At 60.3% G+C, this 57,671-nt stretch carries 47 protein-coding genes and 1 riboswitch (1 of these 48 only partly in view); of the genes, 21 read left to right on the plus strand and 26 right to left on the minus strand.

Going from position 1 to position 57,671, the window contains the following annotated elements:
* The 5 genes from HWX34_RS13425 to narI all read left to right on the plus strand — a co-directional run.
* Positions 1-1,889, plus strand: the 3' portion of a protein-coding gene (locus HWX34_RS13425; protein ID WP_178972713.1) for a methyl-accepting chemotaxis protein. It extends 88 nt beyond the left edge of the window; 1,889 of the gene's 1,977 nt are visible here — the last part of the coding sequence; the start codon falls outside the window, past its left edge; it ends in the stop codon at positions 1,887-1,889.
* A 254-nt stretch (positions 1,890-2,143) separates the two neighbouring features.
* Positions 2,144-5,842 carry a nitrate reductase subunit alpha gene (locus HWX34_RS13430; RefSeq protein ID WP_178972714.1) on the plus strand — a complete coding sequence of 1,233 codons (3,699 nt, stop codon included), beginning with the start codon at positions 2,144-2,146 and terminating at the stop codon, positions 5,840-5,842.
* Positions 5,839-7,389 carry a nitrate reductase subunit beta gene (gene narH, locus HWX34_RS13435; protein ID WP_178972715.1) on the plus strand — a complete coding sequence of 517 codons (1,551 nt, stop codon included), beginning with the start codon at positions 5,839-5,841 and terminating at the stop codon, positions 7,387-7,389. The genes HWX34_RS13430 and narH overlap by 4 nt, the downstream gene beginning before the upstream one ends.
* Before the next feature lie 3 nt (positions 7,390-7,392).
* A complete protein-coding gene (gene narJ / locus HWX34_RS13440) occupies positions 7,393-8,040 on the plus strand; it encodes a nitrate reductase molybdenum cofactor assembly chaperone (RefSeq protein ID WP_178972716.1) in 648 nt (215 codons plus the stop codon).
* 58 nt (positions 8,041-8,098) lie between these two features.
* Positions 8,099-8,785, plus strand: coding sequence for a respiratory nitrate reductase subunit gamma (gene narI, locus HWX34_RS13445; RefSeq protein WP_178972717.1), 687 nt, complete (start codon positions 8,099-8,101; stop codon positions 8,783-8,785).
* Positions 8,786-9,052: 267 nt separating this feature from the next.
* Here the strand turns inward: narI and HWX34_RS21345 are convergent, their stop codons facing one another.
* Positions 9,053-9,187: a hypothetical protein gene (locus HWX34_RS21345; RefSeq protein WP_255496729.1), complete on the minus strand. Its 135-nt coding sequence runs from the start codon at positions 9,185-9,187 to the stop codon at positions 9,053-9,055.
* Between the two features lie 120 nt (positions 9,188-9,307).
* Here HWX34_RS21345 and HWX34_RS13450 point away from each other — a divergent pair, with 120 nt between their 5' ends.
* Entirely contained in the window at positions 9,308-10,369 is a 1,062-nt protein-coding gene (locus HWX34_RS13450) for a GGDEF domain-containing protein (protein WP_178972718.1), read from the plus strand.
* 16 nt (positions 10,370-10,385) lie between these two features.
* Here the strand turns inward: HWX34_RS13450 and HWX34_RS13455 are convergent, their stop codons facing one another.
* Positions 10,386-11,264 carry a LysR family transcriptional regulator gene (locus HWX34_RS13455; protein ID WP_218645176.1) on the minus strand — a complete coding sequence of 293 codons (879 nt, stop codon included), beginning with the start codon at positions 11,262-11,264 and terminating at the stop codon, positions 10,386-10,388.
* Positions 11,265-11,360: 96 nt separating this feature from the next.
* Here HWX34_RS13455 and HWX34_RS13460 point away from each other — a divergent pair, with 96 nt between their 5' ends.
* The 3 genes from HWX34_RS13460 to HWX34_RS13470 all read left to right on the plus strand — a co-directional run bounded on the left by HWX34_RS13460 (position 11,361) and on the right by HWX34_RS13470 (position 14,511).
* On the plus strand, positions 11,361-12,800 hold the full coding sequence (locus HWX34_RS13460) for a glycoside hydrolase family 1 protein (RefSeq protein ID WP_178972719.1): 1,440 nt from the start codon (positions 11,361-11,363) through the stop codon (positions 12,798-12,800).
* A gap of 104 nt (positions 12,801-12,904) precedes the next feature.
* Positions 12,905-13,813, plus strand: a complete 909-nt coding sequence (locus HWX34_RS13465; RefSeq protein ID WP_178972720.1) for a DNA-3-methyladenine glycosylase — start codon at positions 12,905-12,907, stop codon at positions 13,811-13,813.
* Positions 13,810-14,511, plus strand: coding sequence for a methylated-DNA--[protein]-cysteine S-methyltransferase (locus HWX34_RS13470; protein WP_255496730.1), 702 nt, complete (start codon positions 13,810-13,812; stop codon positions 14,509-14,511). The genes HWX34_RS13465 and HWX34_RS13470 overlap by 4 nt, the downstream gene beginning before the upstream one ends.
* A 10-nt stretch (positions 14,512-14,521) precedes the next feature.
* On the opposite strand, the gene cls is transcribed toward HWX34_RS13470, so the two are convergent.
* Entirely contained in the window at positions 14,522-15,970 is a 1,449-nt protein-coding gene (gene cls, locus HWX34_RS13475) for a cardiolipin synthase (protein ID WP_218645177.1), read from the minus strand.
* Between the two features lie 113 nt (positions 15,971-16,083).
* On the opposite strand from cls, the gene HWX34_RS13480 reads away from it, so the two are divergent.
* Both HWX34_RS13480 and HWX34_RS13485 read left to right on the plus strand, forming a co-directional pair.
* Positions 16,084-16,992, plus strand: a complete 909-nt coding sequence (locus tag HWX34_RS13480) for an ion channel (RefSeq protein ID WP_178972721.1) — start codon at positions 16,084-16,086, stop codon at positions 16,990-16,992.
* Positions 16,993-17,119: 127 nt separating this feature from the next.
* Positions 17,120-18,043 carry a DUF808 domain-containing protein gene (locus HWX34_RS13485; protein ID WP_178972722.1) on the plus strand — a complete coding sequence of 308 codons (924 nt, stop codon included), beginning with the start codon at positions 17,120-17,122 and terminating at the stop codon, positions 18,041-18,043.
* Between the two features lie 3 nt (positions 18,044-18,046).
* Here HWX34_RS13485 and HWX34_RS13490 read toward each other — a convergent pair whose 3' ends face one another.
* Positions 18,047-18,520 carry an Lrp/AsnC family transcriptional regulator gene (locus HWX34_RS13490; protein ID WP_045846266.1) on the minus strand — a complete coding sequence of 158 codons (474 nt, stop codon included), beginning with the start codon at positions 18,518-18,520 and terminating at the stop codon, positions 18,047-18,049.
* 138 nt (positions 18,521-18,658) lie between these two features.
* Between HWX34_RS13490 and phhA the strand changes: the two genes are divergently transcribed.
* On the plus strand, positions 18,659-19,552 hold the full coding sequence (phhA, locus tag HWX34_RS13495) for a phenylalanine 4-monooxygenase (protein WP_178972723.1): 894 nt from the start codon (positions 18,659-18,661) through the stop codon (positions 19,550-19,552).
* Positions 19,553-19,634: 82 nt separating this feature from the next.
* On the opposite strand, the gene HWX34_RS13500 is transcribed toward phhA, so the two are convergent.
* From HWX34_RS13500 to HWX34_RS13545, 10 genes are all read right to left on the minus strand, one after another.
* Entirely contained in the window at positions 19,635-21,536 is a 1,902-nt protein-coding gene (locus tag HWX34_RS13500; protein WP_178972724.1) for a diguanylate cyclase, read from the minus strand.
* Entirely contained in the window at positions 21,529-22,614 is a 1,086-nt protein-coding gene (locus tag HWX34_RS13505) for an HD domain-containing phosphohydrolase (RefSeq protein WP_178972725.1), read from the minus strand. Before HWX34_RS13505 ends, HWX34_RS13500 begins: the two co-directional genes overlap by 8 nt.
* Positions 22,614-25,379 (minus strand): ATP-binding protein, encoded by a 2,766-nt coding sequence (locus HWX34_RS13510; protein WP_178972726.1) that lies wholly within the window; start codon positions 25,377-25,379, stop codon positions 22,614-22,616. Before HWX34_RS13510 ends, HWX34_RS13505 begins: the two co-directional genes overlap by 1 nt.
* Before the next feature lie 58 nt (positions 25,380-25,437).
* Complete coding sequence (locus tag HWX34_RS13515) at positions 25,438-25,806, minus strand: response regulator (protein WP_178972727.1); 369 nt, start codon at positions 25,804-25,806, stop codon at positions 25,438-25,440.
* Positions 25,803-27,491, minus strand: coding sequence for an ATP-binding protein (locus tag HWX34_RS13520; RefSeq protein ID WP_178972728.1), 1,689 nt, complete (start codon positions 27,489-27,491; stop codon positions 25,803-25,805). The genes HWX34_RS13515 and HWX34_RS13520 overlap by 4 nt, the downstream gene beginning before the upstream one ends.
* Positions 27,492-27,755: 264 nt before the next feature.
* Entirely contained in the window at positions 27,756-28,577 is an 822-nt protein-coding gene (locus HWX34_RS13525) for a hypothetical protein (RefSeq protein WP_178972729.1), read from the minus strand.
* 415 nt (positions 28,578-28,992) lie between these two features.
* Positions 28,993-30,582, minus strand: a complete 1,590-nt coding sequence (locus HWX34_RS13530) for an EAL domain-containing protein (RefSeq protein ID WP_218645178.1) — start codon at positions 30,580-30,582, stop codon at positions 28,993-28,995.
* A gap of 214 nt (positions 30,583-30,796) precedes the next feature.
* Entirely contained in the window at positions 30,797-31,198 is a 402-nt protein-coding gene (locus tag HWX34_RS13535; protein ID WP_178972730.1) for a hypothetical protein, read from the minus strand.
* 268 nt (positions 31,199-31,466) lie between these two features.
* The gene (locus HWX34_RS13540; RefSeq protein ID WP_178972731.1) at positions 31,467-32,036 is read right to left on the minus strand and encodes a PIN domain-containing protein; all 570 of its coding nucleotides are present in this window, start codon (positions 32,034-32,036) and stop codon (positions 31,467-31,469) included.
* 1 nt (position 32,037) lies between these two features.
* On the minus strand, positions 32,038-32,496 hold the full coding sequence (locus tag HWX34_RS13545) for a helix-turn-helix domain-containing protein (protein WP_178972732.1): 459 nt from the start codon (positions 32,494-32,496) through the stop codon (positions 32,038-32,040).
* 1,761 nt (positions 32,497-34,257) lie between these two features.
* Between HWX34_RS13545 and HWX34_RS13550 the strand changes: the two genes are divergently transcribed.
* Positions 34,258-34,926, plus strand: a complete 669-nt coding sequence (locus HWX34_RS13550) for a hypothetical protein (protein WP_178972733.1) — start codon at positions 34,258-34,260, stop codon at positions 34,924-34,926.
* Between the two features lie 29 nt (positions 34,927-34,955).
* Here HWX34_RS13550 and HWX34_RS13555 read toward each other — a convergent pair whose 3' ends face one another.
* From HWX34_RS13555 to HWX34_RS13565, 3 genes are all read right to left on the minus strand, one after another.
* Complete coding sequence (locus HWX34_RS13555; RefSeq protein WP_178972734.1) at positions 34,956-36,143, minus strand: DUF1501 domain-containing protein; 1,188 nt, start codon at positions 36,141-36,143, stop codon at positions 34,956-34,958.
* Positions 36,144-36,165: 22 nt separating this feature from the next.
* Complete coding sequence (locus tag HWX34_RS13560; protein WP_370459746.1) at positions 36,166-37,608, minus strand: DUF1800 family protein; 1,443 nt, start codon at positions 37,606-37,608, stop codon at positions 36,166-36,168.
* A 106-nt stretch (positions 37,609-37,714) separates the two neighbouring features.
* Positions 37,715-38,050: a hypothetical protein gene (locus HWX34_RS13565; protein ID WP_178972735.1), complete on the minus strand. Its 336-nt coding sequence runs from the start codon at positions 38,048-38,050 to the stop codon at positions 37,715-37,717.
* 179 nt (positions 38,051-38,229) lie between these two features.
* Positions 38,230-38,321: riboswitch (TPP riboswitch) on the plus strand.
* Between the two features lie 56 nt (positions 38,322-38,377).
* On the opposite strand from HWX34_RS13565, the gene HWX34_RS13570 reads away from it, so the two are divergent.
* Genes HWX34_RS13570 through HWX34_RS13585 form a run of 4 tightly spaced genes read left to right on the plus strand, consistent with a single transcriptional unit; the run spans position 38,378 to position 42,453 of the window.
* Positions 38,378-39,385, plus strand: a complete 1,008-nt coding sequence (locus tag HWX34_RS13570; protein ID WP_178972736.1) for a thiamine ABC transporter substrate binding subunit — start codon at positions 38,378-38,380, stop codon at positions 39,383-39,385.
* Positions 39,385-39,954, plus strand: a complete 570-nt coding sequence (locus HWX34_RS13575) for a GNAT family N-acetyltransferase (protein ID WP_178972737.1) — start codon at positions 39,385-39,387, stop codon at positions 39,952-39,954. The genes HWX34_RS13570 and HWX34_RS13575 overlap by 1 nt, the downstream gene beginning before the upstream one ends.
* Positions 39,951-41,498: an iron ABC transporter permease gene (locus tag HWX34_RS13580; RefSeq protein WP_178972738.1), complete on the plus strand. Its 1,548-nt coding sequence runs from the start codon at positions 39,951-39,953 to the stop codon at positions 41,496-41,498. Before HWX34_RS13575 ends, HWX34_RS13580 begins: the two co-directional genes overlap by 4 nt.
* Before the next feature lies 1 nt (position 41,499).
* Positions 41,500-42,453 (plus strand): ABC transporter ATP-binding protein, encoded by a 954-nt coding sequence (locus HWX34_RS13585; RefSeq protein ID WP_178972739.1) that lies wholly within the window; start codon positions 41,500-41,502, stop codon positions 42,451-42,453.
* Between the two features lie 8 nt (positions 42,454-42,461).
* Here the strand turns inward: HWX34_RS13585 and HWX34_RS13590 are convergent, their stop codons facing one another.
* The 3 genes from HWX34_RS13590 to HWX34_RS13600 all read right to left on the minus strand — a co-directional run bounded on the left by HWX34_RS13590 (position 42,462) and on the right by HWX34_RS13600 (position 44,923).
* Positions 42,462-42,971 (minus strand): YbaK/EbsC family protein, encoded by a 510-nt coding sequence (locus HWX34_RS13590; protein ID WP_178972740.1) that lies wholly within the window; start codon positions 42,969-42,971, stop codon positions 42,462-42,464.
* 101 nt (positions 42,972-43,072) lie between these two features.
* On the minus strand, positions 43,073-44,197 hold the full coding sequence (locus tag HWX34_RS13595) for a methyl-accepting chemotaxis protein (RefSeq protein WP_178972741.1): 1,125 nt from the start codon (positions 44,195-44,197) through the stop codon (positions 43,073-43,075).
* A gap of 237 nt (positions 44,198-44,434) precedes the next feature.
* Entirely contained in the window at positions 44,435-44,923 is a 489-nt protein-coding gene (locus HWX34_RS13600; protein ID WP_045846107.1) for an Lrp/AsnC ligand binding domain-containing protein, read from the minus strand.
* Positions 44,924-45,058: 135 nt separating this feature from the next.
* Here HWX34_RS13600 and HWX34_RS13605 point away from each other — a divergent pair, with 135 nt between their 5' ends.
* Positions 45,059-46,369: a D-amino acid dehydrogenase gene (locus HWX34_RS13605; protein WP_178972742.1), complete on the plus strand. Its 1,311-nt coding sequence runs from the start codon at positions 45,059-45,061 to the stop codon at positions 46,367-46,369.
* A 4-nt stretch (positions 46,370-46,373) separates the two neighbouring features.
* Positions 46,374-47,441, plus strand: a complete 1,068-nt coding sequence (alr, locus tag HWX34_RS13610) for an alanine racemase (protein ID WP_178972743.1) — start codon at positions 46,374-46,376, stop codon at positions 47,439-47,441.
* Positions 47,442-47,552: 111 nt separating this feature from the next.
* Here the strand turns inward: alr and HWX34_RS13615 are convergent, their stop codons facing one another.
* The 3 genes from HWX34_RS13615 to HWX34_RS13625 form a co-directional block, all read right to left on the minus strand.
* The gene (locus HWX34_RS13615; protein WP_178972744.1) at positions 47,553-47,960 is read right to left on the minus strand and encodes a hypothetical protein; all 408 of its coding nucleotides are present in this window, start codon (positions 47,958-47,960) and stop codon (positions 47,553-47,555) included.
* A 459-nt stretch (positions 47,961-48,419) separates the two neighbouring features.
* Positions 48,420-49,028 (minus strand): response regulator transcription factor, encoded by a 609-nt coding sequence (locus tag HWX34_RS13620; RefSeq protein WP_178972745.1) that lies wholly within the window; start codon positions 49,026-49,028, stop codon positions 48,420-48,422.
* Entirely contained in the window at positions 49,025-51,670 is a 2,646-nt protein-coding gene (locus HWX34_RS13625) for a PAS domain S-box protein (protein ID WP_178972746.1), read from the minus strand. The genes HWX34_RS13620 and HWX34_RS13625 overlap by 4 nt, the downstream gene beginning before the upstream one ends.
* A gap of 210 nt (positions 51,671-51,880) precedes the next feature.
* Between HWX34_RS13625 and HWX34_RS13630 the strand changes: the two genes are divergently transcribed.
* Positions 51,881-53,062, plus strand: coding sequence for an ABC transporter substrate-binding protein (locus HWX34_RS13630; protein WP_178972747.1), 1,182 nt, complete (start codon positions 51,881-51,883; stop codon positions 53,060-53,062).
* 164 nt (positions 53,063-53,226) lie between these two features.
* Here the strand turns inward: HWX34_RS13630 and HWX34_RS13635 are convergent, their stop codons facing one another.
* The 3 genes from HWX34_RS13635 to HWX34_RS13645 all read right to left on the minus strand — a co-directional run bounded on the left by HWX34_RS13635 (position 53,227) and on the right by HWX34_RS13645 (position 56,572).
* Entirely contained in the window at positions 53,227-54,552 is a 1,326-nt protein-coding gene (locus HWX34_RS13635) for a PAS domain-containing methyl-accepting chemotaxis protein (RefSeq protein ID WP_218645179.1), read from the minus strand.
* A 228-nt stretch (positions 54,553-54,780) separates the two neighbouring features.
* Entirely contained in the window at positions 54,781-55,656 is an 876-nt protein-coding gene (locus tag HWX34_RS13640; RefSeq protein ID WP_178972749.1) for a pirin family protein, read from the minus strand.
* Between the two features lie 61 nt (positions 55,657-55,717).
* Positions 55,718-56,572, minus strand: a complete 855-nt coding sequence (locus HWX34_RS13645; RefSeq protein WP_178972750.1) for a pirin family protein — start codon at positions 56,570-56,572, stop codon at positions 55,718-55,720.
* A gap of 125 nt (positions 56,573-56,697) precedes the next feature.
* Between HWX34_RS13645 and HWX34_RS13650 the strand changes: the two genes are divergently transcribed.
* Positions 56,698-57,618, plus strand: a complete 921-nt coding sequence (locus HWX34_RS13650) for a LysR family transcriptional regulator (RefSeq protein WP_178972751.1) — start codon at positions 56,698-56,700, stop codon at positions 57,616-57,618.
* Positions 57,619-57,671: the final 53 nt, after the last annotated feature.

Below are 57,671 nucleotides of genomic sequence, written 5' to 3' on the forward strand. Positions count from 1 at the left end.
CGATGGAAAAATGGCACAGCCTTGCACAGCTGCAAACATCAAGCCAGTTATTGCAGCTTGCAGGAAAAGCCAGCGGCCTGATTCACCAGTTACAGGCCGAACGCGGCTTGAGCAATGGCTATTTGAGCAAGGCAGGTAGCAGCCTGCCGCCAGAGCTGCAAACGGCACGACAGCAAACCGATAGCGCGCTGGCCGAATTTCACGACAGCCTGGCTCAGTTGCCGGATGCCACTCAGGCTGCCGCAGCCGATACCCATGTGCGCACCTTGTTGCAGGGACGTTCTGCTATCGACAACCGTACTCAGCCGGCCGCCGAGATGTTTACTGCCTATTCGGACAATATCGATCAGTTGATCCGCCTGATTGCGGGCCTGGCAGGCAGCACCAGTGATGCAGGATTGGCACGGGATGCGGTGGCCCTGGTCAATTTGCAATGCCAGAAAGAGTTTGCCGGGCGCGAGCGTGGTTTCATCAATGGCGTGCTGGCGCGTGGCAGCTTTGACCAGGCCACCTTGCTGCAGGCGGGGGGGATGCAGGCGCGGCAACAAGCCTGTGCCAGCCAGTTGCAGTTGGTGGCATCGCCAGGCATTCGCGATGCCTCCTTGCAGACAGACCAGTCTGCCGAGGCCGCAGCCGTCAAAAGCATGCGCCAGCAAATCATGACAACGCCCTTAGGTCAGCCGCAGGGCATGGCACCGGCACAGTGGTTCAAGATGGCCAGTGCATACATTGGCAATCTGAAAAAGCAACAGGACGGCTTGCTGCTGCAACTGAACGAGGATGTGCAACGCCTGTTATCTCAGGCAAGGTTTCAGCTGTGGTTTACCGTGCTAGGCTCAGTGGTCACCATCCTGCTGTTATCTGCATTGGGTTTGGCCATCTACCATAGTGTGGCGCGACCAGTTGCAAAGCTGGAGTCGTTGATGAGCGGCATGAGCCGCGATTTCGATTTGTCCCGCCGGGCAGGGTTTTCCGGCAGTGATGAAGTCGCCCGGATGAGCCATGCGTTTGACCATCTGGTGGATGCCTTTGTCGACACTCTGCGTCAGGTCAAGAGCGAAGCGCACCAGATGATGGCGGCAGCCAGTTCCTTGAGTGGTGTATCGGCTCGGGCGGCCTCTACCGCAGAGGTGCAAAGTCGTTCTTCGGTGGATATTGCCGCAGCCATTGAGCAAATGTCGGCAGGCATTGCTGCCGTGACTGACAATGCCCAGCAGGCCATGCAGGTGGCTCAGGATATGCAGGGCTGTGTCGATGATGGCCGGCAGCGTATGGTGGCCACCGCGCATACCCTGGGTGCAACCGCTGAGGGCCTGACGCATACCGGTGAAAGCGTGAACATGCTGCGCGACAAGTCGGAAGGTATTCACAGTATTGTCACGGCGATCCGCGAAATTGCCGACCAGACCAATCTGCTGGCACTGAACGCTGCGATCGAGGCGGCGCGAGCCGGTGAGATGGGGCGTGGTTTTGCCGTGGTGGCGGATGAGGTGCGCAAGCTGGCCGAGCGCACCAGCAAGGAAACGCTGGACATCGCCGCCTTGATTGAAGAAATCCGCCGTGAAACCCGCAGCGTGGCCGAACAAATGGCCCTTGCGCGCCAGCGCATGCAAGGCGGCATGGCCGAGGTGGACCTGACCGTGGCCGATCTGGCCATGATTCATGCCAAGGCCAGCGATACCGCCGACAAGAGCCGCAACACCACGCTGGCCATGCAGGAGCAGACAGCGGCCAGTAATGATGTAGCCACCAATGTCAGCAAGATTGCTGCACTGGCAGAAAACAATGCCCATATCGTGAGTGAAGCGGCCACGTTGTCCGGCCAGCTTAATCGTACTGCCAGCAAAATGGTGGAGCTGGTCGACCGTTTCCAGCACACCAGTCACTAAGCACGCTGTTTATCTCATGCCAGAGGGCGCAGTGGTCGCCCTCTGTTCGCCTCTGCGCTTGCTCAACAAGCTGATCTGCCTGCCTAGTTCTGCCTACTCCCAATGGCTTAGCCAGCCTCCTCACTCTGCTTTGCTCTGCTGCCACCAGCGGTGAATGGGCGTCGTTGTTGCCCGGACTTAATCTGTCCACCGTAAGCAAAGGCTGCGCGGCGAGGCCGCGGCACCGCATCTGGCGGTAAAAACTCGGAGGCAAGATGAGCCACTTTCTGGACAGACTGAATTTCCTTGGCAAGGTGAAATCCACCTTTGCCGACGGCCATGGGGCGGTGGTCAGTGAAGACCGCCAGTGGGAAAACGCCTATCGCCAACGCTGGCAGCACGACAAGATCGTGCGTTCCACCCACGGGGTGAACTGCACCGGCTCCTGTAGCTGGAAGGTGTACGTCAAAAACGGGCTGATTACCTGGGAAACCCAGCAGACCGACTATCCGCGCACCCGGCCGGACCTGCCCAACCACGAACCGCGCGGCTGCCCGCGTGGTGCGTCGTACAGCTGGTATGTGTATTCGGCCCAACGCGTGAAATATCCGATGATCCGTGGTCGCCTGGCCAAGCTGTGGCGCGAGGCGCGCAAGAGCATGGACCCGGTACAAGCCTGGGAACACATCAGCCAGAACCCGGAACTGGCCAAGCAGTACAAGAGCAAGCGTGGCCAGGGCGGTTTTGTGCGCGCCAACTGGGATGAGGCCAACGAAATCATCGCGGCTTCCAATGCCTATACCATCAAGAATTACGGCCCGGACCGCGTGGTGGGCTTCTCGCCGATTCCGGCCATGTCCATGGTGTCCTACGCCGCGGGCAGCCGTTACCTCAGCCTGATCGGCGGCGTGCCGCTGTCCTTCTACGACTGGTATTGCGACTTGCCGCCGGCCAGCCCGCAAATCTGGGGCGAGCAGACCGACGTGGCCGAATCGGCCGACTGGTACAACTCCACCTACCTGATGGTGTGGGGTTCCAACATCCCGATGACCCGTACCCCGGACGCCCACTTCTATACCGAAGTGCGCTACAAGGGCACCAAGACCGTGGCCGTTTCCAGCGACTTTGGCGAAATGGCCAAGTTCGGTGATATCTGGCTGGCCCCGAAGCAGGGCACCGATGCCGCGCTGGCCATGGCCATGGGCCATGTCATCTTCAAGGAATTCCACCTGGACAAGCCGTCGGCCTACTTCACCGACTACATCCGCCGCTACACCGACATGCCGATGCTGGTGACGTTGCGTCAGGATGGCGAACGCTATGTGCCGGATTACTTCCTGCGCGCCAGCCATCTGGCCAATAACCTGAACGAAGACAACAACCCGGAATGGAAGACCCTGGTCTTTGACGAAACCAGTGGCGACATTGTGGCACCCACCGGCTCCATCGGCTTCCGCTGGGGCCAGAGCGGCAAGTGGAACCTGCAACAGCATGACGGCAGCACGGGGCGCGAGGTATCGGCCCGCCTGTCGCTGATTGAAAACCGTGACGAAGTGGTTGGCGTCGGCTTCCCTTACTTTGGGGCCGAACACGAAGAGCTGCTCACCCGCAATGTACCGGCGCGCAAAGTGGTGCTGGCTGATGGCAGCACCGCGCTGGTGGCCACGGTATTTGACCTGATGGCAGCCAACTACGGTATTGACCGTGGCCTGGGCGGCGGCAACGTCACCAATGACTACATGGCCGACGTACCGTACACCCCGGCCTGGCAGCAAAAGCATACCGGCGTGAAGCCGGAAATGGTGATCCAGGTGGCGCGCGAATTCGCCCAGAATGCCGACCAGACCCATGGCAAATCCATGGTGATTGTCGGTGCTGCGCTCAACCACTGGTATCACATGGACATGAGCTACCGCGGCATCATCAACATGCTGATGCTGTGCGGCTGTATCGGCCAGAGCGGCGGCGGCTGGTGCCACTATGTGGGCCAGGAAAAGCTGCGTCCGCAAACCGGCTGGGCACCGCTGGCCTTTGCCGGTGACTGGGTACGCCCGTTGCGCCAGATGAACGGCACCAGCTTCTTCTACGCCCATACCAGCCAGTGGCGGCATGAAAAGCTGGGCATTAACGAAATCCTGTGCCCGACTGCCGACGGCAAGATGGCCAATATGAGCCTGATCGACTACAACGCCAAGGCCGAGCGCATGGGCTGGCTGCCGTCCACCCCGCAGCTGACCACCAACCCGCTGGACATCACCCGCGCGGCCAAGGCGGCTGGCAAGGACGCCATTCCGTTTGCCGTGGACAGCCTGAAAAACGGCACGCTGGACATGTCCTGCAACGACCCGGACAACCCGAAGAACTTCCCGCGCAATATGTTTGTGTGGCGTTCCAATATCCTGGGCAGCTCCGGCAAGGGCCATGAGTACTTCCTGAAATACCTGCTAGGCACCCAGAACGCAGTGATGGGTAACGAGGAAGATTGCATCAAGCCGACGGAAATCACCGTGCGTCCGGCAGTGGAAGGCAAGCTGGACCTGCTGGTGGTGCTGGACTTCCGCATGTCCACCACCTGCCTGTACGGCGACATCGTGCTGCCGACCGCCACCTGGTACGAGAAGGACGACCTGAACACGTCCGACATGCACCCCTTCATCCACCCGCTGTCCGAAGCCGTGCAGCCGCTGTGGCAAGCCAAGTCCGACTGGGAAATCTACAAGGGCTTTGCCAAGAAGATTTCCGAAATCGGCAAGGACTACCTGGGCGTGCAGCAGGACCTGGTGCTCACCCCGCTGATGCACGACACCCCGCAGGAACTGGGCCAGCCGTTTGACCCGCGTGACTGGAAGAAGGGCGAGTGCGAACCGGTGCCGGGCAAGACCATGCCGGCGATGACCGTGGTGGAGCGCGACTACGGCGCCATCTACGACAAGTTCACCTCCATCGGCCCCTTGCTGGAAAAAGTGGGCAATGGCGGCAAGGGCATCAGCTGGAAAACCGGCCACGAAGTGGACATCCTGCGCGGCCTGAACCATACCGTGGCCGAGGGCGCAGGCAAGGGCCAGCCCAAGCTCAATACCGCCATCGACGCGGCCGAGATGATTCTGACCCTGGCACCGGAAACCAACGGCCACGTGGCAGTGAAAGCCTGGGAGGCCTTGTCCAAGGTAACCGGTATCGACCACACCCATCTGGCACTGCCGCGCGAGCATGACAGCATCCGCTTCCGCGATGTGCAGGCGCAGCCGCGCAAGATCATTTCCTCGCCGACCTGGTCTGGCCTGGAAAGCGAAGAAGTCAGCTACAACGCCGGTTACACCAATGTGCACGAGCTGATTCCATGGCGCACCATCACCGGCCGCCAGCAGTTCTATCAGGATCACCAGTGGATGCGCGCCTTTGGCGAAGGCCTGTGCGTGTTCAAGCCGCACGTGGACCTGAAAACCACCCAGGCCATCCTGGGCAAGAAGTCCAACGGCAATCACGAGCTGGTGCTCAACTTCATCACCCCGCACCAGAAATGGGGCATTCACAGTACCTATTCGGACAACCTGCGCATGCTGACGCTGTCGCGTGGCGGTCCGCACGTATGGGTGTCGGAAGTGGACGCCAAGAAGGCTGGCATCGTCGACAACGACTGGATCGAAGTGTTCAACGTCAACGGCACGCTGACCGCCCGTGCGGTGGTATCGCAGCGCGTACCGGAAGGCATGACGCTGATGTACCACGCCCAGGAGAAGATCGTGAACGTGCCGGGGGCGGAAACCAGCGGCAAGCGCGGCGGCATCCACAACTCGGTCACCCGTGCCGTGACCAAGCCCACGCACATGATTGGCGGTTACGCCCAGTTGTCCTGGGGCTTCAACTACTACGGGACGGTGGGTGCCAACCGTGACGAATTCGTCATCGTGCGCAAGATGAAAAAAGTTGACTGGCTGGACCAAGTGGCACAGCCCGCAGGAGACACCAAATGAAAATCCGTGCACAAATCGGCATGGTGCTGAACCTGGACAAGTGCATTGGCTGCCATACCTGTTCAGTCACCTGCAAAAACGTCTGGACCAGCCGCGACGGTGTGGAATACGCCTGGTTCAACAACGTGGAAAGCAAACCCGGCGTCGGCTACCCCAAGGACTGGGAAAACCAGGAAAAATGGCAGGGCGGCTGGGAGCGCAAGCCCAATGGCAAGCTGGTGCCCAAGCAGGGCGGCAAGATGCGCATTCTGGCCAATATCTTTGCCAACCCCAATCTGCCGTCGATTGACGACTACTACGAGCCCTTCACCTTCGACTACGAGCACCTGCAGAACGCGCCGGAAATGCAGACGCCGCCGACGGCCCGCCCGGTGTCGGTGCTGACCGGCAAGAAGATGGACAAGATCGAATGGGGCCCCAACTGGGAAGACGACCTGGGCGGCGAGTTCTCCAAGCGCAGCAAGGATGCCTTGTTTGAAGGCATCCAGAAGGAAATGTACTCGGCTTTCGAGAACACCTTCCTGATGTATCTGCCGCGCCTGTGCGAACACTGCCTGAACCCGGCCTGTGTCGCCTCTTGCCCGTCCGGCTCCATCTACAAGCGCGAAGACGACGGCATCGTGCTGATCGACCAGGACAAGTGCCGTGGCTGGCGCATGTGCGTGTCCGGCTGCCCGTACAAGAAGATTTACTACAACTGGACCAGCGGCAAGGCCGAGAAGTGCATCTTCTGCTACCCGCGTATCGAGGCCGGTCAGCCGACCGTGTGCTCGGAAACCTGTGTCGGCCGCATCCGCTACCTGGGCGTGCTGCTGTACGATGCCGACCGCATCGAAGCCGCCGCCAGCGTGGAAGACCCGAAGAGCCTGTACGAAGCCCAGCTGGGCGTGTTCCTGGACCCGAATTCGCCGGAAATCCAGGCCGAAGCGCGCAAGCAGGGCATTCCGGAAGCCTGGATTACTGCCGCGCAGAATTCGCCGGTGTACAAGATGGCCATGGAGTGGAAAGTCGCCTTCCCGCTGCATCCGGAATACCGCACCCTGCCCATGGTGTGGTACATCCCGCCGCTGTCGCCCATCCAGAGTGCGCTGGAAAACGGCCTGATCGGTGAAAACGGCATCATCCCGGACGTGAAGGACCTGCGCATCCCCATCCGCTATCTGGCCAACCTGCTGACTGCAGGCAAGGAAGAGCCGGTGGTGAGCGCGCTGGAAACCATGGTGGCCATGCGTCGTTACATGCGCAAAAAGAGCGTGGAAAAGGTCAGCGACCCGGCCACCCTGCGCGGCACGCATCTGAAACCGGCCCAGGTGGAAGAAATGTACCAGGTGATGGCGATTGCCAATTACGAAGACCGCTTCGTAATTCCGTCCAGCCACAAGGAAATGGTGGAAAACACCTTCGACGACAAGGCCAGCTGCGGCTTCACCTTCGGCAATGGCTGCTCTGGCGGCACATCCGAAGGCAGTCTGTTCGGCAAGAAGAAGGCCACGCCCATCGTGTTCCACGACATGCGGCGCGACCGCAAGGCCAACGCCGGGAGCTAAGCCATGAACCAGTCACTGTTCAAGATTGCCTCGGCCCTGCTGTGCTATCCGGAGCCCGAGTTGCTGGCGGCGCTGGATGACATCCGTAGCGCACTGCAGGCTACGCCGACGGCAGCCAGCATGCTGGAACCGCTGCTGGCCCAGTTGGAGGGTAGCGATCTGATTGCGCTGCAGGAAGGCTATGTGCAAACCTTCGACCGCAGCCCGGCGCACTCGCTGCATCTGTTCGAGCATGTGCATGGCGAAGACCGCGCCCGCGGTCAGGCCATGGTGGACCTGATGGAAGAGTACAAGGCCCACGGTTTCGAGCCGGTTTGTGCCGAGTTGCCGGACTACGTACCGCTGTTCCTCGAGTTCCTGTCGCAGTGCGAGGCAGAAGAGGGCAGCCGCCTGCTGGGCGACGCGGTGCATGTGCTGGGCCATATCGCCGGCAAGCTGCGCGATTCGTCCTCGCCCTATGCCGGGGTGCTGGACCTGCTGGTGTGGCTGTCCCCAGTGCCGCCCGAGCCCTTGAGCGTGCCACCGATCCGCGACATGGACGAACTGCTGGAAACCTTTGGCCCCGGTGTGGATGGCAGCGAGCCCCTGCTCAAGCCCGCCATGCCGGCCATTGCTCCGGTCAACTTCTACCCGTCGCGACCCGGCGCCTGAATCTGCCCGTTCCCGGCCCGCTCGGTCACGGGCTGGCCGGAACAGCAAGGAGAGAGATATGGACTATCTGCATCAATTTGTTTTCGGGATTTATCCCTATATCGCGCTCAGCATCTTTTTGCTGGGCAGCCTGATTCGCTTTGAGCGCGAACAGTACAGCTGGAAGAGCGAATCCTCCCAACTGGTGTATCGCGGTAATCTGCGCCTGGGCAACATCCTGTTCCACATTGGCGTGCTGGGCCTGTTCTTTGGCCATCTGGTGGGCTTGCTCACCCCGCTGAGCGTGTGGGAAGCGCTGGGTGTCACCCATAGCTTCAAACAGGTATTTGCCATGACGGCCGGTGGCATCATGGGTTCGCTGGGCCTGGTCGGTTTGTTGATCCTGCTGCATCGCCGCCTGAGCAGCGAACGTCTGGCAGCCAACACCACCTGGCGCGACAAACTGGTACTGCTGTGGCTGCTGGCCACCCTGCTGCTGGGCCTGTCCACCATTGCCGTGTCCGCCCAGCATCTGGATGGCCACGAAATGGTGCTGCTGATGACCTGGGCGCAGCATGTGGTGACTTTCCGTGGCGATGCCGCGCAGTTCATCGTGACCGCCTCGCCCATCTTCAAGCTGCACCTGTTCATGGGGATGAGCGTGTTTGTCATCTTCCCCTTTACCCGTCTGGTGCATGTGTGGAGCGGCTTTGGCGCCGTTGCTTATCTGGGCCGCGCCTGGCAGCTGGTACGCCCACGCGCCTGAGTGGCAAATCATTGAACAGCAAAGGCCCTGCGGGGCCTTTTTTCATGGCTGTCCTGTTCTGGAGTGGGCAGTGCTGCTATACCGGAAAAATCATCCGTCGCCGCGCAAGCTTGTCATGGTCTGCTTGCCGGTGTTCACTGTGCTGTCTGGCTGGCATGTCTGGTGGGGTACACGGCATCCGCCGGAGGAAATGATCAAGAGTCAGCGCCTTCGGGGGCTGGCGGCTAAGTGATTTGCGTCAATGCTGCTAGTATTTGATCGAATAAATTAATACAGCTGTTCTTTCAAATTCAAGATGTCGGGGATGGTCTGTCGCTTGCCGTACCAGCCGGGCTGCGGTATCTCCACATGGTCACCGCGACCATTCACCATGGCCTGCCTGTTGTTTGCCTGCTGTTCCATTCCGTACTGATGCACTGGCCGCAGGATGCCTGCTGTTTGCTGGCGGCCACTGTGCCGTCCCCGACCTGTTTTGCAGCCTGCCTTGCGGTGGTCTGCCCCTTGTCTTGCAAAGCCATTACCATGAACAGCAATTACAAAGCCACCCAGGCAGATTTTTACCATTACATGCGCGGCAGGTTGTTCAAGCCGGTCATGTTTCTGGAAGGCGCCTGCATTGTGTTCATCATTGCCAGCTTCCTGATGAACCCTTATCTGGCATCGGGTATCTCGCATGTCGAAGCCATCTTGCTAGCCTGCATCATGTTGATCAGTCTGGCCAAGGCCCTTTCGCCCAGCATCCTGTTATGGCGGGTGGGAACCTGCCTGTATTCGGTGGTGCTGATCCTGATTTTTGCGCTGGAAGTGCAGGACATGGCCGGGCGGGGCGACCCTTTCATCCTCCCCATCCTCATTTCCCTCTGGTTTTACAACGCCTTTGTCACACCATCGAAGTATGACTGTCTGGGCATTGTTTGCCTTACCGGTACTGCTGCCAGCTATATCAGCGGCCAACACCTGCTGCAGGGGGTGGCTCCGGCGCTGTTCGCCTTGCTGGTGTTCGGCGTATTCGTGGTGGCCATCACCCTGAACCGCACCATGTTGGCCATGATGTACTCGATGTTTTTCATGCAGGATGAATTCCGGCGGCTGGCCGAAATCGACCCGCTCACTCGCATTGCCAACCGGCGCTCGCTGTTTGCCCACCTGGATGCGCGCTTGCCGGACAGCAAGGGGCTGCACTGGTACTGGGTGCTGATTGATCTGGATGATTTCAAGCAGATCAACGACAGCCACGGCCACGCGGCGGGGGACCAGGTGCTGGTGTGTTTTGCCGACTTGCTGGAGCGGCTGAGCAAGCCAGCCTGTCCGGGGCGTATCGGTGGCGAGGAGTTCGGTTTGCTGCTGTGCCGGGCGTCGCTTACGGAAGTCGGGCAACTGCTGGAGCAATTGCAAACCGCCGCCGCCGAGGCCAGGCCCGGTGGGGTCAGCTTCAGTTTTAGTGCCGGGGTGGCGGCGTTTTCGTCCGGCCTGGCCGTCAGTGAAGTACTGCGCGCGGCGGACCAGGCCATGTATGAAGCCAAGCGCCTGGGTAAGCGTCAGGTAGTGTTTGCCCAGAATAACGCGGTCACGGTTCCGGCCTGAGCAGGGCTGGCACAGCTTACGCTTGACGGTGTGTGGCCAGGTGCTGCGCAGCCAGTTCCCAGAAGCCTGCCACCAGGGCGGATGGCTTGCCCGGTGGGCGAATCAGCCCGATTTCCCAGCAGGCCGCCTCGCCCTCTAGCTGCACGGTGCGGACACGCTGTTGCCCCAGGCTGGTGGACGCCGGGATGATGCTCCAGGCAATGCCTGCCGCGGCAAGGGCAATGGCGGCCGGGAAGTCGCTGACGTTTTGCTGGCCTGCGCTGTGCAGTTGCGCGCTGGCCAGATAGTGCTGCACGTGGTCGTGATAGGCCGGTGCCTTGTCCCGTCCCACCAAGGCCAGCGGCAGGGCTGCCAAGTCTTGCAGGGTGCCGTCGGGTGGCAGTTCCGCTGGCAGCACGGCCATGAAGCGGTCTTGCAACACGGTAAGACAAGGCCAGCCGACCGGCGCGGGCAGGCGGCAAAAGCCCAGGTCCAGCCGTCCCTCACGCATGGCCTGCCACTGATGGTGGCTGGACAGGTCGTTCAGCACGATCTGCACCTGTGGCCGCTGTTGCCGGAAGTGCGACAGCAGGGCGGGCAGCAAGGCATGAGTGGACGAGCCAAAGCCGATGCGCAAGCTCCCCGCCGTGCCAGCCTGTACCGCCTTGGCCTTGCGCAGCCAGATTTGTCCATCCTCCAGCCACTGACAGGCATCGGCATGTAGGGCCTGACCCAGGCTGCTCAGCACGGTGCCACCGGCACTGCGTTCAAACAGCGCCGCACCAACCTCATCTTCCAGCCGTCGTATCTGTTTGCTCAGCGCGGACTGGGTGATATGCAGGCGGCTGGCCGCCTGGCCAAAATGCAGCAGTTCGCCCAGCACCACAAATGCCTTCACGTCGCGTACTTCCATCATTCCTCGCAGGACTGGAAAAGTTGAAAAATCATCACTGGATGGAATCATAGCCCGGGTGCATGCTGCTGCATGAATTTTTTGCCGGAGGCCCATGTCATGCACCATCAACAGTTATTGCCGTTTCCCGAGGACTTTCTGTGGGGGGCGGCTTCGGCTGCCTATCAGGTAGAAGGTGGCTGGAATGCCGACGGCAAGGGCCCTTCGGTATGGGACAGTTTCAGCCACCAGCCGGGGCATACGTTCAAGGGCAGCAATGGTGATGTGGCGGTGGATCATTATCATCGTTACCCGGAAGACATCGCCCTGATGGCGGAAATGGGCCTCACCGCCTATCGCTTTTCCGTCAGTTGGCCGCGCATTTTTCCGGATGGACGCGGGCAGCCGAACGAAGCCGGGCTGGCGTTTTACGACAGGCTGATCGACAGCCTGCGTGCGCATGGCATCGAGCCGGTGCTCACCCTGTATCACTGGGACTTGCCGCAGGCCTTGCAGGACGAATACGGCGGCTGGGAAGACCGGCGCATCATTGCCGACTTCACCCAGTATTGCATCACCCTGTATCAGCGTTTTGGCAGCAAGGTGAAATACTGGGTGTCGCTGAACGAGCAAAACTACAACCTGAGCAATGCCTACCTGCTGGGCACCCACCCGCCCGCCGTGCAGGACCGCAAGCGTTTTTACACCGCCAACCATCACGCCTTTCTGGCCAATGCCAGTGCGATTGCCGCCTTCCGCCAATGGGTGCCGCAGGGGCTGATCGGCCCCAGCTTTGCCTATTCTCCGGCCTATGCCGCCAGCAGCAGCCCCGCGGACATGCTGGCCTTTGACAATGCCGAGGAATTTACCAACCTCTGGTGGCTGGATACCTATTGCCTGGGCCGTTACCCGGCAGCCGCATTGCACTGGCTGCAAGCACGCGGCGAAGCGCCGGACATCCTGCCGGGCGATACCGCACTGCTGCGGCGCGGCCAGCCGGATTTTATCGGCGTCAATTACTACCAGACCCATTGCTATACCGATAATCCGGCCGATGGCGTGGGCATGCAGCGCATCAATACCACCGGCCAGAAAGGCAGCACCCCTGCCAGCGGCGTGCCCGGCCTGTACAAGACCCGGCCCAATCCGCATGTGCCCACCAGCAACTGGGACTGGGCCATCGACCCCACCGGCCTGCGTATCGGCCTGCGCCGCCTGACTTCACGTTATGCCTTGCCCTTGCTGATTACCGAAAACGGGCTGGGGGAGTTCGACCAGCTGACAGCAGAAGGCCGCGTGCATGACGACTACCGCATCGACTATCTGCGCAGCCATCTTGCCGCCTGCCAGCAGGCCATCAGTGACGGCGTGAACTTGCTGGGCTATTGCGCCTGGTCCTTCACCGACATCCTCAGCTGGCTCAACGGCTATCAGAAGCGCTACGGGTTTGTGTACGTGGACCGGGATGAACAGGACTGCCGCAGCCTGCAGCGCATCCGCAAGGACAGCTTTTTCTGGTATCAACGGGTGATTGCCAGCGGCGGAGCCTGCCTGGACTGATGCCGGGCCGCGCAATTCGCGCACAAGATGCAAGATGCCAGCGCACGGCATCTGCGCGATAATCCCGCCAGCGCGGCACCTTTGGCCGCATGGTCGGAGCAAGCATGCAGCAGGTGATGGAACACGGTTTTGAAATGGCCTTGCCGGAGGATTACCAGCCGCAAAGCGTGCTGGCCTATCATGGCCGCGACCAGGCAGGCCCGGCCGAACGCTGGCAAGACCGGCACTTGCGCAAAGGCGTGCTGCTGCAGGGGGCTGCGGTGGAATTAGCGCTGTGTTTTGAACCGGGCCGCTTGCAGGCCCGGGTGTGCGGTGCGGCCAGCCACCCCTGGCCTGTCTTGTTGCCGCAGGTGCAGCAGGCGGTGCGACGTATGGCCGGGCTGAACGGCCAGCGTGAGGCCTGGATGCAACTGGCCCGCCAGCAGCCGGATGCCGCCCGCTTGCTGGCGGGCAAACCCGCGCTGTGGCTGCCGCTGACCGCCGAGCCATTCGAGGCGCTGTGCTGGGCCATCATCGGCCAGCAAATCAATCTGTCCTTTGCTACCGCGCTTAGACGCAGCCTGATTCAACTGGCGGGCGTACCGATTACCGGCAGTGACTTGCTGGCCCATCCCGGTCCGGGGGAGGTCGCTGCACTGTCTGCCGAGCAGCTGACGGCGCAGCGTTTTTCCCGTTCCAAGGCAGCGTACCTGCTGGGTGCCGCCCGCGCCGTGCTGGATGGCAGCCTGCCGCTGGCTGTGCTGTCCGGCCTGGACGCTGCCGAGGCAGAACGCCGACTGCTGGCCCTGCATGGCGTGGGGCCGTGGACTGCACGCTATGTGATGCTGCGTGGCCTCGGCCTGGCCGATTGTGCGCCGATTGGCGACAGCGGCCTTGCCACCGCCTTGCAGCGCTTTCATGCACTGCCAGCCCGGCCCGATGCCCGCCAGACCGAGCAGCTGATGCAAGTCTTTTCCCCTTGTCGCAGCCTGGCCACCCTGCATTTGTGGGCCAGCCTGACGGAGCAAGCATGAAACCCGTGATATCCGATTTGTTCAGTCAGGACGCACCTGACTTGTCCAGCCTTCCCGCGCCAGCTTCCCGCAGCACCGCTCCATTGTTTGCCCAGGGTGGCTTGTGGGACGGTGGCGACGCCAGCACAAACCGCACCGCAGCCAGTCCGGTGTCTGAGCATGACAGCATGACAGCCAGCAGCGTGCCACCCAATGCCGCTTGCCACGGCGTGGTGGACACCCGCTTCGGTCCCGCCATGGTGTGGCTGGATTTGCAAGGCCGTTTGCTGCGGCTGGATTTTCATCTGGAACAGGAAATGCAGCGGGCGGTGTTGTCCGGCAGCCGTCGCGACGACGCCGCCGTGGCCGAGGTGGCGCGTCAGCTGCACGAATACCAGCGCGGCGAGCGGCGCAGTTTTACTATCCCGCTGGCGGCGCACGGTACGGATTTCCAGCAGGAAGTCTGGGCGGCGCTGTGCCAGATACCCTACGGCCAGACCATGAGCTATGGCGAACTGGCACTGGCCTTGGGCAAGCCCGGCGCGGCACGCGCAGTGGGGCGGGCCAATGCGACAAATCCGATTGCACTGATCGTGCCCTGCCATCGGGTGCTGGGGGCGGATGGCAGCCTGACTGGTTACGCCGGTGGACTGGCGCTGAAGGCGGACTTGTTGCGCTTTGAACAGGAAAACACCGTACCCGGCCTGTTTGCCGACTGAGCGCCCTGTTTTATAGCAATGGCCCCAGCATGGCGATGGCATTGTTCCACAGCCGTCGCCACAGCGGCCAGGCAGCCACGCTGTCAGGCTCCACCAGGCTGCAATGCTGCAAGTATTGCTGCTGCCGCTGGTGCAGGGCGGTGGTGAGTTGCCGGTCGTGGCACAGCAGATTGTTTTCGTAATTCAGCTCGAAACTGCGCCGGTCCAGATTGGCCGAGCCGATCAGGCAGATGTCTTCGTCCACCGTCAGCAGTTTGCTGTGCAGCAAGCCGCCGTGATATTCGGCAATCACCACCCCGGCAGCCAGCAGCTCGGCGTAATAGCTGCGGCTGGCGGCGCTCACCACCAGCGAATCGTTGCGTGCCGGTAGCTGCAAGGTGGTGGCCACCCCGCGCTGGGCCGCCGCGCACAGGGCGGATTGCAAGGCTTCGTCCGGTACGTAGTAGGGGGTGGTGATGGTCAGGCGGTGCTGTGCGCTGTACATCAGCGCCACGAACAGTTCCGGCATGGCCGAATGGCGTGCGGTGGGGCCGGTGCCTATCACCTGGGCCAGCAGTCCGCTGGCCGGGTGCTCTGGCGGCGGCGCTGGGGTAGTCGTGAGTAGCGGCAGCAGGTCTTCGCCTATGGCCAGCATCCAGTCGGTGACAAACAGCCGCTGCATTTGCTGTACCACCGTGCCCTCCACCCGGATGACCGCATCCACCCACGGGGCAAAGCGCGGCTTGATGCGGAATTCAGGGTCGGCACAGTTCTGGCTGCCGCAGTAGCCGGTGTAGTGGTCTATCACCACGATCTTGCGGTGATTGCGCAGGTCTATCCGCCCGCTGAAGGGGCGCAGCAAAGGGTTGCCCACCGGCAAGGTAGCCGCCACTTTCACCCCGGCGTCTTGCATCTGCTGCCACAAGGGAGAGCGCAACAGCAAGCGCGACCCCACATCATCCACCAATACCCGACAGCTGAGGCCACGCTGCGCGGCGCGCATGAGGGCCTGGGCCACCCGGCTGCCGTTGTTATCCGGCAGCCAGATATAAAACAACAGGTGGGCATGATGGCGGGCAGCATCAATGTCGGCCACCAGGTGGTCTATGGTGCTGTCGCTGTCCGGCATCAGTTCCGCCCGGTTGCCCGCACTGGGGGCAAAGCCGCTGATGGACTGCCCAATGCGAAACAGCTGGCCGGCCGTGGCTGACAGTGCCGTCGGCGGCGCGGTGTGGGGCAGGGCGGGCAAGGGGGGCAACTGCTGCTGGATGCGTGCCAGCCTGGCCATGCGGCGGCGACCTATGCTCACTTCGCCCAGCAGCAGATAGGCCAGCATGCCCATGACCGGCATGGTGGCCACCACCACGGTCCAGGCCACCCGGGCGGCGGGGTCGCGGTAGGGGCGCAACAGCACGCGCATGATCAGCAGCAGTTGCAGGCTGACATGCAGCAGGATGATCAGACTAGTCGTGGCAGGCATGCCTGCCATCATGCCAGAGCCTGCCTGGCAGCGTCCAAAGCGCGCGGACACCTGCATTGACGCCACCAGAGACGGCTGCACACAATGGCGGCTGCACAGCGGGAGAGCGGAATATGGACAGAGCAGGGGGCAAGGGCCGGCAACTGGAAGTAGGTGGGCGCATCATTCATGTGCATCGCTTGCCGCTGAAACTGGGACACGACATCTACCACGTGGCCATGACCATGAGCTGGCCGCAGTTTTACGTGGCCATTGCCGCGCTGTTTTTTGTGCTCAACATGCTGTTTGCCAGCTTGTACCAGTTGGGCGAGGCCAGCATTGCCAACCAGTTTCCGCGCGATTTCTGGGGCGCGTTTTTCTTCAGCGTGGAAACCCTGGCCACCGTGGGTTACGGCGACATGCACCCGCAAACGGTGTACGCCCACATCATCAGCATGCTGGAAATCTTCATCGGCATGATGAGCCTGGCGCTGGTAACCGGCGTTACCTTTGCCCGTTTTTCCCTGCCACGCTCGCGCATCGTGTTTGCCCGGAATCCGGTGATCCGCCAGATGGATGGCGTGCCGGTACTGATGCTGCGTGCTGCCAATGCCCGGCAGAATGTCATTGTGGATGCCAGTGCCCAGCTGCATGTGCTGTTTGATACCGTCAGCCGCGAGGGCACCCGCCTGCGCCGCCTGCACGACCTCAAATTACAGCGCCAGCACCATCCCATGTTCGTGCTCAGCTGGACACTGATGCATGTGATCGACGCGCACAGCCCGCTGTTCGGGCTGGATGCCGATGCGCTGGCCGGGCTGCGTGCCGGTTTCATCCTGTCCATCAGCGGCAGCGATGAAATCACCCGTCAGAGCATGGCCTCGCGCCATGTGTTCCGCCACGATGACATCCGCTGGAACTACCAGTACCAGGACTTGCTGTACACCGATGATCAGGGCGAGGACCATGTCGACTTCGGCCTGTTGCACGCCATCTCCCCCATGCCCGCCACCCCGGTGCAGCAGGATGCTCCCGGCATGTGATTCCCCGCACTCTCGCTTCCGCTACAATGACACGGCCTGTCGCTCAGGACCGGTCGGCCTCGATGCCGACTGCCAATAACAGCGGCGGTCCACCGGGCCAGCCGCATCAGGAAGTGAAGGAAAATTCATGGCGGGAGCCAGTCTGTTAACCTTGATTGATGATATTGCCACCGTGCTGGACGATGTGGCGGCCATGACCAAAGTGGCCGCGCGCAAGACCGCCGGGGTGCTGGGGGATGACCTGGCACTGAATGCCGAACAAGTGGCCGGGGTGCGCGCCGAGCGCGAATTGCCGGTGGTGTGGGCGGTGGCGCGCGGGTCCTTGCGCAACAAGGCCATTCTGGTGCCGCTGGCACTGGCGCTCAGCGCTTTTGCACCATGGGCGGTGATGCCCTTGCTGATGCTGGGTGGGGTGTATCTCTGCCTGGAGGGCATGGAAAAGTTGGCGCATCCGCTGCTACATGACAAGACCGGGGACGCTGTGCATCAGACAGAACTGGAAGCCATGCAGGACGACCCGGCCATCGACCTGTTGCAGCTCGAAGCGGAAAAAGTAAAGGGAGCTATCCGTACCGACTTTGTGCTGTCGGCGGAAATCATCGCCATCACGCTGGGTACGGTGGCATCCGCCGCCTTTACCTCGCAACTGGTGGTGCTGGTGGGGGTGGCGCTGATCATGACCGTGGGGGTGTATGGCTTTGTCGGCCTGCTGGTGAAGCTGGACGATATCGGCCTGTTCCTGCTGTGCCGGGGCGGTACCATCAACAGCCTGATCGGACGCGGGCTGATTCAGGGCATGCCCTGGCTGATGAAGGCACTGGCGGTCATTGGCACCGTGGCCATGTTCATGGTGGGTGGCGGCATCATCAGCCATGGCTGGCCCTGGTTGCACCATGCCATTGAGAGCCTGGTGCACCCGCTGTCGCATCTGCCAGGTGTCGGTGCCCTGTCCCGCCTGCTGTTGCCCGCCATTCTGGATGTGCTGGTGGGCATGATGGCCGGTACGTTGGCGTTGGGCTTGTTACTGGCCTGGCAGCGTCTGCGACGCTAAGCGTCAGCTGCGTGTGTGTGGCAATGGCAGTTTGCTGGTGTGCTTGATGGCGTCCAGGATGATGGTGGACTTCACGCTGCGCACCAGCGACAGCTGCATCAGCCGGTTCATCACAAAGCGCGATAGCGAGGGCAGGTCCTCCACCACAATGCGCAGCAGGTAATCGGCCTCGCCCGCGGTGGCATAGCATTCCAGCACTTCCGGCAGCGCGTGGATGGCTTGGGCAAATTCCCGCAAGGCACTTTCGTTGTGCCGCTCCAGGCTGACATGGGCAAACGCCATCACCGACAGGCCGATCCGGTCCGGCAGGATATTCACCTGATAGCCCTGTACCACCCCGTTTTCTTCCATGCGTTGCAGGCGGCGGCCTATCTGCGATGCCGACAGCGGAATCTCTTGCGCCAGCTTCTGGTGGGTGCTGCGGGCATCCTGCTGCAAGGCTTGCAGAATTTGCCAATCAAAGCGGTCTAGTTCCATTTTTGCGAACTTCCTGCATGAAGTGATTATTTCATGCGGGAAGTATGCAAAAAAATTGCCTTGTTGGCAAAACTTGCGGACCTGCCGCAGGCGCTGGCTTCTACACTGAAGGCATCCCCACCTACCGGATGTGCCGCCATGAACGAGCGCAGCGATTTTGTCGTTCCCGACATCACCACCCGCAAAAACCTGGGCCTGACCCACGATGCGAGCGATTACACCCTGCCACAGCCGCTGGAGCGCTACAGCGCGGCCGACCACGCCACCTGGGCCACGCTATACCAGCGGCAATGCGCAATGCTGCCGGGCCGGGCCTGTGATGAATTCATGCAGGGTTTGCAGCAACTGGAAGTGGATGCCGACCGCGTGCCGGACTTTGCCGTGCTCAATCAAAAGCTGCTGGCAGCCACCGGCTGGCGCATCGTGGCAGTACCGGGACTGATTCCGGATGATGTGTTTTTCGAGCATCTGGCCAACCGCCGTTTCCCGGTAACCTGGTGGCTGCGCGAACCACAGCAGCTGGACTACCTGCAAGAACCGGACGTCTTTCATGACCTGTTCGGCCATGTCCCGCTGCTGATGAACCCGGTATTTGCCGATTACCTGCAAGCCTACGGCCAGGGTGGAATGAAGGCCAAGCACCTGGGTTTCCTGCCGGTGCTGGCGCGCTTGTACTGGTACACGGTGGAATTCGGCCTGATCAACACCCCACAGGGCATGCGCATTTACGGTGCCGGCATCGTATCCAGCAAGACAGAATCGATGTACTGTCTGGACAGCGCCAGCCCCAACCGTATCGGCTTTGACCTGCAACGGCTGATGCGCACTCGCTACCGTATCGACACCTTCCAGAAAACCTATTTTGTCATCGACAGCTTCCAGCAGCTGTTTGATGCCACGGCGGTGGACTTCACTCCCATCTACCAACAACTGCTGCAACAGCCGGTACTGGGCGCCGGAGAAATCGACCCGGCCGACAAGGTGTTCCAGCGGGGCAATCGTGAAGGCTGGGCGGATACCGACGACCTGTAATCAGCTGCCACTTTTGCCCGCCATAAATGGACAAGGGCCAGCGCCGTGACGGCAGCTGACCCTTGTCTTGTGCCGCATGGGTTCAGGGAGCCGCTTCCACCCGGTTGCGACCGGTGCGCTTGGCGCGGTACAGCGCCTGGTCCGCACTCTTGATCAGCGCTTCCACCGACTTGTGCTGTGTCTGGTTTTCTGCCACGCCGATGCTCACGGTCAGTGACAGCGACAGCCCGGCTGTCACCAGATTGCGGCTGGCCAGCGTGGCGCGGATGCGCTCGGCCACCTGGATGGCGGTAGGCAGCCGGGTATCAGGCAAGATGATGAGGAACTCCTCCCCACCAAAGCGGCAGATGATGTCAGTACGTCGGCAGAACAGCCGCAGGATGCCGGCAAACTGCTGCAGGATGTTATCGCCCACATCATGGCCGTGTTCATCGTTCACCACCTTGAAGTGGTCGATATCCAGCATCAGCGCCGACAAAGGCTGTTGCGCCAGGCGCGCTTCTTCCCAGATTTGCGGCAGGTAGCGCATGGCATAGTGGCGGTTGTACAGGCCGGTCAGGCCGTCGGTCTGAGCGGCTTCCTGTGCCAGCCGGTTGTCGATGGACAGCTCTTCCAGATGACGGCGCAGGCGGGCCTGTTCCTGGCGCAGGTTTTGCTGCTCCAGAATCACGCGCTGTCCGGCCTTGAGCCGGGCTTGCAGGATGCGCGGCGGAATCGGCTTGCTGATGAAGTCGTCAGCGCCGCTGCTGAATACGGCAGCCAGATTGTCTTCGTCATCCAGAATGGTGAGCACGATGATGTACAGCTGCCGTCCATCCGGCAGGGCGCGCAGGCGACGGATCAGCTCCATGCCGTCCATTTCCGGCATGGCCAGGTCGGTTAGCACCAGCTGCGGCTGCTTTTGCAGGACCAGCTCAAACGCTTCCTTCCCATTGGCGGCAACATCCACCTGATGACCCAGGATCTGCAACAGCCGCTGCAGCATCAGGCGCTGGCTGGCTTCATCTTCCACCACCAGGATATGCAGCGGGGGCAGTTCTTCTTCGGCACCCGCCGGTTCGGCTGGCGCAGGCTGGCGGCGTTCTAGTAGCGAAAAGGACTCTTGTTTAGGTGTGCTGATGGACAGCTGGGCACTCCAGTCACGCCATTCCTGCACCACCTCGTCGCACAGCCGTGGGAAATGCGTCGGGTCGACTTCCAGCCTGCAAGCCTGCTTTTTCAGTTCTTCATAGCCATGCGCCCGTGCCTGGCCTTCCAGCAAGCACACATCGGCCAGACGGCTGGCCAGATGCAGGCATAGCGCCAGGCGGCCGGCGCGCGAGTGTTCCGCCACGTCCACCGGCGGCAGGTCTTCATGCTGGCGCACGGCATCGCAGAACATGGCCGGCAGGCCCCAGTCGCGCAGCAAGGCAGCGGCAATGTCCAGGTGGTGGTAGCCGAAACGGCTTTCTTCCTGGCGTGCCATGCCCCGTGCGTAAGGGTTGCCCTGCGCCTGAATCAGCGCGCCATAGTCGACCGGATGCAAGGTGGCCATGGCCAGTTGGCCAATGGACGACAGGATGCCGATGGTAAACAGCTCGCCCGGTGGCGCAATGCGTAATTGCTGACCCAACAGCTGCATGGCAGCACCGCAGGCCAGCGCACGCGACCAGTGCAGGTTGTAGTCAAATTGCTGGCACTCGCCACGGTGGTGTTCGGCCACCAGGGCAAAGGTGAGGGCGATCTGCCGTACCGCATTCAGGCCAATCGACATCAGCACATCCGGCGTCAGTGCCACGGCGGGGCGGCTGCGCACGAAAGAGGCGGAATTGGCCAGTTTGAGTAACCGGCCTATCATGACCGGGTCGGTATTCAGCACGGCAATCAGTTCGGGCAGCGGCACATTGTTGTGCTCGCTCAGCTCCATGATTTTCAATACCGTGCCCTTGGGGGAGGGCAGATTACCGCTGATTTTCAGTTCGTTGAACTTGCTGGCTTCAAGCATGCGGTGCTCCGGGAGGGGTGGGCTGCATGCTGAACTGCTCTTGTTCGTCGGCGTATTGCTGGCGGATGTTCATGACTTCGGGCCACAGGGCAAACAGTGCATCGACACAAGCCGGGTCGAAGTGACTGCCCTTGTTGCTTTCCAGGTAGTGCCTGGCTTTTTCCAGCGGCCAGGCAGGTTTGTAGGGGCGTGAGGAGGTGAGGGCGTCAAATACATCGGCCACCGCCACGATACGGCCCCATAAGGGAATGTCCTCCCCGCGCAGGCCGTGTGGATAGCCGCTGCCATCGTATTTTTCATGATGGTTCAAGGCCACCACGGCGGCGCATTGTAACAAGGGGGAAACGGAACCATTGAGAATTTCATGCCCGAACAGCGGATGCTGGCGCATGATGGCCATTTCAGGTCCGGTCAGTCTGCCGGGCTTGAGCAGGATGGCATCCGGAATGCCTACCTTGCCAATATCGTGCATGGGGGCGGCTTCCTGCAGCATTTCCTGTTCCGACTGTGGCAGGCCAAGCTGGCGGGCAACCAGCCGGGTATAGGCCGACATGCGCAGCAGGTGGGCGCCGGTTTCCGGGTCGCGGTATTCCGCCGCGCGCGACAGGCGCAAAATGGCTTCTTTCTCGCGGGCACGGATTTCCGCCGTGGCCAGTTTGACTTCTTCCAGCAGCCAGGCGGCGCGGTTGGCCAGTTGCTGACTGCTTTTGCGCAGCGCCAGCAGGTTGCGCACCCGCACGGTCAGTTCCACTTTGTCTACCGGCTTGGTGAGGAAGTCGCGTGCGCCCTGTTGCAAGGCCAGGTGGCGTACATCGCGTTCGGTGTCGGCGGTAACCATCACCACCGGCACATCCTGTCGTTGCGGCAGGGCAAAGAAGCGGCGCATGAATTCCAGGCCGTCCATCTCCGGCATCATGTAATCCAGCAAGACCAGGTCCGGTTCCTGTTCGGCACACCAGGCCAGTGCCAGTTGCGGGTCGGCAAAGGTATCGACCGTGACGCCTTCCAGTCGTTGCAGGATATGGCGTAGCAGCAGCAGGTTGGTGTCGTTGTCGTCCACTACGATGACATGGGACATCAATCATCCTTTCCGTACGCGGCAATGAAAGCCAGCAGGTCTTCCATTTCGCTTTCAATCTGCGTGGCAATGTGCCGGATGACCTCCGGCTTGCCGTCCTGCGCGGCGGCATGCAATTGACCAGCCAGCGAGGCGAGGGCGTCGGCACCGACATTGGCGGCGCTGCCCTTGAGTTCGTGCGCCAGCTGCCGCACCCCCTGTCCGCCATGACGCATGTCCAGCCGCAGGCGTTCACGCCAGCGCTGCAGTGAATCGCGGAAAATGTCCAGCATTTCGGCAATACCTGCCGGGTCGTCGCCCAGAAACTCGGTCAGGCGCTGCACGGTCAGGCTGCCTTGCACCTGACCACGCTGTGTAGTACTCACCACGGTGGCACTGGCAAGCTGCTGTGGCAGCCAGTGTTCCAGCAGGGCTTTGAGTCTGGCGTATTCGATGGGCTTGGCCAGATAGTCGTCCATGCCGGCTGCGAGGCAAAGTTCGCGATCACCTTCCATGGCATTGGCCGTCATGGCGATGACCGGCAGATGCCCACCTTGTGCGGCCTCGCTTTCCTGACGGCGCAGTACCCGCGTGGCGGCGTAGCCGTCCATGCCTGGCATCTGGCAGTCCATCAGGATGGCATCATAATGCCGCTGCGCTATGGCAGCCAGTGCTTCATTTCCGTCACATACCACATCAACGGTATAGCCCAGTTTGTGCAGCATGCTGGCGGCCACGCGCTGGTTGACCGGGTTGTCTTCGGCCAGCAGCAAATGGTGGTGGTGCTTGCCGGTGGTGGCCGGTGTGGCCTGGCTGCTGCCAACTTCCGGGGTATGCAGGCGAATGGTGCCTGGTGTCCATTGAATGGTGAGTGCATCCAGCAAGGCAGATTGCTTCATCGGCTTGTGCAGTACGGCAATGCCTTGCTGGGCCAGGTTGGTCTTGCGCTGGTTGTCCTGTGCCTGCAGGCAGACCACCAGCGGGATATCCTCCACGGTCAGGGTTTGCACTGCCTGCTCCAGCGTGGCATCCGGCAAAGGCTCCACCAGTAGCAGTACATCGGGCTTGCTGCCGGCCGTGTCCAGTCGGCGCAGGGTTTCCAGCATGGCGGCCAGGCTGTCGGTGCAGTGGTGCGGTATGGCCCAGATGTCCAGATAGTTCTGCCACAAGGGTTGCTGACAGGCATTGTCGCCAGCCAGCAGCACCAGGTGCTGGTCAAGCGGCGGGCTGGCTGCCAGGCAGCTGTCGCTCTTGACGGCATGCAGCGGAATGCTGATCCAGAATTCCGAACCTTCCCCCGGGGTGCTGTCCACACCGATGCTGCCGCCCATGGCCTCGGCCAAGCGTTTGCAGATGGCCAGCCCCAGTCCGGTGCCTCCGTATTTGCGCGTGGTGGAGCTGTCGGCCTGGGAGAAGGGCAGGAACAAGCGGCTTCTGGCCTGGTCGGTCAGGCCGATGCCGGTGTCCTTGACGCATAGCCGCAGCTTCTTGTCGTCGTGGCTGCCTTCGACAGTGGCGGAAACCAGCACCATGCCCTGTTCGGTGAACTTGATGGCATTGGACAGCAGGTTCAGCAAAATCTGGCGCAAGCGGGTCGGGTCGCCTTGCAGGCTGTCCGGGACTTCCGGGGTGGCAAAGCTGGCCAGGGTCAGACCCTTGCCGTGTGCCTTGTTGGCGAGAATGTCTACCGTGCCTTCCAGCAGCTGGCGCAGGGAAAAGTCTATGGTTTCGATTTCCAGCCCGTCGGCCTCTATCTTGGAGAAGTCCAGGATGTCGTTGATGATGGACAGCAGGGTGTCGGCCGACATTTTGATGGTGCGGGCAAAGTCGGATTGCTCTGCATCCAGCGGGGTGTCCATCAGCAGGTCTATCATGCCGATCACCCCGTTAAGCGGCGTGCGGATTTCATGGCTCATGGTGGCCAGGAATTCGCTTTTGGCGCGCGCCGCCGCCTCTGCCGCCTGTGTGGCTTGCAGCATTTGCTGTTCGCGCAGGCGCAAGGCGCTGATATCGGCAAAGGTGGTGACACTGCCTACCAGCAGGCCTTCCAGCAGCAAGGGGGTGTTGCTCACCCGTACTGCCACCATGCTGCCATCCTTGCGGAAGAACACTTCATCGCTGGAGTGATAGGTGCTTTTTTGGCGCACTGCCTCGTAAATCGGGCAGTCTTCCACTGACAGCGGCGCACCGTCAGGGCGGTGGTGATGAATGTGTTCGTGCACGTTCTTGCCGTGCAGTTCTTCCAGCTTCCAGTGCAAAATGTGTTCGGCCTGCTGGTTCATATAGGTCAGCAGCCCGTCCGTATCCATGGCGATGATGCCATCGTCCATATTGTCCAGCAGGGTGGACAGCCACAGCGCCTGTTTCTTTTGTGCGGTCAGATCGCGCAACACCACTTGCACACCATGTCCGGGCAAGGGAAAAAAGCAGGCCTGCATGGACAGGGCCTGGCCCATGCGGTCGTGCATGACCAGGGCGATGGCTTGCGCTGGCAGGCCGGCCTGTAGCTGCTGGCACTGGCGGTGGAAAGCTGCACGGCTATCCTCGGCGAGCACGGCGTAAACATTGAGCGTGCCCAGTTCGGTCGCGCAATAGCCCAGGCTTTCCAGCCAGGCTTGGTTGGCATGCAGCAGCTGTCCGTCGGGCTGGCAAACCAGTATCAGGTCGCCCAGCTGCTCCAGTTGCTGCAAGACAATGTGCTGCCCGTCGATACCCGCAGCGGGTGCGGATGTCGGATTGGTTTCAGCGCATGTTGTGGTGTCAGGCTGTTTGTTTTGTTCTTGCACGGCCAGCTGTGCTCCACCTGGGTTTGTCAGGCAAGGGTTGATTTGATCATGCTGAGCATTACTTGATGCTGTCCAGCGCCGCCACCAGGCTGTCGCGGGTCAGCGGCTTGGTGACAATTGCATTGAAGCCGGCTTGCAAAATGGTTTGCTGTTCGTCGCTCATGGCGTGCGCGGTGTAGGCAATCAGGTGCAGGTCCTGCCAGCGCGGCTCGCCGCGCAGCTGGCGGCACAGTTCGATGCCGCTCATGCCCGGCATGCTGATGTCCAGCAGCACACAGTGGTATTCGTTGTGCTGTAGATGTTCCAGTGCTTCGAATGCGCTGGCGGCCTGATCGGTCTTCCAGCCCATGCGTTGCAGAAACAGGCCTGCCACCTTGCGATTGATTTCGTCATCATCAACGACAAGAATGGTGTCCAGCTTGCTCATGCTTGTTTTCCTTCCAGCGGAATGCTGACGTGGAACACCGTTCCCACGCCGACTTGTGATTCAAAACCGACCTTGCCTTCCATCAGCCGTACCAGTTCCTTCACCAGTGCCAGCCCCAGGCCGGAGCCGGTCTGTGCCCGGGTGAGGAAGGCGTCTGCCTGGCGGAATTGCTCGAACACCAGTTGTTGCTGGTCTTGTGGAATGCCGCAGCCAGTATCGCGGATGGACAGCTGCAACTGTTGAGCGCTGACTTGCGCTGTCACGTGTATGCTGCCTTGCTCGGTAAACTTCACTGCATTGTGCATCAGATTGTTCACCACCTGGGTCAGCTTGGTCTGATCCAGTGTAAAGCGATCGGGGCAGCCTGCGGCCTGCTGGTAGTCAAATTCCAGCTGCAAACCCTTGCCTTCGGCCTTGGGTCGGAACAATTCCACCGTGTCACGCAACAAGTGGGCCAGATTCACCTCCACCATTTCCATCGGCATGCGTCCGGCCTCGATGCGGGCCATGTCCAGAATGGAGTTCACCAGCGTCAGCAAGTGCTGGCCACTCTTGTGGATCATGCTGGCGGTTTCCAGATCCCCCGGGTCGCTCAGCGTGGCTTGCAGGAATTCCGAGCAGCCCAGAATACCGTTGAGCGGAGTGCGCAACTCGTGTGACATGTGCGCCAGGAATTCGGACTTCATGCGGTTGGCCGATTCGGCTTGTGCCTTGCTGTTTTTCAGTCGTACCGCCATCCGGTACATCACGAAGCCGGCAGCACAAATCAGCAGGCTGACTACACCGGCCACCAGGAAGTAGGCATTGCGGTGCTCGTAAAAGTCCGCCATGGCTTCGTTTTCACCCACGCCCATCAGCACGGCAAGCGGGTAGCCTTCCACCGCACGGAAGCTGACTGTGCGCTGAACCTGGTCAATGCTGCTCAACTGCTGGTACTGGCCGTGATCCTTGCCCGGCCATTGCTTGAACAGCCCGCTGCTGTGGATGTCCATGCCGATACCGGCACCGCCCGCGCTGGTGCGGGCCCGGACAATGCCGTCCTGGCCAACCAGGGTGACCACCCCGGTTTTGCCCAGGTTCAGGTCTTTGTAGAAGCTGGTGAAGTAAAAGGGATCGACCGATACCACCACCACGCCGCCAAAGCTGCCGTCAGGCTTGTTGATGCGGCGGGTGAATTGCAAGGACCATTTCTTGGAGGCACGCCCCTTGACCGGTTTGCTGATGAATAGCTGGCCATTGTCCTGTCCGACATGCACTTTGAAGTGTTCCCGGTCGCTCAGGTCAACCCGCTTGAAGTTGGGCACACTGGACATTTCCAGCATGCCATCCGGGCCGATGATGGCGATCTGCACAAACAACTGACTCTGGATGATGCCCTGCTTGATGTAGTGCGGCAGGTCCATCTTGTTGCCTTCGGACTCGTACTCGTATTTCAGGAAGAGTACCGACTGGTCTACCGCGCGGATGGTGCGCGAAATGTGTTCCTCGAACACCCGGACCAGGTTTTCAGTCTGCCGCTGCATTTCCAGCTGGCTGCGTACCTTGTCGCTATTCACCTGCCACAACACCGCGCTCCAGATCATGGCAATCAGGAACAGGCTGAATAGTGGAATCATCCATTCCAGGTTCAGCACGCCAAGCCCGTGCTCATACAGCCGGGCAATGCCCCGTTTCTCTTGTTTCATCTCTCTCCCGCCCGCAGTATCCGCAGGCAACCAGAATCTTGTTTTATCTATCTGGCAGGTACTGCAAGAACCGACAGGTGAATGTCCCCCTGTCTTGATGCCTTGCTGTCATGCGCTGTGTGATCCGGTTTGCGCCACGGTGTGTTTTTTCAGCCTTGCCGCATGCTACATCACCTGCGGTAAGCGTATTTTGATATAAGGCATGCTCCTGTCTTTTATAGGTTTTATCTTTAAAAAACGACAGGGATTCCCGGTGGGAACTATTTAAATCACTGCCCACAAAGCCAGCATTACCCCGACGATCAGCACCCCCATCAGGATTTGTGAAGTATTACGCTCTTTTTGCAGGGCGGATTTCATCGTGCTGTTTGCCGCCTCCAGCCGGCTGACCTTGTCCTCCAGGGCCACGCGGGACTCATCCTGCATGGCCAGCGATTGCAACATGGCTTCACCGCCCACCTCCTGGATATGGTCTTTGTCCCACACCCCTAGCAGGCGGTTGATCTTGTCCTTGAAGAACAGGCCGGTGCGTTGCCCGGCATCCTGCCAGTCAAACTGGAAACCCTGGCTGGCATAAAAGGCATTGCGGCGCAGTTTTTCTTCTTCGCTGGCATTACCGGTAATGGCAATCAGGCCCGGGCTGATGGCGTAGTCCGGATAAATGCCCTTTACCCAGCTGATGGTCTGGGCAAACAAAAAGGTATCCAGACCCAGGTTATGAAAACCCTCGGTGCAGTTGATACCGTTCTTGGGCCCGAAGGTGACTGAACGGCTGGGATGATCCACCCGCACCCAGGCGCAGTTATAGGCAACATGAAAGCGGGCATCGTCATTGGCATAATGTTGCCACTGACTGCCTTCTATCCTGGCAAAACCGCGAAACTGCAGGCGGAAGAAATCTGATTGGCTTGTCATGGCGCGGCTGCGGTGCAGGATGCCATAGACCGGTGCTGACCCTGCAGTCAGGGTCAGTACGGATTCACCCAGCGGCATGGCCAGGGTGGCGAGGGTGTTCTCGCTTTCCGGCGCGCGCAGTTCGGGCTCGGGCTGCGAGGCTGGTTTGCTGGTATTGGCTGGCGTGTTCATGCGCTAATCATAGCGTACTCATGCTGCAGCGTTGTGCAGGAAATCCTGAAATCGGTGCATGCAGAGGGTGTTGTTGGTGCAGCGCAGCATATTTTCTCGGGTTTTACCGACGATTCATCCTGAAAAAAGCTGGCACGGTGTTTGCATATAGGAAAGGGCATACCCGGTGGCGCCGGGTTTGCGAGTGAGTCTGTCCCGTTGCAATCTGCGGCTTTAATCGTGCATCAAGCCAGGCCTGGGCAATTTGCCCAGGCCCTTTTTTTGTCTGCATATGGCCTGTTGCTGCAATGCGATGCCTGTGGCCCAACTTGCTTCTGGCAGCCAATCGCCATCAACCGGACAACAAGGACCTTACATCTGGGCCAGGCAACAGCCTTGCTTGTCTTTCACTTGGAAAAAGCAATAACCAGCCGCGCTAGCAAGAGGTGCTGGACTGAAGTTTGCGCAGCTGCTGCTCCAGGGCCTCCACCCGCAACACCAACTCGTGCTCGGTGGTGACATCGGAAATGATGCCGTACCAGGCCTGTACCTCGTCTTGTGCGTTCAGGGCAGGAAAGGCGGAGCTACGCATCCAGCGCCAGCTGCCATCCGGCCACAGAATGCGGAATTCGATAAGAAACGGTTGCTTGGTCGGCAGGTGCTTCAGCCAGGTTTCGCGTACGCGTAGCCGGTCGTCCGGATTCATGCGCGCCAGCCAGCAAGCGTGACGTTCCTGATAACTGGCATCTGGCGGGCAGTCCACGAATTCACCCATATAGTCCACCAGCCCGTCGGGCCCGGCACGCCAGGTGACATTGGGCCCCAGTTGCAGCACCGTCCGGAAGTGGGTTTCGCGTTCCCGCAACTGCTTTTCTGCTTCTACACGGCTGGTAATGTCCACCAATACCAAGGACACACCCAGCGGTAGTTGCTGGGCATCGACAATACGTTGATGGGCGATCAGGAAGGTGGTGCCGCTGGGTTGATGGCAGTACTCGGCGGTTTCACAGGCTTCCCCCGCCATCACCCGCACCAGCACCGCCATCAGGTTAGGAGACATTTCATGACCGAATATCTGACTGGCCGGTTTGCGCAGAATGTAGTCCAGCTCCACGCCCAGATAGTGCGCCAGCAACTGGTTGGCACTGACTATGCGCATTTGGCAATCGATAAAGCACAAGCCCACCGGGGAATCCTGGTACAGCGCTTCCAACTGGTGCAGGCGCTGAAACGGTGAAACATCCAGCGTGGAATGGGGCGCTTCGCCACCCCATTGCTGCAACAGTTGCAAGGCTTGCGCAGCCGGCACGGCAGGGGACCACAAAAAGCCCTGCCCGACATCACAACCAAGCTTGCGCAGTACCACGGCCTGTTCCGTGTTTTCCACGCCTTCGGCCACCACGGTCAGCCCCAGGCTTTGGCCTAGCCCCAGCACGGCAGTCACGATCCGCAGCGATTGCATGTCGCTGCTTAATGCCGCCACGAAACTGGCATCAATTTTCAGTTCATCAAACGGCAGTGAATTCAGCCGGGTGAGACTGGAATAGCCGGTGCCGAAATCATCCAGCGACAGCGCCATCCCGTGTTGCTTGAGGTCATTAAGGACTTGCTGCACGGAGGCGTTATCGTGGAACAGCTCGCTTTCCGTGATTTCAATAATGACCCGCGACAAGGGAAAGCCACTACCACCCACGATGTCCAGCAGGCCGCTCACCAGCGTAGGCAACAGGAACTGGCTGGGTGCCAGGTTGAATGCCAGTGTGAACTGGCCCGGCCAGCTGGCGGCCGCCCGGCATGCCTCACCCATCAGTTTCAGCAGCAAGTCATGCAATATTCCGCTGCGTTCGGCCAGTGGAATGAAGCTGGCCGGAGAAACACGGCCATGCTGCGGCGAATCCCAGCGGGCCAGCACCTCGAAGCCGGAAACGTGTCCGCTCACCAGATTCAACTGGGGCTGGAAGGCTGGCCAGAATTCACCAGCAGCGAGGCCATGCCGCAAGGCGACTTCCGATAGCGTGTCGGTCACTTTATCTCCTCGTTTTCTCACCGTAGTGAGGACGACAGAAAGCGGGGCATCATCAAGTTATTCTATGGTAATAGACTACTCCATGTGTGCTTGATTGCGTGGTTTGCAGGCTTGCCTTTGCGCAGCGGGATGGACGTGTCTTTCATGCAGCGTTGGGCTGTGGTTAAATCGCCCCGGCTTCTCTGACTTCTCTTTAGCTGCTGCAACAAGTGTGCTATGAAGCATACCGACTTGGTAGCGGGCTGTTTGACACCAGGGCGTCGAACACTGTTTCCGGGTTGGCCTGGCACCAATACTTGAAGAACAGCTGCTTCTCCAGATCGGCAAACAGGCGGGCAACAGTGGTTGAGCTTGGAATCACTGTGCGCGCTTCATCCCATTGCTGTGCCACCACGGCAATGGGCATTCCATCGTAGCCTCCCGCTTCGACAATCCAAGTGGCCTTGCCACCTGATATGCCTGGGAGCTCGCACGCTTTTTTCGCCTGGTAGATCAGCTCTGACAAAGACGCCGCGCTTGGCACGGAAAATGCGCAGACATGCGATGCACAGTCATCTCCTGCGCAGACACTATCTCTGTCCACCGTCAGCACCATGGATTCTGCCAGTGAAGTCATTAGTTAGTCGCTTTGTGTGGAAGGCGTTGCACAAGTCTACTGGAAATCTTGGCGGATCACTGTCTTGGCAGACCTCTTGTCAGAGCGGCTGGCGCTAAGGCAGCAAGTCGGCCAGACCGACCAGTTCTGCTGTCAGCGCAGATGACAGTTTTCTTCAGAAAGCAACCATATCTTACGGGTCACAATGATTGCGTTCAGGGCAGACCAACCAGGCAGCACAACACGCGGTAAAACAAACCAGCCTCAACTCTAAGGCCGGTTATATCGACTAGATGGCGGACTTATATCGAGACAGCCACGCTACTGTCTCCGGCAAGCCCTGCTGCAGCAAGGTTTCAAGATACTTATCCGGTGATTTGGGCGGATTTTTCAGACTGGCCCGACACGCCCTGACCGCCTCCAGCACCGAAGCCGGATTCAAATCGATAAGGTGCATGATGAACTCATCCGGGTGCTGGGCTTCCACATCATGACTAAGCAACGCATCGCCAGGAAAGTCTTTAAGGTTAAATGTCACGATGACACTACTACCACTGCGTATTGCTGCAGCCAGCACATGGCGATCTTCTTCATCCGGTAGGGTCAAGCTTTCAATCAGATACTCATGCCCAGTGACCACACTATCCAGTACGGCCTGATCCATGAGCGCGCGCGTACGCTGTAACTGAGCAGGCTGCAGGTCGGGGTGCCTCGCCAGCAGGTTTCTTGTCCATTCATCATGAATCTGATCAGACCACTTGGCCCGAAACAGATTAACTTGAGCAAGTTGCAGTAATAGATCACGCAATGGTGCCGGGTACAGCACACAGGCGTCGTAAACCGCAGAAAAACTCGACATTTCAATAACCCATGTTCAGTTCTTGCGCCTGGGCCGACAGTTCCTCCAATGCCTTCAAACGATCCGTATAGTTCCGGTTTTTGTACTGCACCAGATCCTGGTAGCGTACACGCCTATGGGTACCCACCTTATGGAAGGGAATATCCCCGGCATCCAGCAGCTTGACTAGGTACGGACGCGATACATTCAGCATATCGGCCGCCTCTTGAGTGGTTAGCTCCGCATGGACCGGAATCAGGCTCACCGAATTACCCTGTGCCATCTGCGCTAGGATATCGATCAACAGGCGATAGGCAGCAGTAGGAATCTGTACTGCTTCATGCTCACCTGCCTGGTCGATGACCCGAATCAACTGGGCGTCTTCCTTGCTGCTGAGGTACAGAGATAGCTGGCGACCACTTTCCTTGGCCAACGTTGCTTCGGCCTCGCTTGGAAGGCCGGTTACTACCGTCGTATTCATGATCTCGACTCTTAGGATTCGCGGGTTTACGGGTTTACGGGTTTACGGGTTTATGTGTTTACGGGTTTGCGGGTTTGCGGGTTTACGTGTGTTGCTAGTGTGTCAGATCACGACAGATGGCAGCTCCCATCTCTATGCACCATTGGATTTGCAAGCGTCTTGTGAAGCTGGCACTGCCAAGCTACAGACTCACTATACGCAAACGAAATAAACGAAACAAGCGAAACAAACGAAATATCGCCAATCATCAAGGCTATCTCCAGGTCGTTAGGCACTCATCAAGAAATGGAGCCGCCTTGGTTCTCGGTCGGAACGGCAAGCGCGTGGGGTGGATGCCCCAAAGGGGCGAACCACTGTGAAACGCTCGCGAATAAATCCATTTTCTCCGCGGTAAAACCACCGCACCGACGCTACCCATGGGCCCCGTCAAGCATGCCGACGGGTGACCGGGACGAGGTGTTAAGCGCCTGCTTTGTTTGAGCGATTTGACCTTAGCAAATCGCGAGTTCAGGCGCGCCTCCCTCCGGACGGACCCTGGCGGGCAGCCGCAGGCCATGCTTGTGGGGTGGCCTTGGAGGTGAAAGAGGGCTTGGCCAGGCAAGCCCTCTTTCCCGTCCGCCGTGCGGAAGCGGCATGTAAATCATCAGCCGCGTGAGCGGATGCTTGCCCTTTGTGTATCAATAGCGGCCCTTAAAAATCAAAGGCAAATACAACTTCGCGGGTCTCGCCCCGCAGGCGAGGTACTTTACTTTTGCTTCGCCAAAAGAAAGTACCCAAAGAAAAGGCGACCCGCAGCGCGTCGAATTCCCGCCCCAGCCATCCTGCCCAAGGCGCGGCTGAACTCGCACCGTGCTACCGTCACGGTGCTCAAACATGCAGCCGCTTAAAACCTTGGGCAGAACGTCTGCGTCGGCTCGCGCTGACGGGACCCGTTACTCTCGACCACCGTTTTAATCAGAAAAAGACTGCGTGCTTGAGGGAGATATTCGCCAAATGGACTCAGCCCGATTCCATTAATTACCACCGCACCAATGCGCCCATGGCCCCGTCAAGCTTGCCGACGGGTGGCCGGGGCGAGGTGTTAAGCGCCTGCAATGTCTGAGCGATTTGACCTTAGCAAATCGCGAGTTCAGGCGCGCCTCGCCCCGGTCGGGTCCTGTCGGGCAGCCGCAGGCCATGCTTGTGGGGTGGCCTTCGTGGTGAAGGAGGGCTTGGCCAGGCAAGCCCTCTTTCCCGTCTGCCGCGCGGAAGCGGCATGTAAATCATCATCCGCGTGAGCGGAGGCAAAACCTGATGATTTCCGCTACTTTTACTCGCACCGTGGCGGAACGCCCCGATAAGGCTGGGGCTTCCGCCCTACGGACTGACGCGTTGTCCAAGCCACGCGCGGTGAGGATTTTTCCTGCAAGGTGCAGGCATGTGCCCGGAGGTGTTACGGGTAAATCCGAAACGCTGACATACCTGCACATCTTGCCAGTGCTTACGGGGGTCTTTACTCTTGTCGGCCCAAGTTACGGGTCCTAGCCTTGCCAAGCTGTGTTAATCCACATGGCCGGGTCTGGCGATCCGTTTACGGCTTGGGCAGGCAAAATAATTGATAAGCCTGTTTGCACACCTGCACGCATTGATGTTTCTATGGCGGGCCAGGTGGGGAGACCTTAAGGTCTGCCGGGTCCAAGTAACCGGTTCGCCAGCCCCGCTTTGGCCTGCCACCCGCCTGGCGACGAGTTGGCAGCTAACCGTTCAACTTGGAGTCTTATTATGGGCAAGCGTCATTCATTATCTTCTGTTAGTCCTCCTCGCAAATTTACTTTTCATCGCAAGCAGCTCCGTGTCTTCCTGCTCGAACAAGGCCCGCGCTTTGTCGCTGCGGATGTGGCCAAACTGCTCAAATATCCCAATGAAACCGCCTTGCAAACTGCGCTGGGAGATCAATCCGCTGGCCTGCTGAAACCGGCCAAAGGCCCGGCCCTGCTTACCCTGAGCGAAACAGAACTGCGCGATGTACTGCGCACCTGCGGCAAACCACAGGCACAAGAGCTGCAACACTGGCTGGACCACACCTTGCCACCCCTCCTGCACAAGGGACGCGCAGCCGACCACGACATGCTGCAACTGGCCTACGCACTGGCCGGTGAGGCGGCGCGGCAGGTGGGGCAGGCGGTGTGGGAGTCGGTATTGGCGGGGGAGGCGGACTGGCAGCAGTCGCGCTGGCTGATTTCCCTGCACTATCAGATGGCGCAGGGACAGCGACGGCCATCGGGTAAAACGGTGGCCTTGCAGGCCGAGGTGAGTTCGCTGGCCGCCTTGGCTGAGCGCGTGGCGCAGGCCGGGCCCTTGCCGGTGAACAACCGCGAACTGATCAAACTGGCGGCGGCCTGCCATTTGCGTCTGGCCGAGCGCTTGCAAAAGCAGGCGCTGCGGGTTTAGCGCCGCTGCAGGGGGTGTGTGGGCTGCGTTTAGGCCCGCAACACCGGCAGCCGGTCAAAACGCTGGCCGAACAGCTGGCGGGCGTCTTTTCCCCACCAGTCTTGCACGACGGTACTGTAAATCTGGCGGAAGTCGATGGCATAAGGCAGGTTGCCATCGGTCAGTCCGGCTAGCGGGGCAGTCTGGCCATACAGCCCGCCCTTGACGCGGCCACCCAGCAGAAAGTGGCTGTTGGCGGTGCCGTGGTCGGTACCGCGATTGCCGTTTTCGCGCGGGCGGCGGCCAAATTCGGCATAGCTCAATACCAGGGTGTCGTCCCAGCGGCCTTGTGCCTGCATGCGGGCTTTGAGCAAGGCCAGGCCGTCGGCCAGTTCGCCCAGCAAGCGGGCCTGGGTGGGCTGCTGGTTGCCGTGGGTGTCGAAGCCGGTGAGGGTGATGCGTGCCACGGCGATGCGGGTGCCGTTTTGCAGCAGGTCGGCCAGGGTGTTGATGGCCTGGGCGAAGCCGCCTGCGGCACGTGGCGGCGCGGTGGGGGCTTCGGCCGGGTTGGCGGGTGGTTTCATGGCCGGTTGCTGCAGGGCGCTGGCGGCAGTGCGGATGTCGCCTTCCACTTTCAGAATGTGAGAGAGTGCGCTGCTGTGGCCTCCGGCTTGCAGGTCGGCAGCCAGCTTGGCCTGACGGGCGAAGTCTTGCGGGTTACTGAGCACCACGGCGCGGGCGCCGCCATCCAGCGGGCCCAGGTTCTGGCTGGACAGCACCACGCCGTCGGCAGCAAAACCGGACGGGGTGGGCTGGCTGCGGAACAGCCGGGTGAGCCAGCCTTCGCCCAGATACTGATTGCTGGCCGAGGCGGTTTCCCAGATTTCGATGGAGCGGAAGTGCGACAGATTGGGCTCCGGGTAGCCCACGCCTTGGAGCACGGCGACTTCCTGGTTTTGCCATAGCGGCAGCAGGCTTTGCATGGCCGGGTGCAGGCCCACTTGTTCGCTCAGTTGCAGTACTTGCGGGCGGGCAATGCCGATGGTGGGGCGCAGGCGGGCGTAGTCGTCGCTGGCATAGGGGATGACGGTATTCAGCCCGTCATTACCGCCCTTGAGTTCCACCAGCACCAGCAGGCGCTGGTAGCCCGCCGGGGCCAGGGCATAGCTGAGGTTGGGCAGGGCGGAAATCAGCAGCCCGGCACCCATGGCTTTGAGAAATTCGCGGCGTTGAAACATGGCAGTTTCCTTAATGGGCGGTTCAGTGCACTTGATAGGCCGGGTCCAGCAGCAGCGGGGCGATGGCCTGGGCACCGGTCATGTCGGCGGCTAGCGGCTGGGCCGGGGGCAGGGCCAGCAGCAGGCGTGCGGCATCGGCGGCAGTCTTGACGTGGTAGATGGCGGCCCACTCGTCCGGCTGTAACTTGATGGGGCGTAGCCCGGCCTGCACCAGGCGGCGGATGCGCGCTTCGCGGCCGCGTTGTTCATCCATCTGGCCGTCGGCCATGACAAAGCTGTTGCGGATGGGCGCGGCGTCGTGGCTCAGGCGGTCGAGAAACTGTTTGCGGGTGAGCAGGGTGTTGCTGTTGATCCAGACATCGCCACCGGGCCAGCCTTTGACATTGGGCGGGTTGAACACGTCCTGCCCCAGCTGGCGGTTAAGCCCGGCCAGCGCGCGCCAGTCCGGCGGGGTGAGGTCGAATGTCACCAGCGTGCCCACGGTCAGTTCCACTGGCGATTTCACCAGCTGGCCCTGGCTGTTCCAGAAGGCCGGAGTCAGCAGCATGGCGCGCAGCAGCGGGCGGATTTCGTAATTGTCGCGGTAGAACAGCGCAGACAGGCGTTTGATGTCAGCCTGGTCCGGGGTGGGGGAAATCAGATATTTCCATAGCTTGAGGGTGACAAAGCGGGCGGTTTGCGGATTGCGCAGCAGCATGTCCAGCACGTCGTCTCCATCAAAATTACCCTGCTGACCAAAGATGGTTTTATCGCCATTGTCATGCAGGTTCGGTCGGTAGACAAACTGGAAATCCTTGTCCAGCGACCAGCCGGTGAAGGCGCGGGCCGCTTCGCGAATGTCCTGTTCGCTGTAATGGCCTTCACCCAGGGTGAACAACTCCATCACCTCGCGGGCAAAGTTTTCATTGGGCTGACCCTTGCGGTTATTCACCGTGTCCAGATAACGCATCATGGCCGGGTCGCGGGCAATTGCGTGCAGGAGCTGGCCGAAATTACCCACGGCCTGCTTGCGCAGCAATACATTTTGTTGATACATCAGCTGGGGTACGCCAACTTTGTCTAGTCCGGAAACAAAATGGTTGTGCCAGAACAGGGTCATTTTTTCGGTGAACGGGCTGGGGCTGATGCGCATTTCTTCCAGCCACCAGCCACGTAATTCCAGTGCATGTTCGTTGCGTTCTTTTTGCAGGGCTTTCTTTTCGTCTTCGTTCAGATTGGCTTTGCCCGGACGTTCAAACGGTTCGTTTACCCAGGCGGGCGGGGCTGTGAGCGCGGTATAGCTGACATGATCGAGCAGCCGGTCCACCGCCTGCTGGCGGCTGAGCGGTGCATAGAGGGCAATTTGTGCCGGATTGGCCCCGAAACCGGTACGGGACAGCAAGTGGCGTGCTCCCTCCTCGCCGATACCGGCCCAGGCTTGCAGTGGCAGTATGGCGAGCAGAAACAGACGGATGACAATGTTCACGGATAGCCTCGCAGCAAAAACCAGCCCGCAACACGATGTGGCAACGGCTGCCAGTGCTGCGGGGCGGTAAGAATAGGCTGGCAGGCAGCCAGCCCATGGCTGGATTTTACTTGCCGATTTCCTTGCTGACTGTGTTTTCTTCCTGATTCAGGGTTTTTTGTTCCTGTTTGGTGATGTGACCGTGGTTCTGGCGGGCATCGGCACGCTCCTGCTGGCGGATGGCGCGGTCTTGCTGGTGCAGTTCACGGGCTTTCTGTTTGCCGATTTCGCCTTCCTTGCGTTCCTGGTGAATGCGCTTGTCCTGATTGGCCAGACGGTGATTCACTTCGGCGCGACGCGGGTGCTGCTTTTGCCATTCGGTTTCAGCCGATGCACTGGCAGATAGTGTGGCGAAGGTGATGGCGGACAGGCTGATCAGCATGATGCGGGTCGTCAGTTTCATGGTGGAGCTCCTGGGGTTATCTATAGGTACTGCGGTTGAACAAGCGTGCTGTTGTTGTGAATTCATCATGGCGGGAAAGTGTGTACAATCCTTTGATTGTTGGCGGCAGGGTGTTAATTTTCGTGAAAAACGGGTAACGCCTTGTAAGCGAACATGTCGGCAGGTATCCGAAGGATGCCGCCAATCACCAGGGGTGCCCTGTACGGGCTGAGAAACACCCTAGAACCTGAACTGGATAATGCCAGCGGAGGGAGCGTGATGCAGAAGGCCTACCCATCTGTTGTTTCGCTTGCTCCTGCGATTGCGCTTTGTCGCACGGAGAATGTCATGCAATTGTTCAAAACCACCACCTTGCTGGCCGCACTGTTGGCCGCCTCTCTGGTAAACGCAGCCGAGCTGCGGGTGCTTACCCATAGCTCGTTTGCTGTGTCCAAGCCGCTGCTGGCCGAGTTTGAAAAGCAGAACGGCGTGAAGCTGAGCATCATCAAGGCCGGGGACGCCGGAGAGATGGTGAACAAGCTGATCCTGACCCGCGCCAACCCGATTGCCGACGTGGTGTACGGCATCGACAACACCCTGATAGGCAAAGCAGCAGCCGCTGACGTGCTGCTGCCCATGACCGACAAGGGCGCAGCGGTGTCGCTGCCCGGCGCGGTAAGCATCGATTACGGCTATGTCACGCTCAACTACGACAAGGCCTGGTTTGCCAAGAAGCAGCTGCCGCTGCCCAAAACACTGGATGATCTGACCCGGCCGGCCTACAAGGACCTGCTGGTGGTGGAAAACCCGGCTACTTCCAGCCCCGGCCTGGCATTTTTGCTGTCCACCATCTCCGCCATGGGCGAAACCAAGGCCATGGCCTTCTGGGGCAAGCTGCGTGATAACGGCGTGAAGGTGAGCAAGGGCTGGACTGAAGCCTATTACACCGACTTTTCCCGCAATGGCGGTGCACGCCCCATCGTGGTGAGCTATGCCACCAGCCCGGCCGCGGAAGTGTTCTACAGCAAGGAAAAACTCACTGCTTCGCCTACGGGGAACCTGTTGTTGCCCGGTGCCGTGTTCCAGCAAGTGGAAGGCGCAGCGCTGGTGAAGGGCGGCAAGGAAGCGGCGCTGGCACGCAAGTTTGTCGAATTCCTGCGTTCGGACGCGGTGCAAAAGGATATTCCCACCACGATGTGGATGTACCCGGTGCAGCCGGGCATTGCGCTGGACCCTGTATTCCAGCATGCGGAAAAGCCGACCGCGCATACCACGCCGGATAGTCGCCAGATTGCTGCCAAGACCACTGCCTGGGTAGGCAAGTGGACGCGCATCGTGTTGAAGTCCGGCCAGTAATGCACACCAGTCCCGCGATTGCCGACATCCTCAGTCCGCGGCTGATCCTGCGTCATCTGACGCCGGACATGCTGCGTGCCAGCATGGAGGCACGGCTGGCCGAAGTTGCCACAGCACTGGGCAGCGCGGTGCCGCTGGACTGGCTGGAGGAGGCGGCAGTGATGTCGCTGCGGCTGGACCAGATGGAAAACGAGCCGGAATACGCGCCGTGGTCGATGCGTGCCATGCTGCTGCGCGAAACCGGCCAGTTGGTGGGGCATATCAATTTCCATACCTGCCCCGGCCATGCTTACCTCAAGGGGCGCGGTGACGTGGAGTTGGGTTATACCGTGTTATCGGCTTTCCGCCGCCAGGGCTTCGCCACCGAGGCCTTGCTGGCCTGCGCGGACTGGGCGGTGTGCACCGCTGGCGTCAAGCGCTTTGTCTTGTCCATCAGCCCGGATAATCTGCCGTCGCAACAACTGGCAGCCCGCCTGGGCTTTCGTTGGCTTGAACGGGTGGAAGACCCGGACGACGGCCCGGAAGACGTGCTGGTGGCCGACTGGCCTTTCCAGCAGGACCATGCATGACCGAGCGCCGCCGTACCCTTGTGCTGGCGCTGTTGCCGCTGGCCTTTCTGCTATTGATGTCCATCCTGCCCTTGTTGCGTTTGCTGCAAGAAGGGCAGGGGCAGTTCTCGCTTGGCCTGTTGGCCGATTCCTATCTGCAATGGCGCATTGTCTGGTCGCTACTGCAAGCGGCGGCCAGCTGTGTGGCGGCCTTGCTGGTAGGCCTGCCGCTGGCCTGGTGTCTGGCGCGCTACCGGTTTGCGGGGCGCAGCCTGACACTGCGCCTGCTGATGTTGCCCTTTGTCATGCCGACGCTGGTGGCCGGCATGGGCGTGCTGGCACTGTTCGGCCCGCAAGGCCTGCTCGGTATCAATCTGCAAGACACGCCCTGGCTGCTGCTGTACGGCAATCTGTTTTTCAATTTGCCGCTGGTCATTCGCGCCGCCTGTGAAGGGCTGTCCCAGGTGCCGGCCAGCCGCATTGCCGCAGCGCGCACGCTGGGGGCTACGTCGTGGCGGGTGTTCTGGCGGGTGGAGTGGCCAGCGGTGCGGCCCTGGCTGTGGTCGGCGCTGTGTCTGGTGTTTTTGTATTGTTTCTCCGGTTTTGGACTGGCGCTGCTCTTGGGTGGGCAGCGCTATGCCACGGTGGAGGTGGAAATCTACCAACTGGTGGCTTACGAGCTGAATCTGGCCGATGCCGGTGCGCTGGCTTTGCTGATGCTGCTGGTGACCGGGGCCATGGCCACGCTGTATGCCTGGCTGGAGCGCAGGCTGGCCTCGCCGCTAAAGGTGGACCCGCTGCCGCCACGCCCGCCGCAGGGCGCGCAATGGCTGCATCTGCTGGCGGCACTCGCTGTGCTGCTGCTGTTTGGCGGTTTGCCGCTATTGGCGGTGCTATGGCGTGCCATGCAGGCCTTGTGGCTGTTGGGGCCGACTGTGCTTGCCGATGAAGACGTGCGGCTGGCTGTGTACAACTCGGCCCGTTTCAGTGCGCTGGCGGTGTTGCTGGCGGCGGGGCTGGGCTGTCTGCATGCGCTGGCTGCGCGTACCAGCCTGGCTTTGCGGGCCTTGGCTTTTCTACCCTTCATCGTGTCGCCGGTCTGCCTGGCATTTGGCCTGTTGCTGCTCTACCCGCAATGGACGGCCAGCCTGGCCTTGCTGCTGGCCACCTATGCCTTGCTGGCCTATCCCTTTGTGGCGCGCAGCCTGGCTGGTGCGCTGGACAGTCTGCCACCGCATTGGCCACAGGCGGCGCGCAGCCTGGGGGCATCGCCGCTGCATACCTTTACCCGGGTGTTGTGGCCCTTGCTGCAACCGGCTTTCCGCCGTGGCCTGGCCTTTGCCGCTGCCACCGCGCTGGGCGAGTTTGCCGTCACCCTGTTTTTGTCGCGGCCAGAGTGGCTGACACTCACCACGCTGATTTACCAGCGGCTGGGGCGGCCCGGGCCGGACAATGCCGCGCTGGCCATGTTGTTGTCTGCTGTGCTGATGTTGCTGGCCTTGCTGGCGTTTGTGGCGATTGAATGGCCGTCGGCCACCGAGCGCCAACTGGAAAAGGAATCCTGACATGCTGCAACTGGATGCGGTAAGCAAGCGTTTTGGCGACAAGCTGGTGGCCGACCGGCTGAGCCTGCAACTGGCCGAGGGCGAGGTACTGGCTTTGCTGGGCCCTTCCGGTGGCGGCAAGAGCACCTTGCTGAAGATGATTGCCGGGCTGGAGCCGCTGGACAGTGGCCGCATTCTGTTTGCCGGGCAGGACCTGGCTGCCGTGCCGGTGGAGCAGCGTGGCTTTGCGCTGATGTTTCAGGACTTTGCCTTGTTTCCGCATCTGGATGTGCTGGGCAATGTCTGCTTTGGCCTGCGCGAGCGCGGCATGGCGCGCCCGGCGGCACAGCAGCAGGCGCGTGCCTGCTTGCAGCAGATGGGACTTGCCGGTATGGAGGCGCGCAAGGTGTGGACACTATCCGGCGGCGAGCAGCAACGCGTGGCACTGGCGCGGGCGCTGGTGACAGCACCACGGCTGTTATTGCTGGACGAGCCGTTTTCCAGCCTGGATGCCGACTTGCGCCGCCAGTTGCAGCTGGAGTTCCGCCAGCAATTACAGCGTCAGCACATGCCGGCGATATTGGTGACTCACGACCGCGAAGAGGCCTTTGCGCTGGCCGACCGGGTGGCGGTACTGAAAGATGGCCGCATTGTGCAGTGTGCCAGCCCGGCGCAGTTACTGGCCGCGCCAGCCACACCGTGGCTGGCCCGTTTTATCGGCTATGAAAATGTGCTGGAGGATGGTGTGGTGCCGGAGCAGGCTTTGTGCCTGGGCGCGGACCAGCCGCTGGCCCAGGTACAAGGCATCATCCAGCTGGCGGACGGCGTGCGGGTGACGGTAGCCAGCCTGGAAGGGCCGTTGACGCTCACCCTGTCAGCGCGCGAGCTGGCACGCTACGGCGGTAACTTGCAGGTAGGCGGCACGCTGGCAGTGGGCATAGACCGCAGCGCCATGCTGCGCTATGCCAGCGCCTGAACGATGACTCAAGCGCTGGCCGCAGCCGGTGTGCTGCTGTTGCTGCCGTTATTGGCGCTGGGCTGGCATACATCCACCCAGCGCGCGTTGGTGATGTCGGCCATCAGTGCCGGGCTGATGCGTACCGCGCTGTGAATGGCCCCGGCAGCCGGGAGTACTTCGTCAAAGTCGCGCAGCGAGGCATCCATATAGACCGGTAGCGGCTGGGCCAAGCCAAACGGGCAGACACCGCCTACCGGGTGGCCGGTCAGTTCCACCACTTCTTCCACTGCCAGCATCTTGCCTTTGCCAAAGGCCTCCTTGAACTTGCGGTTGTCTATGCGGGCATCGCCGCGCGTCACCAGGATGATCACCTCGCCGCCATTCAGGCGAAAAGACAGGGTTTTGGCAATGCGCCCCGGCTCAACGCCGTGGGCTTGGGCAGCCAGTGCCACGGTGGCGGTGCTGACTTCCAGTTCGATGATGGGTATATCCAGTTGGCGGGCGGCAAAAAAATCGCGGACGGATTGCAGGCTCATGGGGTAAACGGAAGTGGTTGGGATGGCACTCCACACTAAACGCTGATCAGTTGGCTGGCAAGTCGGGCGGCTTGTCAGCCTTGCTGTTCATTCCGGCGGGTTCATTGATTGGCGATCTCTGCCAGTTTGTCGCTGATGTCCTGCGCGGTGGCGGCTTGTTCCTCTGCCGCATTGGCGATTTCAATGACGAAATCCCGTACGTGGTTGATTTGCTCGACGATGGCGGCAATAGCGGCTTCTGCTTCGCTGAAGTCGCGCTCGGTGGCTTTGACTTGTTCGCGGCCCTTGTCCATCGAACTGATATTGCTGTGCACCTCTTGCTGGATATCGCGGATCATACTGCCGATTTCCTGGGTGGCCTTGGTGGTGCGCTCGGCCAGTTTGCGCACTTCATCGGCTACCACGGCAAAGCCACGGCCCATTTCACCTGCGCGCGCAGCTTCGATGGCAGCGTTCAGTGCCAGCAAGTTGGTTTGGTCGGCAATGTCCTTGATCACGCTGACAATCTGACCGATGGTTTCCGATTGCTTACCCAGCGAACCCAGATTGTCCGCTGTGCCGCTCACCAGTTCGCTGACGGCGCGCATGGCTGTGGAGTTGTTTTCAATCATGCTTTTGCCCTTGCGTGCCCGATCCAGCATTTCATTGGATGAGTCCGAGGCAGAAGAGGTGCGCACGGCGACCATTTCGATGGTGGCCGTCATGGCCTGCACATTGCCGGAAAGTTCGCCAATCCGTTCTTCCAGGAACAGACGGCGCTGGTCGTTGGCGTCGCGTAGCGCCTGGGCTTCCACTTCGGCTGAAATGTCCTGAAAACTGGCCATGAAACAGAGCAGCTTGGTGCTGTCCTGTGCGTCCCAGATGGGAAAGACTTTGGTCTTGAAGGTAACGCCGCCCACTGGAATCAGTGCTTCATGGTGGCTAATGCGCCGGACAGCAATATCTTGCAGAATGCGGCGGATGCGTTCCGGGTCGCGGTGAAACTGGTGAATGCTGTGCTGGAAGGCATTGTTGACATCCACACCGGCACGGAACTTCTCGTTCATCACGGTACGGTGATGGGCCAGTACATCCCGTGCGGTGCGGTTCATGTAGAAGATGACATTATCGGCGCTGGTATCGGCCAGCATGATGAGGTTGTCCACATAGTCCAGCATGGCGGTGAACTGGTAGAGCTGTTTTTCGCTGTCTTGCAAAGCCTGATTTTTGTTGCCGAATCCGAACATGGTGCACTCCTGTCAATGTGTCCTGTCGAAACCTCGCGTTTTCCCCACGGCGCATGCTGTGTACACGTTGACGTTCTTCAGGGGAAATGCAAAGGAAGCTGGCCGGGTGTCGCAAGATACCCTAGTAAATAAATCAGGTATAAGCCGGTCAATGCTTGAAAATCAAGCAGGATTGCCATGCACTTCCCACAAGTACAGGCTTCGCGATGGCGGTGTGTGGCAAGCTGCGGACAGTTGTTACTCCGGCAATGCCAGCATATGGGTTTCCTTGACTTCTTCCATCACCACATAGCTGCGCGATTCGTTGGCATTGGGCAATTGCAACAGGATTTCCCCCAGCAGCTTGCGGTACATGGACATGTCCGGAATGCGCGCCTTGATCAGGTAGTCGTATTCACCGGATACCAGGTGGCATTCCAGGATTTCCGGGATGTTCTGGATTTCCCGGCGGAAGGCATCAAAGATATTGCCCGACTTGGCTGACAGCTTGATCTCCACGAATACCAGCAGCGACGCCCCCATGGCGTGCGGGTTGAGCCGGGCGTAATAGCCTTCGATCACGCCGTCGCGCTCCAGCCGCCGCACCCGTTCGGTGCAGGGTGTGGTGGACAGTCCTACCTTTTCTGCCAGCTCCGTCATGGCGATGCGACCGTTTTTCTGCAACCATTTCAATATCTTAAGGTCGATCTTGTCCAGTTCCCTGGCGTGAGTGTGTTTTACTTTCATGATTCACTATCAAAGTGTAATTTTGCAGGAAAATTGAATGTGACTTTGTTTTAATTTGGTGAAAAAAACTGCATTGAAATAAATATACTACACAAAATCACTAAGCGCATGATGCGCGGCACGGAGAAAGAGGAAATGAAGGTAATCGTTCTGGGTGGTGGCGTGGTGGGTGTATCCACTGCATGGTATCTGGCCAAGGCGGGCGTGGAGGTGACTGTTCTGGAGCGTCAGGACGGTGTGGCACTGGAAACCAGCTTCGGCAATGCAGGCCAGATTTCCCCGGGTTATTCCGCACCGTGGGCGGCACCCGGCATCCCGACCAAGGCCATCAAGTGGATGTTCCAGCGCCATGCGCCGCTGGCCATTCAGCCGGATGGCAGCGTTTACCAGTTGCAGTGGATTGCCAAGATGCTGGCCAACTGCAATGAAAAATCCTACGCCATCAACAAGGGCCGCATGATGCACCTGGCGGAATACAGCCGCGACAAGATCAAGGAACTGCGCGCCGAAACCGGCCTGGATTACGAAGGCCGTCAGGGCGGCACCCTGCAGCTGTTCCGTTCGCAGGCGCAAGTGGAAGGCATGGCCAAGGATATCGCCGTGCTCAAGGAGTGTGGCGTGGACTTCAATGTGCTGGACCCGGACGGCTGCGCCCGTGTGGAACCGGCACTGGCCAAGGTCAAGCACAAGCTGACCGGCGGCCTGCAACTGCCTAACGACGAAACCGGCGACTGCAACCTGTTTACCAGCCGTCTGGCCGAGCTGGCTGCCGCCAAGGGCGTCAAGTTCCGCTTTGGCGTCAACATCTCCGCCATCGAAACCCATAACGGCCGCATTACCGGTGTGCGCGTGGGCGATGAAATGCTGACTGCCGACCACTACGTCGTGGCACTGGGCAGCTACTCGCGTGACTTGCTGCAAAACCTGGGTATTGATATTCCGGTTTACCCGGTCAAGGGCTACTCGCTGACCGTGCCGATCACCAACCCGGCCATGGCACCGGTTTCCACCATTCTGGATGAAACCTACAAGGTGGCCATTACCCGTTTCAACGACCGTATCCGCGTGGGCGGCATGGCCGAGCTGGCCGGTTACAACCTGGACCTCAACCCGCGTCGTCGTGAAACGCTGGAACTGGTAGTGGGTGATCTGTACCCGGATGGCGGTGATATTCCGGCGGCTACTTTCTGGACTGGCCTGCGTCCGATGACCCCGGATGGCACCCCCATCATTGGTGCCACCCGTTATGCCAACCTGTCGCTCAATACCGGCCACGGCACGCTGGGCTGGACCATGAGCGCCGGTTCCGGCAAGGTGCTGGCCGACCAGATTATCGGTGTACAGCCGGAAATCAGCGTGGATGGCCTGTCCATCCAGCGTTACGCCAAACAGGGCGAAACCCTGGTGGTGCCGATGCACTCCCGCACCGCCAACGCCGGAGCCTGAGCGCATGCGCCCGCTGATTGCCAGTATCCGTCTGGACAAGCTGCGTCAGAACTACCTGCTGGCCAAGCAGCAGGCCGGTGGCCCCACCCTGGCGGTGATCAAGGCCAATGCCTATGGTCACGGCGCAGTGCGCTGTGCCCAGGCGCTGGCCGATGTGGCCGACGGTTTTGCCGTGGCTTGTCTGGAAGAAGCCATCCAGCTGCGCGAAGCCGGGGTAAGCCTGCCCATCGTGCTGCTGGAAGGTGTGTTCGAAGCGGCCGAACTGGCGGATGTCGAACAGCACGATTTGTGGTTTGTAGTGCAAAGCCAGCAACAGCTGGACATGGTGGTGCAGGCCAGTCCGGCCAAGCCTTACACCGTGTGGCTGAAGATGGATTCCGGCATGCATCGTGCCGGTTTCTTCCCGCAGGATTACGCCGCCGCGCATTGCAAGCTGATGGCCAGTGGCAAGGTAGGCAAGATCGTCAAGATGAGCCACTTTGCCCGTGCCGACGAGCCGCAATTGTCTGCTACCCATGCCCAGCTGGAAGCGTTTGACAGTGTCTGCCGCTATCTGCCTGGTGAGGAAAGCATTGCCAACTCGGCGGGCATCCTGTGCCACGAACGCTCGCACCGTCAGTGGAACCGCGCCGGTATCATGCTGTACGGTGCGTCGCCGCTGCCGGCCGGTTTCGATCAGGGCGCAGCCTTGCAACCGGTAATGCGTTTGAGCACCCGCGTGTTTGGTGTGCGCGAACTGGCTGCTGGCGAGCCGGTGGGCTATGGTGCCAGCTTTGTCGCCGAACGTCCCACCCGCGTGGGCCTGATTGCCTGTGGTTATGCCGATGGCTACCCGCGTCTGGCCTCCACCGGCAGCCCGGTGGCCATTGATGGCGTGCGTTCGCGTGTGATTGGCCGCGTGTCGATGGACATGATGACGGTGGACCTGACCGACCTGCCGCAAGCCGGTATCGGCAGTGAAGTGGAGCTGTGGGGCGACACCATCCATATCAATGAAGTGGCGGCCCAGGCAGGCACCATTTCCTACGAAGTGCTGTGCAATGTGAAACGTGCGCACTTTAGTTACGACTGAATTTCCTCGTGCTTTGTGTAGTACTTTGTCTCTCGCCCGGTGATGCCGGGCATTTTTTTGTGTATGCGTATTGTATGTGGTAAGCATCCATAATCTGCCGGGGCAGGTTTTTCAGCTTACCATGCGTGCGCGAATATCATTCAGCCAGACGGGTTGGATTAGCATTGCCAGCTTGCTGAGTGAACGAAGGTCTTCAAAAACAACGCCATAAATTTCTGTTTTGGCACGCACCAGGTCATCAATCTTTACCGTTGCAATATCGACCTGACTGACCTTGATGGCGAAGTCCGGAGTTAATCCTTCACCTGCCAAGGCAACGGAATACTCGCCGTTGCCTTGAAACCTGATGTCTTTGACTTTGTAGTAAGCCACACCGTATACCGGTGTACTCCCGCCCATGCTCGACGCGTAGATGCTGTACCCGCTGCTATCGACAAATGACATGCTGAGTGTGGCGGCTTGCGAATTGGCAGCCATCATGAGTAGGGACAAACCAAGAAAATTTGCTAATCGGCGCATGACCGCTTCCATGTCGTCAGGTGGTATAGCTTACGTGGCTGACATGGTTTCGGTTGCCACTTTTGCGAATTTTTTCCACCCATCGCTTATTGGTCATTGGTTCGGTCTGCATTTATACCGCATGCATCGCTGCGTTTTTGCGCAGGATGGTGCGCCTCGGCCAGACGTGTTTCCTGTCATTTCAGCACGAGATGATTGCTTGAGTGGATAGCACGGCCTGCAATGGCAGCATGCAGGCAAAAAAACACCCCGCCAGTCTGACTGGTCGGGGTCTGCAGGGTCAGAGCCAGGCTCCGACGGAGGGTTAACTTTCACCCCATGTCGACGCCGTGCAAGCGTAGCTGGTGTCTGCGGTCAAGGGTGCGGCCACCAGCAGGGTGAAATGACATATTACGCAATGGAAACCTCTGTTTCCATTAGGGATTATCCTGATTCCGCAGGTAGCTGCCCTGCAGCGTGCTAGCGATTGGCCATCACTGCCTGCACCAGGTCGGCAATCGAGCGCACTTTCATTTTGTCCATCATCTTGCCGCGATGGGCTTCCACCGTCTTGATGCTGATACCCAGTTCGTCGGCAATCACCTTGTTCATCTTGCCTTCCACCACCTTGTCCAGCACTTCGCGTTCACGAATGGTGAGCGATGCCAGGCACTCGGCCACGCGGTCGCGCGCGGCGCTGCTGGCTTGCTGCTGCTGGCTGAGGGAGAGGGCGCTGTCCACGGCATTGAGCAGCGCCTGCTGATTGAACGGCTTTTCCAGAAAGTCATGTGCGCCGCGTTTGACCGCCTGCACCGCCATCGGCACGTCGCCATGGCCGGTGATGAAGATGACCGGCCAGGGGTTGTGGCGGGCGCTCAGTTCGTCAAACAGTTCCAGCCCGCTCATGCCGGGCATGCGGATATCCACGATCAGGCAACCGGCACCACGCGGCTGGAAGTTTTCCAGCAGTGCTTCGGCACTGGCATGACAGGAAATGGCGTAGTCGTGGCTTTCCAGCAGGAAAACCAGCGAGTCACGGAATGCTTCGTCGTCATCGACGATGTGAACCTGGGGAGAGCTGGCACTCATGTTTCGGACACCGGTAGCGTGAATCGGAAAATACTACCACCACCGGGCTTGTCTTCCACCCACAATTGGCCTTCGTGGAACTCGATGATGGTGCGGCAGATGTTCAGGCCCATGCCCATGCCTTCTGCCTTGGTGGTGAAGAAGGCATCGAACAGGCGTTCTTTCAGGTCCAGCGGCACGCCGTGGCCGTGGTCGCTGATGGCCACTTCGATGCGGCGCGGGTTGAGCTGGCGCGCTTCCACATGCAGCACCCGTTCGGCCGGGGTGCAGTCCTGCATGGCTTCGATGCCGTTCTTGATCAGGTTGAGCAGCACCTGTTCCACCAGGATGGGGTCGACGTAGAGCGGTGGCAGGTCCTTGTCCAGCCGGATGTCGATGGTGGCGGCCTGACGGCGGGCTTCAATATCGGCAATGGCCAGCGAGGCTTCGATGATGTCAGGCAGCTGGCAGGTCTTGCGGTCCGGTTCGCTTTGTTTGACGAACTCGCGGATGCGTCGCACCACGGTACCGGCGCGTTCGGCCTGGGCGGTGATCTTTTCCATCACCGGCAACAGGGCTTCTGGCGTGGCCTTGCCCTGGCGAATGCGCTCTATGCAGCCGGCCTGGTAGTTGGCAATGGCCGATAAGGGCTGGTTCAGTTCGTGTGCCAGGGTGGAGGCCATCTCGCCCATGGTGACCAGGCGCGAGGTGGATTGCAGCTGCTGCATTTGCTGCTGGTAACGCTCTTCGGCGTCGTGCTGCTGGGTGGTGTCGGTGAGAATGGTCATGGACACGATGCGGCCATTCACCCAGCGTATGCTGCGCCGACGCATGGAAATCCAGCGCGAGGGCGGGTCCATCCACACTTCCATGTCCACGTCGCGTGCGCTGCGCATCAGCTCCACCAGTCGCAGGTCGCAATAGCCCAGCTGGCTGTCGGCGGGCTGGTCCGGCGTGAACCACTGCTGGTAGCGCTGGTTGCAGAACAGCAATTCCAGCGATGCCGGGTCCACCACGGCGACGGCGGCGTCCAGCCCTTCGATGACGGTGACAAAGCGGTCGTGCGAGGCTTCCAGCCGGCGTTGGGCTTCCAGTCGCTCGGTGATGTCGGTCAGTACTGCCATCCAGCCAGTATGGTGGCCATGGGCGTCGATCAGCGGCGAAGCCAGAATGTGGGCATCGAACACCTCGCCATTCTTGCGTTGCAAGATGGACTGGAAACCTTCCGGCGGTGCTTCGCCGGCCAGGGTGTCGTCCAGATCGCGCCGGTTGCCTTCGCTGAGTACCCCTTGCCGCCAGTAAGGGTAGGGTGCGGCCTGGCCGATCAGCTCCTGCTCGCTATAGCCGGTAATGGCACAAAACGACGGGTTGACATAGGTGATGCGGCCTTGCAGGTCGATGGCGCGAATACCCACCACCAGCGAGTCTTCCATCGCCTTGCGGAAGGCCGATTCCTGACGCAGTGCCTGCTCGGCCTGTTTTTCCGCCGTGATATCGCGGCCGGATACATAGGCCACGCCGCTGTCTGGCAGCGGGCTGAGTGCCCACACAATCCAGCGTACCTCGCCCTGTTTGGTGAGGATGGAGGTCTGGACAAAGCGGTCGGCCCCGCCGGTATCAAACAGCCGCTCGAAACTGTCGCGCGCGCTTTCGCGCTCTTCCGGCAGCAGATAGTTGAGGAAGGAGGTGCCCAGCAGTTCGTCTGCGCTATAGCCCAGGCCTTTTTCAAAGGCCGGGTTCAGTTGCAGGATGGTGGTGTCACGCCGTACCACGCCCAGCATTTCCTGCGACAGCCGGTATACCCGGTCGCGTTCGCGTTCGGCCTCCACCCGGCCACGGATATGACGGTTGAGACTGAGCAGGCTAAGCAGGGTGAGCAGCACCATCCCTGCAATCAGCCCCAGTTGCAGCAGCCGCGCCTGGGTCATCGCCCCTTTTACCGGACGGGCGGTAATCACCAGTCCGGTGCCGGGCAGTTCCAGCTTTTCTGCCACACCACCGCGCAGGCGGCTGGCGGCATTGGCGGCAATGGTTTTGCCGTCGCGGGTTTGCAGCTCCAGCTGGTATTTTTCGCTGAACCAGGCGGGGGGCAAGCGCCGGACTACATTGTCGGCATCGAACATGGCCACCAGCATGCCGTTGAACTGGCCATTCTGGTAGAGCGGAATATCCAGTTCGTAGCGCCAGCTGCCGTTACTGCGCTGAAACGGTGCACTGTAGGCAAAGCGCCCGTTTTGCTGGGCCAGCTTGAAGGCTGCCGGTGCCTGGATGCTGGCGCCGGGTGCCAGTGGCCCGTCTTCATAAGGCGCGGTCCAGCGCAGGGTGCCATGGCTGTCGCTGCGTGCCAGCGCCAGCATTTCCGGGGTATTGGCCAGTAGTTGGGAAGCCTGGGTCTGGAAACCGGCCTCGTCGGTTTCGCCGCTGCCCACGCTGCGTGCCAGATCGGTCAACTGGGCCAGATTGTCTTCCAGCTTCAGTTGCAGGGTTTGTTCGGCCCACAGGGCATCGCGGGCCAGATTGCTTTTTTGCTGTTCTGCTTCGCGCGCGTCCAGTGTCCACAGCATCACGCCCATGGTGAGGAAGAACAGCACGATGGTGGTGTTGGGAAACAACTGATACCAGCCACTGCGTTTGCGTAAGGCGTAAAAGCGGGGTGTGCGCATAGGGAGGCGGTGGGCTAGAAGTGGCAAAAGCCAGCAACGCGTACTGGCTAGAATAATTTGCTCCAGTTTACGACAACAGAGAGCTCCTGACTGTAAGGGTTGGCCCGCAGTTGTGGCCCCGGCTTGCGCAAATTCGCGTGCTACTTGAGTCCATGCCCTTGCCGGGGGTAATCTCGCGGCTGGTTTGGATCAGGCAGGAAGACAAGCGGCATGCGCAGCATCAGCATCATCTGTGGAATAGGGTTGGCGCTTTTGTGCAGCCTGGTGGTGGCGGCACCGCAACCCATTCGTATTGGTGTGCCCGGCGCCTTTACCGGTGGTTCTGCCCCTATGGGGCTGAGCATGCGCAATGGCATCCGTCTGGCCGCTGCTGAAATCAACAAGGCCGGTGGGGTGCTGGGGCGGCCCATTGAGCTGGTGGAGCGCGACGACGGTGGCATTCCGGCGCGTGGCATCAAGGTGGCGCAGCAGTTGCTTACCCAGGACCGGGTGGTGGCGGTGGTGGGTTTCGTCAATACCGGCGTGGCGCTGGCGGCCAGCAAGAACTATCAGGATGCGCGGGTGCCGGTGATGCTGGCGGTGGCGACCGCTGCCATCCTGACCCGGCAGTTTCCGCTGCATGGCAATACCGACAATTATATTTTCCGGGTGGCGGCAGCGGACGACCTGCAAGCGCCCTTGATTGTGCGTGAGGCGGTGCAGCGTTCCGGGTATCGCAAGCTGGCCATTTTTGCCGACAACACCAATTACGGTTATCAGGGCTTGATGGAACTGGAACGTGCGCTGGGGCAGAACGGGCTGAAGCCCAGCTATGTGGCACGCTTCAACCTGCAAGAGCGGGACATGGCCAATGCGCTGCTACAGGCACGCAATGCCGGTAGTCAGGCCATCCTCACCTATGCCATCGGCCCGGAGCTGGCCGAACTGGCCAACACCATGGCACGCATGGACTGGAAGGTGCCCATCATCGGCAGCTGGACGCTGTCCATGTCCAATTTCATTGACAATGCCGGGCCGAATGGCGAAGGCGCGCGCATGGTGCAAAGTTATATTCCGGCCGAAGACGATACACCCAGACGGCGGGATTTTCTGGATGGTTACCAGTGGTTGTTCCACACCCGCCGCATTCCGTCACCGCCCTCGGCAGCACAAGGTTATGACGGCATGAAGCTGATGGCTGAGGCCATCCGCCAGGCCGGTTCGCTGGACGGCATTGCCATTGTACGTGCGCTGGAAAACCTGCATCAGCCGGTGGCCGGGGTGATCACCACTTACAAGCAGCCATTCAGCCGTAACGACCACGAGGCGCTGGAGCTGAACGTGCCGGTGATCGGCAAGGTGGAGCGTGGCCGGGTGGTGTATGCCTACCCGGCCGACAAACCAAGACAGTAGTTTCTGGACAAGCTGCCATACTTTGCAGGCTAAGGACGCAGGCAAGGAAAAACCTGTTACCGGCTTCTGCCTGCTTGCCGCATGACAGGTACTGTCTGCATCAGTGTGACTTGCACTTGCGACGCCTTGCTGCTGTCAGGCGCTCCCGGCATCGCCCTTATTGCTCAGGTGTTGACGCCGCGTTCACTGGCGATTTGCTGAATGGCCGTGACAACCGATTCTGCTCCGCTGCGGATCTGAGTGATGATGTCGCCTACCTTGCCGACATTGTTCACACTGGAACGTGCCTTGACGCCAATCACGCTCATGCTGTCCACGGCCGCTCCGGTGCTGGTCTGGATGGATGACACCATCTGCGAGATTTCTGCCGTGGACGCACTGGTGCGCTCTGCCAGCTTGCGCACCTCGTCGGCCACCACGGCAAAGCCACGTCCCATTTCTCCTGCTCGTGCGGCTTCGATGGCGGCGTTCAGTGCCAGCAGATTGGTCTGGTCTGCGATGTCCTTGATGGTTTGCACGATGCTGCCTATGCGTTCGGAGTTGCTACCCAGTTGCTCGACAGTGTCGCCGGCCTTGCTGATGTCGCCGGCCATGTCTTCAATTTCATGCACAGCCTGCTGTACGCTGCAGACCCCCTCGTCTGCCCAGTGACGGGTTTGCTGTGAGGTATTGAAGGCAAACACCGCGCTATCCTGTTCCTGAAGCTGCCGTTTGACAGCTTCAGTAATGTCGGTAGCGAACTTGATGATGGATATTACCTTGCCTTCGGTATCGAATACCGGGTTGTAAGTGGCTTCCAGCCAGCGTTCACTGCCATCACGGGCCAGACGGATGACGCGGCCGGAAAAGAACTGCCCGCTGCGCAAATTGTTCCACAAGCGTTGATAGCCTTCGCCTTGTACTATGTCGTTGCTGCAGAGTTGGCGGTGATTGCGTCCGATCAGCTCTTCCTTGGTATAAGCCATGGTGTTCAGGAAGTTGGTATTGGCCCGGATAATGGTGCCGTCTGGCTGGAATTCGATGACGGCCATCGAGCGGTCGATGGCTGTCAGCGCCGCCTGGTTTTTCTGCGCGTCGATCACCTTGTCGGTCACGTCATTGGCAAACTTGATGTAGCCTGTCAGCTTGCCGCTGCCATCGTGCACCGGGTTGTAACTGGCTTCCAGCCAGACCGGGCTACCGTCTTTCTTCTTGCGCTTGATCAGTCCGGAAAAGGCGTGGCCGCGCTGCAGGCTTGCCCAGAAGCTGGTGTAGTCATTGGAGTTGGCATAGGCCGCATCACAGAAGCTGCGGTGATGCAGGCCAATGAGTTCGGCTGCGCTGGCATAACCCATGGTTCGGGCAAAGTTTTCGTTGGCGTGGATGACCTTGCAGTCCATATCAAAGCGAATGATGGCGGTAGAGGCGCTGACTGCGTCCAGCAAGCCCTGCAGCTCCTGATTGGTTGCGGCTTGAGCTTCCAGTTGTGCATGCAACTTGCGGTTGAACATGATCTTCTCCATCGGCAAATTCTGTTGGCCACAGCATGACGCCAGAACTGGGATTTCTGGTCACTCCAACTGAGGGATTGTGGAAAATACTTATTATTCCAACAGAAAATATTATTGATCGATCGAGAGAATTCAACCCTGGAAATTAGATGGTTGCTGGATGAGGCTGGCACTGCAGTACGCCAGCCTCATTGACCGCGCAGCAGTCTGATCTATCGGAAGAGGGTCTCAAGGGCGTGATGGCAAGGGGATGAACTCGGTTTCGCCCGGCACCGGGGCAAAGCGTCCTTGCTGCCAATCGTCCCTGGCCTGACGGATGCGCTCCATTCGGGTGGAGACGAAGTTCCAGTCCAGAATGCGGTGGGCATCGGGTGTGGGCCCGGCCAGCAAGGCGAATCGGCTAGGTTCGTGCGCGGTCAGCCGCAGCGGAGTTGCCGTGTCCGGTAGCAGGCCCAGTTCTCCACGGGCCAGGTTTTCTTCGCCCAGGCTGAGGCTGCCACTGGCCAGATAAATGCCCCGCTCGGCAAAACCCGGTGGAATCTCCAGCGTCGCCCCTGTATCCATGTCTACCACCGCATACAGTGCGTCACCGGGAAAGGCCACAGGCGAACTGTGGCCCCAGGCATGGCCCACGACCAGTTGTATCCGGCTGCCATCCTGTTGCCATGACGGCAGTGCGGCGCGGTCATAGTGGATGAAGGCCGGTTCGCATTCTTCCCGCGCCACCGGCAAGGCCAGCCACAATTGCAGACCTTCTACCGGCGTGCCATTGCTGCGGATGTCCTCTGGTATGCGCTCGGAATGCACAATGCCGCGCCCGGCAATCATCAGGTTGGCCGCGCCCGGCTCAATACGCTGCACGCTGCCCAGGCTGTCACGGTGCATCAGCGCGCCGCTGAACAGATAGGTGAGGGTGGCCAGGCCGATATGCGGGTGTGGCCGTACATCGTTATCGCGTTGATCCAGATTGAAATGCGCGGGGCCCATGTGGTCCAGAAAAATGAAAGGACCAATATGCCGGGCAGCGCGGCTGGGCAGCAGGCGGCGCACCGGAAAGCCGATATCGCTGATTTTGGCGCTGATGCGTTCACTCCATGTGCTCATCTTGCAGGCTCCTGGCTTAAAAAGACGGGGAGCGCTGTCCCCGTCTGGTGACACGGTTATTTCAGAATCGGCCGTTGCGGAAGTCGTCAGCCGCTGCTTCCAGTTCGGCGCGGGTATTCATCACGAACGGGCCCCACTGGGCAATCGGCTCGTTCAAGGGCTTGCCTGCCACCAGCAGGAAGCGGGCGGCTTCGTGGCTGCTCACCCGGATACCTGCAGCATTGGCGTCGTTGGCCAAAATGGCCATCTGGCGCTGTTTGACAGCTTGCCCGTGACTGCCGGCTTCCAGCTCACCCTGATAAACATACAAGAAAGCATTATGGCCTGCCGGGATATGCAGGAATTCTTCTTGTCCGGCAGCCAGATGTACGTCCAGATACAGTGGTTCGGTATCCGGGCGCTGGATGGCGGCAAGCTGTTCGCCTACTTGTCCGGCAATGAGGCGCAACTGGCTGCCATGCTCGGTTTGCTGTTCCGGAATGTCCACCGAGGGAATGTCGCGATACCACGGTGCGATCATCTTGTTCTTGGCCGGCAGGTTCACCCACAGCTGGAAGCCGTGCATCAAACCATCTTGTTGCTCCGGTAGTTCGGAGTGAATCAGGCCGCGCCCGGCGGTCATCCACTGTACGCCGCCCGGTCCAAGCAGGCCTTCCTGTCCGGTGCTGTCGCGGTGACGCATGCGGCCATCCAGCATGTAGGTGACGGTTTCAAAGCCACGGTGCGGGTGATCCGGGAAGCCGGCGATATAGTCATCCGGATTGTCGGAACGGAATTCATCCAGCATCAGGAAGGGGTCCAGCCGACGTTGCAGGTCGTGCGTCAGTACCCGTAGCAGGCGGACACCGGCGCCGTCCGAAACCTCCATGCCATTGACCAGGCGTTCCACTTCGCGGCTGATGGTGTGTGTGCTCATCTTGCATCTCCTTGTCGGGCCGGCGTTGTGATGGCCTGGCCGTTGATCATGGCTTGCATTATTGCAGTGGAAATTTGGATAAAAAAGCGCAAAAATCAGCATTAATCAATCGAAAAATCAAATATATGAAACAAGCCAGAACCACCTTGGAACAATGGCAGGTTTTGCAATGCATTGTCAGTGAGGGCGGTTTTGCCCAGGCGGCCAAGGCCATGCATCGCAGTCAGTCATCGGTGAGCTATATGGTGGCGCAGTTACAGGAGCAGCTGGGTGTGGCCTTGCTGCAAGCACAAGGGCGGCGCATGGTGCTGACCCCTGCTGGCGAGGTGCTGCTGCGCGATGCGCAAAATGTGCTGGCGGCTTCGTTGCGGCTGGAGGAGAAGGCGCGCTCCTTGCTGCAAGGCTGGGAGGCCGAAGTGCGGCTGGCGGTGGACAGCCTGTTTCCCACCCCGGCGCTGTTGCCCGCGCTGGGGCAGTTTGCCAGTCATTGCCCCAGTACCCGCCTGCAAATGCACGAAGTGGTGATGTCCGGTGCGGATGATGCCCTGCACGGCCAGCAAGTGGAGCTGGCTGTGGCGGGGCGGGTGCCGCAGGGTTTTCTGGGCGACTGGCTGCTGGAGGCCGAATTTGTTGCCTGTGCCGCGCCGGATCACCCCTTGCATCACCTGGGAAGGTCACTGGAGATGGAAGACTTGCAACAACATGTGCAAGTGGTATTGCGCGATTCCGGCCAGCGCCAACCGCGTGATGAAGGCTGGCTGGGTGCCTGGCAGCGCTGGACTGTGTCGCAGCCGGAAACGGCCATTGCCGCGGTGGAGCAGGGTTTTGCCTTTGGCTGGCTGGCCTGGCATCGCATTGCCGCTGCGGTGGCGGCAGGCAGATTGCGGCCACTGCCGCTGGCGCATGGCGGTTTGCGCAAGGCCGCCTTGTACCTGGTGCTGGCCGACCCGTCGCAGGCCGGGCCCGCTACCTTGCAGCTGGCCGACTGCCTGCGGGCCGAAGCTGTGCGCTGGCGGGAGGCGTATCAACCGTATCAGCCTGCCTGAAAGCAAAACGACCAGCGCAAGGCTGGTCGTTTGTGGCAGTACCGCAGGCAGAA

It is taken from the genome of Aquitalea sp. LB_tupeE, assembly GCF_013391415.1.
In the GTDB taxonomy this organism is placed as follows: Bacteria; Pseudomonadota; Gammaproteobacteria; order Burkholderiales; family Chromobacteriaceae; genus Aquitalea.

What these genes read in the sequence shown, in the direction of transcription:
- HWX34_RS13430 (WP_178972714.1), top strand. Translation starts at nt 2,144, where the DNA reads ATGAGCCACTTTCTGGACAGACTGAATTTCCTTGGCAAGGTGAAATCC.
- narH (WP_178972715.1), top strand. Translation starts at nt 5,839, where the DNA reads ATGAAAATCCGTGCACAAATCGGCATGGTGCTGAACCTGGACAAGTGC.
- narJ (WP_178972716.1), top strand. Translation starts at nt 7,393, where the DNA reads ATGAACCAGTCACTGTTCAAGATTGCCTCGGCCCTGCTGTGCTATCCG.
- narI (WP_178972717.1), top strand. Translation starts at nt 8,099, where the DNA reads ATGGACTATCTGCATCAATTTGTTTTCGGGATTTATCCCTATATCGCG.
- HWX34_RS21345 (WP_255496729.1), bottom strand. Translation starts at nt 9,187, where the DNA reads ATGGAACAGCAGGCAAACAACAGGCAGGCCATGGTGAATGGTCGCGGT.
- HWX34_RS13450 (WP_178972718.1), top strand. Translation starts at nt 9,308, where the DNA reads ATGAACAGCAATTACAAAGCCACCCAGGCAGATTTTTACCATTACATG.
- HWX34_RS13455 (WP_218645176.1), bottom strand. Translation starts at nt 11,264, where the DNA reads ATGATGGAAGTACGCGACGTGAAGGCATTTGTGGTGCTGGGCGAACTG.
- HWX34_RS13460 (WP_178972719.1), top strand. Translation starts at nt 11,361, where the DNA reads ATGCACCATCAACAGTTATTGCCGTTTCCCGAGGACTTTCTGTGGGGG.
- HWX34_RS13465 (WP_178972720.1), top strand. Translation starts at nt 12,905, where the DNA reads ATGCAGCAGGTGATGGAACACGGTTTTGAAATGGCCTTGCCGGAGGAT.
- HWX34_RS13470 (WP_255496730.1), top strand. Translation starts at nt 13,810, where the DNA reads ATGAAACCCGTGATATCCGATTTGTTCAGTCAGGACGCACCTGACTTG.
- cls (WP_218645177.1), bottom strand. Translation starts at nt 15,970, where the DNA reads ATGCCTGCCACGACTAGTCTGATCATCCTGCTGCATGTCAGCCTGCAA.
- HWX34_RS13480 (WP_178972721.1), top strand. Translation starts at nt 16,084, where the DNA reads ATGGACAGAGCAGGGGGCAAGGGCCGGCAACTGGAAGTAGGTGGGCGC.
- HWX34_RS13485 (WP_178972722.1), top strand. Translation starts at nt 17,120, where the DNA reads ATGGCGGGAGCCAGTCTGTTAACCTTGATTGATGATATTGCCACCGTG.
- HWX34_RS13490 (WP_045846266.1), bottom strand. Translation starts at nt 18,520, where the DNA reads ATGGAACTAGACCGCTTTGATTGGCAAATTCTGCAAGCCTTGCAGCAG.
- phhA (WP_178972723.1), top strand. Translation starts at nt 18,659, where the DNA reads ATGAACGAGCGCAGCGATTTTGTCGTTCCCGACATCACCACCCGCAAA.
- HWX34_RS13500 (WP_178972724.1), bottom strand. Translation starts at nt 21,536, where the DNA reads ATGCTTGAAGCCAGCAAGTTCAACGAACTGAAAATCAGCGGTAATCTG.
- HWX34_RS13505 (WP_178972725.1), bottom strand. Translation starts at nt 22,614, where the DNA reads ATGTCCCATGTCATCGTAGTGGACGACAACGACACCAACCTGCTGCTG.
- HWX34_RS13515 (WP_178972727.1), bottom strand. Translation starts at nt 25,806, where the DNA reads ATGAGCAAGCTGGACACCATTCTTGTCGTTGATGATGACGAAATCAAT.
- HWX34_RS13520 (WP_178972728.1), bottom strand. Translation starts at nt 27,491, where the DNA reads ATGAAACAAGAGAAACGGGGCATTGCCCGGCTGTATGAGCACGGGCTT.
- HWX34_RS13525 (WP_178972729.1), bottom strand. Translation starts at nt 28,577, where the DNA reads ATGAACACGCCAGCCAATACCAGCAAACCAGCCTCGCAGCCCGAGCCC.
- HWX34_RS13535 (WP_178972730.1), bottom strand. Translation starts at nt 31,198, where the DNA reads ATGACTTCACTGGCAGAATCCATGGTGCTGACGGTGGACAGAGATAGT.
- HWX34_RS13540 (WP_178972731.1), bottom strand. Translation starts at nt 32,036, where the DNA reads ATGTCGAGTTTTTCTGCGGTTTACGACGCCTGTGTGCTGTACCCGGCA.
- HWX34_RS13545 (WP_178972732.1), bottom strand. Translation starts at nt 32,496, where the DNA reads ATGAATACGACGGTAGTAACCGGCCTTCCAAGCGAGGCCGAAGCAACG.
- HWX34_RS13550 (WP_178972733.1), top strand. Translation starts at nt 34,258, where the DNA reads ATGGGCAAGCGTCATTCATTATCTTCTGTTAGTCCTCCTCGCAAATTT.
- HWX34_RS13555 (WP_178972734.1), bottom strand. Translation starts at nt 36,143, where the DNA reads ATGTTTCAACGCCGCGAATTTCTCAAAGCCATGGGTGCCGGGCTGCTG.
- HWX34_RS13565 (WP_178972735.1), bottom strand. Translation starts at nt 38,050, where the DNA reads ATGAAACTGACGACCCGCATCATGCTGATCAGCCTGTCCGCCATCACC.
- HWX34_RS13570 (WP_178972736.1), top strand. Translation starts at nt 38,378, where the DNA reads ATGCAATTGTTCAAAACCACCACCTTGCTGGCCGCACTGTTGGCCGCC.
- HWX34_RS13575 (WP_178972737.1), top strand. Translation starts at nt 39,385, where the DNA reads ATGCACACCAGTCCCGCGATTGCCGACATCCTCAGTCCGCGGCTGATC.
- HWX34_RS13580 (WP_178972738.1), top strand. Translation starts at nt 39,951, where the DNA reads ATGACCGAGCGCCGCCGTACCCTTGTGCTGGCGCTGTTGCCGCTGGCC.
- HWX34_RS13585 (WP_178972739.1), top strand. Translation starts at nt 41,500, where the DNA reads ATGCTGCAACTGGATGCGGTAAGCAAGCGTTTTGGCGACAAGCTGGTG.
- HWX34_RS13590 (WP_178972740.1), bottom strand. Translation starts at nt 42,971, where the DNA reads ATGAGCCTGCAATCCGTCCGCGATTTTTTTGCCGCCCGCCAACTGGAT.
- HWX34_RS13595 (WP_178972741.1), bottom strand. Translation starts at nt 44,197, where the DNA reads ATGTTCGGATTCGGCAACAAAAATCAGGCTTTGCAAGACAGCGAAAAA.
- HWX34_RS13600 (WP_045846107.1), bottom strand. Translation starts at nt 44,923, where the DNA reads ATGAAAGTAAAACACACTCACGCCAGGGAACTGGACAAGATCGACCTT.
- HWX34_RS13605 (WP_178972742.1), top strand. Translation starts at nt 45,059, where the DNA reads ATGAAGGTAATCGTTCTGGGTGGTGGCGTGGTGGGTGTATCCACTGCA.
- alr (WP_178972743.1), top strand. Translation starts at nt 46,374, where the DNA reads ATGCGCCCGCTGATTGCCAGTATCCGTCTGGACAAGCTGCGTCAGAAC.
- HWX34_RS13615 (WP_178972744.1), bottom strand. Translation starts at nt 47,960, where the DNA reads ATGCGCCGATTAGCAAATTTTCTTGGTTTGTCCCTACTCATGATGGCT.
- HWX34_RS13620 (WP_178972745.1), bottom strand. Translation starts at nt 49,028, where the DNA reads ATGAGTGCCAGCTCTCCCCAGGTTCACATCGTCGATGACGACGAAGCA.
- HWX34_RS13625 (WP_178972746.1), bottom strand. Translation starts at nt 51,670, where the DNA reads ATGCGCACACCCCGCTTTTACGCCTTACGCAAACGCAGTGGCTGGTAT.
- HWX34_RS13630 (WP_178972747.1), top strand. Translation starts at nt 51,881, where the DNA reads ATGCGCAGCATCAGCATCATCTGTGGAATAGGGTTGGCGCTTTTGTGC.
- HWX34_RS13635 (WP_218645179.1), bottom strand. Translation starts at nt 54,552, where the DNA reads ATGTTCAACCGCAAGTTGCATGCACAACTGGAAGCTCAAGCCGCAACC.
- HWX34_RS13640 (WP_178972749.1), bottom strand. Translation starts at nt 55,656, where the DNA reads ATGAGCACATGGAGTGAACGCATCAGCGCCAAAATCAGCGATATCGGC.
- HWX34_RS13645 (WP_178972750.1), bottom strand. Translation starts at nt 56,572, where the DNA reads ATGAGCACACACACCATCAGCCGCGAAGTGGAACGCCTGGTCAATGGC.
- HWX34_RS13650 (WP_178972751.1), top strand. Translation starts at nt 56,698, where the DNA reads ATGAAACAAGCCAGAACCACCTTGGAACAATGGCAGGTTTTGCAATGC.